The sequence below is a fragment of the Pseudomonas sp. Sample_20 genome, assembly GCF_004307585.1.
Classification (GTDB): Bacteria; Pseudomonadota; Gammaproteobacteria; order Pseudomonadales; family Pseudomonadaceae; genus Aquipseudomonas; species Aquipseudomonas atacamensis.
Map to the genome: position 1 here is coordinate 1 of NZ_RCOA01000016.1, position 57,671 is coordinate 57,671.

A 57,671-nucleotide genomic window follows, 5' to 3' on the forward strand; every position below is an offset into this window, starting at 1 on the left:
ATGGTTTTGGGGCTGCTTCGCAACCCAGCGGGGATGAATCCCCTCGCCACAGTAAGTCCCGGCCATAAACAATCTGAATGAATCCCCTCACCACAGTAATATTCCAAGCGACTATTGGATCAGCCGCGCCAAGCCATCCAGCAAGCGCTGCAATGCGCCCTGATTGCGCCGCATCACCGCCAGCCCGGCCTCGGCCATGCGCTGCGCATCACGCGGCAGTTCGAACAAGCGCTGCACCTCGACTGCCAGGCCTTCGGCATCATCCACTTCGGCCAACGCCCCGGCTTCGCGCAGTTGCGCAGCGATGTCGAGGAAGTTGAACAGGTGTGGGCCGCTGAGTACCGGTTTCGCCAGCGCGGCGGGTTCGAGCAGGTTGTGCCCGCCATTCGGCACCAGACTGCCGCCGACAAATGCGCTGTCGGCCAGGGCATAGAGAAACAGCAACTCGCCCATGGTGTCGCCAAGCAGCACGCGCGTCTGCGCATCGACATTGGCCCCGGTCGAGCGACGTACCGTGGCGAAACCTTCGCGCTGGCACAGGTCGAACACCGAATTGAAGCGCTCCGGATGACGCGGCACCAGAATCAATAATGCATCCGGATGATTGGCCAACAGGCGACGATGGGCGTCGAGCACCACTTCGTCTTCGCCTTCGTGAGTGCTCGCGGCGATCCACAAGGGACGATCCTGTGCCTGCCACTGGCTACGCAGATCGGCTGCACGCTGCAACAGTTGCGGGTCGATAGTCAGGTCGAACTTGATCGAACCGGTGACGTCAACGGTTTCCGAACGCGCGCCGAGATCGCGGAAGCGCTGGGCCTCGGCTTCGGTCTGCACCGCCAACAGGCTCATCTCGGCAAGCATAGGCGCGGTGAGTTTGCTGAAACGGCCATAGCCTTTGGCGGAACGCTGCGACAACCGTCCATTGGCCAGCGCCACCGGAATTCCGCGCTTGGCACACTGATGAATGTGGTTTGGCCACAGCTCGGTTTCCATGATCACCGCAAGTTTCGGCTGCACGCGATCAAGAAAACGCGCCGCCGCACAAGGCAAGTCATACGGCAGATAGCAGTGTTGAATGCGCGATTCGTTGGCGAACAGTGCCTGAATCCGCTCCGAACCGGTCGGGGTCATGCAGGTCACGGTGATCGGCAGCGCCGGATAGCGTTCCAGCAGCGCGCGGATCATCGGCGCGGCGGCAATGCTTTCGCCCACCGATACCGCGTGCACCCAAATGCCGCCGGGCTGCAAGGTCGGCATGCCAAGAGTAAAGCGCTCGCCAATGCGCTTGGCATACGCCGGCGCCTTGCGCGCGCGCAGCCACAGCCGAATCGCCACCAATGGCAGCCCCAGGTAAAACAGCGCGGTGTAGAGAGTTCTATTCATGGCGGCGGAGTTTATCGGCTTTTGTCGCCGATCGCCCGCAAGTGCACGGCAAAACGTTCCGCCAGCCAGCGCGCGGCGGGGCCGAGCGGTTCGTCGCGGCGCCAGACCAGTTCCACCACCAGCGACGGCGGCGTCCATTCACTGTCGAGCTCAATCATTTGGCCCTGATACGCCGAGTACTGCACAACGTGGCGCGGCAACCACGCCCAGCCGAGATCGCGCACCAGCCATTCGGACATCACGTAAAAACTGTCGGCGCGCCACACCTGCGGGCTGGCCGGCTCGTTGCCGGGATAGACGCTGGTCTGCGTCGACATCAGCAATTGCCGGTGCTGCGCCAGTTGCTGGCAGGTCACGTAGGCCTGTTGCGCCAGCGGATGATTGACACCGCAGACCGTGACCATTTCCACTCGACCCAGTACGCGCCGCTCAAGGGCTTCGGGGATTTCATCGTGATAGAACAGCAGGCCGAGGTCGGCGCGACGGTCGACCAGTTTGCGCGCGACTTCGCCTTGGGCGGCGCTGGTCAGTTGCACTTCCAGGCTGGGAAACTGCTCGGCCAGTTCGCCGAAACTTTCCACCAGCGCTTGATACGGCATCGCCTCGTCCTGAGCCACCCGCAACTGCGCCTCCTGACCGCGCAGCATCGCCATGGCCCTGCCGTTGAGGCGCTCGCACTGGCGCAACACTTCGCGGGCCTCTTCCAGCAATGCCGCGCCCGCCTCGGTGAGCATCGGCTGCCGACCGCTGCTGCGTTCGAACAGGCTCACGCCCAAATCCTCTTCGAGCATCGCAACAGCACTGCTGATTGCCGATTGCGCCTTACGTTGTCGGCGCGCCACGGCGGAGAAAGACCGCAGTTCAGCGACATCGACAAATACCCGCAGCTGATCGAGATTCCATTGCATGCTTGCTACCAACCAATCTATAGAACAGATAGGTAATGACTTTACCCCATCTGAGCAATCCCTAAAATGTCGCCTCAGCAAGCAACGATTTATTTGAGGATCGAAACCATGAACGTCTACGTCTATCTGGCCATCGCCATCTGCGCCGAAGTGATCGCCACTGTTTCGATGAAAGCGGTCAAGGGCTTCAGCACGCCGCTGCCGCTGATTCTGGTGATTGTCGGCTACGGGATTGCATTCTGGATGCTGACGCTGGTGGTGCGCACCGTACCGGTGGGCGTTGCCTACGCGGTCTGGGCGGGGATGGGCATTGTCATGGTCAGCGTCGCCGCTCTGTTCATTTACGGGCAGAAGCTCGACGTACCGGCGATGCTGGGGATGGCGTTGATCGTGCTGGGGGTCGTCGTGATTCAGCTGTTTTCGAAAACTGCCGGGCATTAAAAAGCAGCAGCAAGCTTCAAGCGGCAAGCCGCAAGCATTGCTGATTTGCTGGTCCGGGTTGCAGCTTGCAGCTTGAAGCTTGAAACTTGCGGCTTCTTCAAGCTCCGAGGTCGCTGCATGCCATCCGTTATTTCCACCGACGTTCTGATTGTCGGCGCTGGTGTCGCCGGCCTCTGGCTGAATGCGCGCCTGCGCGGTCAGGGTTTTTCGACCGTGCTGGTGGAAAGCGCCAGCCTCGGTGGCGGGCAGAGCGTGAAGTCCCAGGGCATCATCCACGGCGGCGCCAAGTACGCGCTGCACGGTGCGCTGACTGGCGCCTCGGAAGCCATCGCCGACATGCCGCGCCGCTGGCGCCAGGCGCTGGCCGGCACGGGCGAGCTGGATCTGTCCGGCGTACGCCTGCTGTCCGAAGCGCATTACCTGTGGTCGCCGGGCACACTGGCCGGCAACCTGACCAGTTTCTTCGCCAGCAAAGCCGTGCGTGGCCGGGTCGATCAGGTCAAGGGTGACGAGCTGCCGCTGGCCCTGCAAGACAAGCGTTTCAAGGGCAAGGTCTATCGCCTCGCCGAACTGGTGGTGGATGTCCCGAGCCTGATCCAGCGTCTGGCCGAGCTGGCCGGTGACGGTCTGCTCGCCGGGCAGGTCATCGAACCGCTGCTGGAAGCCGGCGTGCTGGTCGGCCTGAAAGTCGACGGCCGTGAGATCCGCGCCCAGCGCATCGTCCTCAGTGCTGGCGCCGGCACTGCCGAACTGCTCGAAGCCCTGGGCCTGAGCCGTCCGGCCATGCAGCGCCGCCCCCTGCACATGATCCTCGCCAAAGGTCCCGGCTTGAAACCGTTGTACGCGCACTGCCTGGGCGGCGGCACCAAGCCGCGCATCACGGTGACCACGCACCCGGCCGCTGACGGCCAGTGGGTCTGGTACATGGGCGGCGACATTGCCGAAAGCGAAGGCGTGGCCCGCGAACCGGCGGAACAGATCGCCACCGCGCAAAAGGAAATCGCCCAGTTGCTGCCGTGGATCGACCTCAGCACCACGCGATGGGCGACCCTGCGCGTCGATCGCGCCGAGCCGCTGCAAACCGGCCTGACCCGCCCGGACAACGCGTTCCTCGCCGAGGAAGGTCGCTTGCTCGTCGGCTGGCCGACCAAACTGGCACTGGCGCCAGACTTCGCCGACCGCGTTATCGCTTCGTTGCAACGCGACGGCATCCAGGCGCAGGCGACTGATCCGCTGCCGCCGCTGCCGAAACCACCGCTCGGTGTACCCGCGTGGGAGCAACTGCTGCCATGACCATCGCCACTCTGCACGAACTGCATCGCCCGCTGGGCAGCACCGGCCTGTCGGTGTCGCCGCTGGGTCTGGGCACAGTCAAACTCGGCCGCGATCAAGGGGTGAAATACCCCAACGGCTTTCAGATTCCCGGCGACGACGAGGCGCGCATGCTGCTGCGCCAGGCGCGGGATCTGGGCATCAACCTGATCGACACCGCGCCGGCCTATGGTCGCAGCGAAGAACGCCTCGGCCCGCTGCTGCGCGGCCAGCGACGGGATTGGGTGATTGTCAGCAAGGTCGGCGAAGAGTTTGCAGATGGCGTGTCGCGCCACGACTTCAGCGCTGCGCACACGCGAATGTCGGTCGAGCGCAGCCTGCAACGTCTGGAAACGGATTTTATCGATCTGGTCCTCGTGCACTCGGACGGCAATGACATGGCCATCCTCGAGCACGAAGAGGTCTACGCCACCCTCGCCGCACTGAAGGCCGAGGGCAAGATTCGCGGCTTCGGGTTTTCCGGGAAAACCGTCGAAGGTGGGCTGAAAGCGCTGGAGCAAGGCGACTGTGCGATGGTCACCTACAATCTGAACGAACAAAACGAAAAGGCGGTCATTGACTATGCTGCTGCCCACGGCAAAGCCATTCTGGTGAAAAAAGCCTTGGCCAGCGGTCATGTCTGTCTGAGTCCGGGAGTCGATCCGGTGCGCGCCAGCTTCGAGTTGCTGTTCACTCAGCCTGGTGTTGCCAGTGCTATTGTCGGCACGATCAATCCGCTGCACCTCGCCCATAACGTTGCGACCGTTGCCCAGGTCCTGCGTAGTCACTGACGCCGCCCCGCGGCCTTAAGCCAGGAGCCGATATGCCGCGCACGCTCATCCGCAAGAACCCGAGCAACTTCAAGACGCTGCCACTGTTCGTCGAAGCCACGCCCGAAGGCCTGAGCTATCAGAGCGTCGGCATGCCGCTGAACTTCGCCCAGACCCTGCAACGGCGCAAACCGGTCAGCGTCGCCGACAGCGAGCGCTTCGCCCTGGAACTGGCCAACCTCGGCGTGTCCGTGCGCCTGACCTTGCATTGGCAGAATCGCGATTACTGGGTGCTGGTGCGCCAGCGTCGCCAGGATCGCGGCGACGTGGTACTGAAGCTGATTTCCGGCTACGTACCGGCCCATGAGCTGAACATTCCGCTGCACACGGCGATTCAGGAAATTGCCGAAGAGTGCCTGCTGGAAACCCCGGAAGGCTGGCTCGGCGGGCGTTTCAATGACACCTGGCTGCCCGCGCCCTACTCCGCCGCGCTGCATTACCGCGAAGCGCTGCCGTTTCGCCTGACACCGCTGTCCGGTTCGGCACGGCCGGTGCGCTGCGCCAACCTGCAATTGCTGGAGCGGCCAAGGGCGTACGTGCATCTGCCGACGGCGTCCCTGCAATTGATCTATGACTTGCGCCTGGATGTGCCCAAGGAGGCGAAGTCCTTGAGCCTGTTTCATGTCGATGAACGCTTGGAGGGTGATCAATTGGTGGCGCGGCTCGATCGCAAACGGCCTGACCTGTATTTGATGCCATTGCACGACGGTCAGCCGCTGCCCGAGTTGTACACCCTGAAAAAGGATCAACTGTATCCGGCCAGTACCCGCGGTCTGTATCTGGCTGAAAGCTTTGCCCGCCAGGATGGCTGGCTGGTGCGCGATGAGCGGATTCGCTGGAAGGACTGGTTGCGCCAACAGGGCCTGACGCCAGCGGAGAAGGCCACTGGACTGGCCCGCCTGCGCGGCAAGGCCAGGCAGCTGCTGAAGAAAATCGTACCGCGCAAGAAAGTGAATTCCTGAAAGCAAAAGATCGCAGCCTTCGACGACTCCTGCATTGGAATGTATTTCCCTGTAGGAGTTGCCGCAGGCTGCGATCTCTTGAGCTTATTGGCCGCGGATCTTTTCCACGATTGCTGTCGTCGAGCTGTTCTCCACCAGCCCCAGCACTTTCACCGTGCCGCCATAGGCGGTGACGATATCGGCGCCGACTACCTGATCGATGCCGTAATCGCCACCCTTGACCAACACATCCGGTTTGACCTCGCGCAGCAGGTTTTCCGGCGTGCCTTCAGAAAAGCTGATCACCCAGTCCACCGCGCCGAGACCGGCGAGTACCGCCATGCGTCGGTCAACGCTGTTGATCGGCCGGCCCGGGCCTTTCAGGCGGCTGACCGAGGCGTCATCGTTGACCGCCACGATCAGACGGTCGCCCTGAGCGCGGGCCTGTTCCAGATAGGTCACGTGGCCGGCATGCAGGATATCGAAGCAGCCATTGGTGAAGACAATCCGCTCGTTGTGCGCACGGGCATCGTCAACCGCCAGCAGCAGTTGCTCAAGACCCAGCACACCTCGCTCCGAACCTTCTTCGCGCTGAATGGCGCGGCGCAGTTCCGGGGCGCTGATCGCTGCGGTACCCAACTTGCCGACGACGATGCCTGCTGCCAGATTGGCCAGCGCCACGGCGTGCGGCAGTTCTTCGCCTGCGGCAATGGCTGCGGCCAGGGTCGAAATCACCGTATCGCCGGCACCGGTCACGTCGAACACTTCGCGGGCGCGGGCCGGCAGATGCAACGCCGGATGATCCGGACGCAGCAAGGTCATGCCGTGTTCACCACGGGTCACCAGCAGCGCGCCGAGGTCGAGCTCCTGCATCAGGACGGCGCCCTTGCTCACCAGTTCGTGCTCATCGGCGCAACCACCGACGATGGTTTCGAACTCGCTGAGATTCGGTGTGATCAGGCTGGCACCGCGGTAGATCGAAAAGTCCTTGCCCTTGGGATCGGCCAGCACCGGAATGCCTTTGGCACGGGCGGCCTGGATCAGCGTCTGATGATTCTTCAGCGCACCTTTGCCGTAATCCGACAGCACCAGCACCTTGATGCCTTCCAGCAGTTCGTCGACTTGCGCGGCCAGTGCCAGCGCATCTGTGGCAAACACCTCTTCGAAATCGATACGCAGCAGTTGCTGATGCCGGCTCATGACCCGCAGCTTGACGATGGTCGGTTGATGGGCGATGCGCTGGAACAAGGCGCGCACGCCGGCGCCCTTGAGACTGTTGCTCAGGCTGTCGGCGGCTTCGTCATCGCCGGTCACGCCCACCAGTGATGCCGGTGCACCCAGCGCGGCAATGTTCAGCGCCACGTTGGCGGCACCGCCCGGGCGATCTTCGATCTGCTCGACCTTGACCACCGGCACCGGCGCTTCAGGGGAAATCCGTGAGGTTCCGCCATGCCAGTAACGGTCGAGCATGACATCGCCGACCACCAAGACAGGGGCTTGATCGAATCGCGGCATCGACAATTTCATGGAGCAACCCACATACAAAATGAACAGGGGCGCGATATTAACAGGATCGCGCGCACCGGGAATACACGAGGGTGAGGCTGGCTCACCCTGGTCCGCAGATCAGGCAATGTCTTCGGCCGGAGCATCCAGCCCCATCGCATGCAGCCGCGCGTAATAGCCATTGTGAGCAAGCAATTGGGCATGAGTGCCGCGTTCGACGATCTCGCCCTGATCCATGACGAGGATCAGATCGGCCTTCTCGATGGTCGACAAACGGTGGGCAATCACCAGCGTGGTGCGGCCTTTCATGACATGGTCGAGTGCTGCCTGAATGTGCCGCTCGGACTCGGTATCAAGGGCCGAAGTCGCCTCGTCGAGGATCAGCAGCGGGGCGTTTTTCAGCAAGGCCCGGGCAATCGCCAGACGCTGACGCTGTCCGCCAGACAACAACACACCGTTCTCGCCCACCTGGGTATCCAGGCCCTGAGGCATTTGCGCGATGAAGTCCATGGCAAATGCATCCCTGGCGGCTTTCTCGATATCTTCGCGAGGCGCGCCTGCCAGATCGCCGTAAGCGATGTTGTTGGCGATGGTGTCGTTGAACAGCGTCACGTGCTGGGTCACTTGCGCTACATGGCGGCGCAGATTGCGCAGGCGATAATCTTCGATCTCGACATCATCGAGCAGAATTTCGCCGGTCTCGTGGTGATAGAAGCGCGGAATGAGACTGGCCAGCGTCGACTTGCCGCTGCCGGAACGCCCGACCAGTGCGATCATCTGACCTGGTGACGCGGTGAAGCTGATGTTTTTCAGCACTTCCCGTTCGGTGCCCGGGTAAGTGAAGCTGAGGTTGTTCACCGCCAGGTGGCCACTGACCCGATCACGCTCGATCGTGCCGGTATCGATTTCCGGTTCAACGTCGAGTTGCTCGAAAATGCTTTCAGCACCGGCCACGCCTTTCTGAATGGTCGAGCTGACTTCGGACAATTGCCGGATCGGCTTCGGCAGCAAACCTGCTGCCGTGATGTACGCGACCAGATCACCGGCCGTTGCATCACCGCGCAGGAACAACACCAGGAACATCAGCACGGCCATGGCGGTGTAGATCACCAGCTGCAGCATCGGCGTATACACCGCGCCGGTCTTGGTCATGCGCAACTGTTTGTCGGTGTTGCTCTGACTGGCCGCCGCAAAACGCTGCTGCTCATAAGCCTCGCCACCAAAACTGCGCACGACCCGATAGCCTTGAATGGTTTCGGAGGCGACATGGGTGACATCGCCCATTGCCACTTGAATCTTCTTGCTCTGCTTGCGGAATTTCTTGCTGGTGTTGCCGACCATGAACGCGATCACAGGCAGGATCGCCAGCATCACCAAGGTCAGCTTCCAGTTCATCCAGAGCAGATAGGCGAACAGGAAAACCACGGTCAGGCCTTCGCGGATCACCACTTTGATGGCATCGGTGGCGGCGCCGGTGACCATGGTCACGTTGAAGGTGATGCGCGAGATCAGATGACCCGAGTTGTGGGTATCGAAATAGCGGTTGGGCAGTACCAACAGTTTGTTGAACAATTCGATACGCAGGTCATGCACCAGCCCCAACGAAACCCTCGCCAGGTAATAGTTGCCGAGAAACGAGCCAAGGCCCTGCCACGCTGCGATCAAAATGATCAGCAACGGCACAGCCATCAACAGCTGCACGTCGCGCAGATAAGGCACATTGGGGAAGAGCACCGCTTCGGGATTGCTCAGGCCATCGACAAAATACTTGAGAATCCCGGCCAGCATCGGTTGCGTGGAAGCAAAGATCACGAAGCCCACGATACTCAGCAGGAAAAGACCGATATAGGGTTTTACGTACCCCAACAGCCGAAAGTAGATTTTCAGGCTGGATTCCTGTTCCGCTTTGGGCGGTGCGTCAGTCATCGTAGAGCTCACTGGTTAAGAAGAACGCGAAATTTTATCACAAGCGCCGCCATTGGCCCGCGCCCATACCAAAACGCTGGCAAGCCCCAACGGCAGCCAGCTGATGAACCACTCGGCGCGCGGGGTGCCGGTGAGGCTGGCAGCGTCGAACTGCATCGCCAGTGTCGAGAATAGCCAGATACCGATGATCCCCCGGGCATACAGCGTTTCCCGAACTTTCCACGCCTGGAAAATCACGCCGAACCAGACGGCAGACCATAACAGCAGTCCCGGCAGACCCAGCACGATCGCGACATGGGTGAACAGGTTGTGGGCGTGATCGAAGGTCATTCCAGACCAGAGCACCCGATAGTCCCCACCCAGACCCAGCCCGCCCCAGGGGTGCTTGGCGATCATATCCAGAGAAGCCATCAGAATCTGCGGACGATACGAGACCCCGCGCGCCAGCACCAACGGCTCGAACAGCCACAGCGCCGCAATCGCCACCACCAGTGCCACGGCTGCGACGATTCGGCTGTGCCGGTCACGGCACCAGATCGGCATGGCCAGGATGGTCAGAAACAGCGCCAACGCCGCACCGCGGCTCTGACTCATCAGGACAAAAACAACCAGCACCGTCAACGCCAGTGCCCAGATCCCTTGCCGCATCAAATCACGCGGCGCCCACAGGGCCAGCCACACGGCCGCGAGGCCGATGACATAGCCGCCGAGGATCGGATGCGCCAGTTCACCCAGACCTTCCACCCGCGCAGACCAGGCGTTGCCGTCAATGACGTAGAACCTGACAATCGCCACCAGCGCCGTCACCGCCAATCCCAGCCCGCCCCACTGCATCAGGCGAATCAACCGCTCGGGGCGTCCGCTGGCAAACACCGGAAAAAACAGCAGGAACACCACGATGTACAACAGACGCTTGGCCTCGCGACCCGTTTCCGGTGCGTTTGTCCATGCCAGACTGATCAGCGACCAGACCAGCAATCCGAGCAACGGCAGGTAGATCCAGCGTTGCTCGTAAAGCACTTCCCTGACGCGGTGCCGCGCAGGCCAGCCCAGCACTAGCGCCGGCAACCAGACGAGAGCAACCAGCCCCTGCTGGTAAACCTTGTTGGTGGGCGCTACGGCAATGGCCAGTAAAAACCACAAGAGCCCCGTCGCCATCCATAGTTGCGCCCAGCGTGTTTCCTGCATCAATCTGCTCCTGACAAGGGTTCGCCCATGCGACGCGGCATGGTTAAAATCGAAACTTTTCGGCATCATTGCCCGCTACAACACCCCGCACTTTCGACAAGGCTTCCTACGATGCGATGCTCCCGGCTCTCCCAAGCCGCTCTAGACCAAATGATCGACGCTGCCAAAGTGCTGGAAGCGGACAGCTACGGGCCGAAAGTCTACCTGCTGCAAGATGGAAAAATTCTCAAACTGTTCCGTCGCAAGCGGTTTTTTTCATCCGCTCTGCTGCGCCCCTATTCGAAGCGGTTCATCGACAATGCCGTCGAGCTGCAAAAACTCGGCGTACCGACCTTGCAGATCCTGCAGTTCTTTCGCCTTGAAAAACCAGGCATGACCGCCGTGCTGTATGAGCCTCTGCCAGGGCAGACGCTGCGTCAGATCGCCAGCAAACAAGGGTTCGAGTGGAAGCAGGCGTTGCCGGACCTCGCCGCCCTGATACGCAGCTTGCACCGCTCGGGCATCTATTTCCGCTCCCTGCATCTTGGCAACATCGTGGTCACGCCAGACAACCGCATGGGCCTGATCGATGTTGCCGACATGCGCTTTACCCGCGGACCGTTGCCTAAGCGCTTGATCAAACGCAACCTGCAACATTTCGCCCGCTATATTGCGCGAGAAAAGCTGAACGACAGCTTTCCGATGCAGGCACTTGAGCGCGCGGTCTTGTCGTCATGAAAACAATGCGCGGGCAGCCTGGCTGAAGCTCGACCAGGCCTCGTCCGGTGCAAGCATCCGGTACTGCTCGGCATTGATCGCTTGAGATGAAGCACTGAAGGCGCGGTCGATGGCCTCGGCCCAGGCTTTTGTGTCATTGACCGGGGCATACCAGCCGGCGCTGCCCAGCTGTTCGCTGAACACCTCCAGATCGCTGCACAGCACCGGTACGCCGGCCATCACCGCTTCCTGCATGACCAGACCCAGGCCCTCCTCCAGGGAAGGGATGGCCACCCAGTCGAACGCACGATAAAGCTGAGCTGCTTCGTTCAGATGGCCGGTCAGCAAGACCTTCTCGTGCAAGCCAAGCGCGTCGATGCGCTGCTCCAGCGCCGCGCGTTTGGAGCCTTCGCCAACAATGACCAGGCGCAAGTCCGGGCGGGTGTCGAGTGCTGCGGCAAAGGCATCCAGCAGATAGCCGAAACCTTTTTCCGAGACCAGCCGCCCTACGGCGCCCAATACTGGCGCATCGCCTTGCGGCAAACCCAGCCGTGTCCGGGCTTGCTCGCGGGTGAGCAGGTCAGCGCGAAACGCCTCAGGATCGAACGCACTTCGCAGCGCGGTGACAGGCATCTGCAGATCGCGGGCCAGTGAATCGGCAAGGGTGCTGGAAACGGCAACCAATGTCAGCCGGGACGCAGGAATTGCCTGAAAGAGTGCCTGGTCGCCGGCATTCAAACGCGCCGAACCGTGGAAGATCACTACCGCGCGGATATGCGGCAGTTTCTTGAGGACCGGTAACAACGTGCGTGCGACACCCATGCCGTCCAGCAGCAGCAATCGAGCGTCACTGTCCACGAGCGCCTGGCGAAACCTCGCCCGCATCACGGGTTTGGCCAAACGCCAGAAATGCCGGCCCTTCAGGCGGGCTGACGATAACTGCCACTCCCGGACCTCACCGACATCCACGCCGCACTCGGCTCCCTGCCCCTGGAGGAGCCAGGTTTTGACCACCGCCGACGGCGCAGCCTGAGAGAGTATCTGCTGATGCACTTTATGGATTGATGCGAACGGAGCGCCACCGGCCCACATGATATTGAGAATATTCATAGGGCAGAAAGCCGTTGCACGGATTTGCGGGGACAAGCTGCGCGGTACTCGAACTCAGTTGATGAACCAGCCAATGCAGACTCCCAGCAACAGAAACAAGGCAAATTTGATCTGTTCGCGGCGATTGCGGCGCGCTTTGCGTTCACGCTCGACATCCGTTTGCACATGCAGACCGAAACCGGTGTGCATGACCGCGTCTGCCTCGAGTATCAAGGCGTCCCTGTTCAGTTGTGAGTAGCGCTGTGACAAGGCCTTCTCGCCACCATGGCCGGCGAAAGGCGCACACAACCGATAGTCCTCGAGTCGACGCAACCCAGGGTTCAGCGAGAACCCCTGCCACTCCGGCTTGTCGGAAATCAGCGGATAACACGCAACGCCATCGACAATCTCGCGCGCGCCCAAATGGATGTAAGGACTGTGAACCCGCAGATCGTGATTATAGCTGCGCAACCAGATCTGCAGAATTTCCGGCCGGGCCTGCAGAACGGTCATCGAGTCTTCCACGAACCCTGGACGGTAGAACTCCCAGTCGTCTTCGCAATGAAAGATATAGGGTGTGCTGACCTGCCCGTAGGCCAGGTCGATCGATGCCAACTGGCCCAGCTTCGGACGATTGACGAAGATCGTGCAATGCTCTTTCCAGTGGGCAGGCAGAATCCCGGCAACGCCTTCGTCGCCGGCATCTTCGGTGATGAACACTTCACGAATGGGTGCCGTGTTGTACCGGTCGAAGCTATCGAGAGTGGCCTTGAGCAGATCGAGTCGACCGCAGCTGGTAACCACCAATGTAATCTGGCTTTCTTTGGAAAATTGCACCGAAATCTCGTTAATCAGAAGTCGCCAGCAATATCACTGGCTATATGACACTTGTCAAATGCCCACTTTCAGGCGGATTTTTTCCAGCAGACTCAGCGGCGCCCGCTCACGCAGCGGTGGCTCAAGCTCTTCAACGATGCGCTGACCGATCCGCGCGAAGCTGAACTGCTCCACCGCCAGTTCGCGACCGTTGTCAGCGATGCGTTGCGCCAGTTGCGGATCCTCGCGCAGCGTGGCCAGCTTTTCCTGCAACTGCGCGATCGTCTGATAGAACACCACGTTGTGCATGTCCTGCAAACCCAGCGCCGCAGCTTCGGCGGCGCCTTGATCATAGGCGAGCAGGACGCAGCCGCAAGCCATGGCTTCGAAGTTCTTGATCATGAACTCGCCCATGCCCACGTCCGCGCTGACAAAAAAGCGGATACGGTTGAGCGTTTCCAGGTATTCAGCCCCGGACTTGGTCCGCGTCACCAGCAGCGGCTCGACCTGGCCCAATTCATCCAGCAGTGCCTTGCGGCCGCTGTAGGCCACACTGTTGGTACTGCCGACGAAGGCAAGTTCGATATCCCTCTCGCGCCTCTGGTCCTGCAATTGCGTCTGATCGTAGCCCTTGGGCACGAACACGGCGTCGAAGCCCTCCGAGCGCAGGCGCTCGGCCACCACGAAACCGGAACTGATCACGCGTGCCCACGGCAACCGCCGATAGTGCGCACTGAACTTGCCGGTGTACTTGCAGGGGATGTAATTCTGATAGGCGTCGTGCTCCAGAATCACCAGATTGGGGATGGTGCGAATAAATCCGACCTGCCGGATCTCCTGCTTGAAGCGCAAGAAAAACACGATGCGGTCATAGCGGGAAACGTCGACTTCGCGGCGAAAGTATCGACGCAGATTGCGCTGCTCGTCACCGCTCAACCAGCGCAGATCGCACTCACAATGGGCGGCGACACCCTCGTACAACCGATCGAGAATGGCCCGTTGATCTTTCTGCACCAGAAATAGAACTTTCATTGTCTTCCTTGCCGCAACAGCAACCCGAGCAAACCTGAACATGCCCGCCCGCAAGAAAGTCTTGCGCGGGCGCCTGTGTCGTTACAAACGCCAGAACAGTTCATGTCGCCGAACCGCCTTGCGGAAAAATTCGTTTTCGCCATAAGGCGAACCGGAGCGCCCAGCCAGCAATCGCTGCAGGCTGCGACGCAAGCGACGCTTGAACGGCGCAGGCGGCTGCAAGTCATGCATCATGCCCAGGGCCATGGCTTTGTCACGCTGCTGCTCTGCGGACAACGCCAGGCATACAGGCTGCACCGGCACGCCAGCATCAAAGGCTGGCGGCAGAGCCACGCCTTCACCACTATTACCCATCGGCCACCGGTCGTTATCGTGCAGGTGGTTGGCATAACCGAGCAGCGTCGGCTGCCAGTCCAGACCTTTCAACACTTCAAGCACAGCCTGCTGCGCGCAGATGTGGTCAGGATGCGGGTCGAGCGCCGGATGCGGCAGCACGATGACGTCCGGACGAGCGCGCAGCATCGTTTCGCGCAGATCGGCCAGCAGATTGTTCCAGGTCGGCGCGCCATCGGCGTCCCCCGGGAGCACAAATGGATTGAATTGACGGAACAGGCGGGTATCGCTCAAGTCCGCTTCGCGCGAGCCCACCGGTTGATTCGGGTTGTCACGCATCGCGGCCAGTTGCAGGCAGAAATAGCCCAACTGCACGCAGCGTTCCTGGGGGACACCGGCCCATTGCGGCACGGTGAGGCTGTCCCAGGCGCGCAAACGGCCCTTCAGCCGCGCGGCGTCGACCTTGCTCATGCCCATCTGCTGATAGTGTTCGGCCTCGATTTCACCAGCAGTCAGGGTAACGATCCAGGCTTCATCGGCCTGACTGTACAAGCCGAACGCCGCCAGTTCCGCATCATCCGCGTGAGGGGCGATGACCATGACCCGCTGACGACGGTAATCGGCGTGTTCCAGCGCCCACAGCACCGGCTCGCCCGACACTCGACAGAAACGGCCACGCAGACGCAACACTCCTTCGGACAACGCTTGCGCCTGACCGCTGAGGTTCAGATAGCGCAGGCCGCCGACACCGCGTTCAAAAGTCTGCACGTCAGGATTGGCGCCGCCCGACAACGCGACACAAGGATCGAGAAAGCGCCCCAGCCAGGTGCTTTTGACCCGCACCGCCAGGATCAGCGTAGCGTCATCGGCCAGCATCACACCTTCATCCAGACGCAACTGCTCGCCGTGCAGATGAACCTTCGGCTGCGGCGTATAGGGCGGGAAGCTGTACTGATAATCGTCGCTCGGGGCGTAGAACAGATGATCGGCAAACCACGCTTCATGGGCGATCCAGCCGCCGATCAGCAACACCGGCGCCAGCCACCAGGCGACCAGCACGCTTAGCGCGATGATTGCGGCCAGCGCGACCAACATAGCCACGCGCTTGTTGCGTCGATGGCGCTTGAGCAATTGCTGTTTGCGGCTCATGGTCTGGCTCATACGGTGAACACCGGCACAGGGTTGCACCAGCGGTCCTTGTACTCACGGTCAGCGCGCCCGAATGAAAAACGCAGCGGCTTGCCGAGTGCCCGTGCGTGTTCCCAAGCGCTTTGCGTATTGAGAAAGCTCAGCACGCTGCCGGGGCTGAACTCGCGGGTTTCGGGATCCACGCCGCCATTCACATATTCGACACTGATCCATTCCGGCGCCTCGACGCGGTAGACCAGTTGAATCGCAATCGGCGCATCGTTGAGGAAAATGACCGAGCCGATCAACAGCTCGCGCAGCAACTCGATGACCTCGGCCATGCGCGCCGCGCCGGTGGCCGGAAAACCCCAGCGGCGCTGGAACAGATCGCAATACATCGCGGCCAGCTCGACGCTGGAGAACTCGCTGACCGCTCGCACCACACCGCCCGCTTCTTCCAGCAGGCGCAATTCGCGACGCTGGTTATAGCGGAATTTTTTCGACAATTCTTCCGGCGTGCGGGCCATAGCCAGCTGTTCTGCCTGCAACTTCAGGCCACTGAAACGGCTTTCGTTGAGCGCCGACAAATAGCGCGCCCGATGACGCAGCGGTGCCTGAGCATCGACGGCGGCAGGCAGAATCAGCTCGGCATTGCCGAGGTCGAACAGGCCTTTCTTGCCGTTGCGTTTGAGCACGTCCTTGGACAGAGCCAGGTCGCGCCCCCAGGTAGCGATGGCGGCTTTAACCTCGCCCTGCGGCTGCCAGGCCAGATAACGCACCGGGATCCCGGCCAGGTCCGCCAGGCGCTCGATGACCAGCGGATGCGTCGCGACACTGCCGCCATAACGTTGCCAGGCAGTGGCGTAGGTCGAGGCGTCAACGGGCGACCAGCCACGTTCGCGCCAGCCTTGAAATCGGTTGAGCATCAGCCCCTCGTTGCCAGATCGGTAACTGGCGGCAGGCGCCAGAAGGTCTCGCGCACTGCACGGTCGGAGAAATGCTCATGCAGTCGCTCGAGCATCATCTGTGCACATTGACGACGCTGCGGCTCATCCATCGCGGCCAGGTGTTGCAGCCCTTGAGCCAGATGTTCGGCATCGCCGAGTGGAAACAGAATGCCCACCCCCTCCACCACTTCCTTCGCCCCGCCGCACGCGGTGGCCAGCAACGGTAAGCCGGCGGCCATGGCCTCCAGCAGCACCATGCCGAACGGCTCGTGATCGGAGCTCAGGGCAAATACATCGAAGGCGCGAAAGTAGTTGCGCGCATCAGGCACCTGACCGAGAAACAGCACTCGATCGGCAATCCCCAGCTCGCGCGCCAGCGCCTTGAGATCCTGCTCCAGACGACCGCTGCCGAGAATGGCCAGCTGACTGTTGTCCGGCAGGCCTGGCAGCGCCTGGGCAAACCCGCGCAGCAACGTGGCCTGATCCTTGTCCGGGTGCAGGCGGCCGACGTTGCCGACGATCCAGGCATGCGGCGACAGCCCGAGGATCTGCCGCGCTTCTTCGGAAGGTACCTGACGGGCTTGCAGTGCAGGCACATCGATGCGGTTGTACAACGTCTGGATTCGGCTTGCCGGCCATTTCGGCAGGCAGCGCCGCATGTCGTCGCGCACCGCATCCGACACTCCGAGCAGGCACAGGCGCTTGCGGAAAATATGTGCGAAGAGCTTGCGCGTGCCACGCTGGTAATCGCCGAATGCGTGGTGCACACCAATCACTGGCAGCGATGTGCCGAGCAAGGCGATATAGATCGGCTTGAAGCGATGGGCGATGCAAAGACTGAAATTGCGTGAGGCGACGATCTTGCGCAGATCGCCGATAGCCCCCAGTTTCAGGCCCCGAATGGCCTTGGAACTGTACTCCATGAACAACACTTCATCGGAAGCGCACGCTGCGGCCACCTCGCTATCGGCGGCCCCGGTGAGAAACACCGTGGTCACCCGATAGCCGGTGCCGGCGAACAGGCTGGCGTACTGCCGTGCGCAGTCCAGGAACGGCCCGTCATAGCCGTGACAGAACTGCAGCACATGGCGTTCAGCCGAGCGAGTCATAAGCGTTCGCGCCCTCTTTGACCACCAGAATGTCTTCCATGATCAGATATTGCAGGTCAGAGCCGAAAAACATGTTCAGCGCGTCGGTCGGCGAGCAGATCATCGGCTCGCCACGACGGTTGAGCGAAGTGTTCAGCGACACGCCGTTACCGGTGAGGTTTTCCAGCGCCTTCATCATGTCGTAGTAGCGCGGGTTGTATTCGCGCTTGAGCACTTGGGCCCGGGAAGTACCGTCTTCATGGACAACTTCCGGCACGCGGGTTTTCCATTCTTCGGCGACTTCGAAGGTGAAAGTCATGAATGGTGCCGGGTGGTCGATCTTGATCATCTGCGGCGCGACGGTGTCGAGCATCGACGGGCAGAAAGGCCTCCAGCGCTCGCGGAACTTGATCTGATGGTTGATGCGGTCGGCGACACCGGCCACGCTCGGGCAACCGATGATCGAACGACCACCCAACGCGCGCGGACCGAACTCCATGCGGCCTTGGAACCAGGCTACCGGGTTGCCATCGACCATGATTTTGGCGATCTGCTCGGGCATGTTGTCGAGCTTGCGCCAGGCCGGCTTGTTCTCGTGACGGGCGCAGGCGGCGATAACGTCTTCGTTGCTGTAGGACGGGCCGAGGTAGACGTGCTCCATCTTCTCGACCGGTACGCCACGGGCGTGCGACACGTAAGCGGCAGCGCCGACTGCGGTGCCGGCATCGCCGGACGCAGGCTGTACGAACAGCTCTTTGATGTCGTCGCGGGCAATGATTTTCTGGTTCAGCTTGACGTTCAACGCACAGCCACCGGCGAAAGCCAGTTTGCCGGTTTCCTTGAGCACGTCGCCCAGGTAGTAGTCGATCATCTGCAACGCCAGCTTCTCGAACAGCGCTTGCATGCTCGCGGCGTAGTGGATGTAAGGCTCATCAGCGATGTCGCCTTCGCGCTTCGGACCCAGCCACTCGATCAGCTTCGGCGAGAAGTAGAAACCCTTGCCCTTCTCTTTATAGCGACGCAGGCCGATCACGTTGGCGTAGTCGGTGTTGATCACCAGCTCGCCATTTTCGAACGAGGCCAGACGCGAGAAATCGTACTTGCTGGCATCGCCATATGGCGCCATGCCCATGACCTTGAACTCGCCGTCGAGCATCTCGAAACCGAGGAATTCAGTGATCGCACCGTACAGACCACCGAGGGAATCCGGGTCGAAGAATTCCTTGATCTTGTGGATCTTGCCGTTTTCGCCGTAACCGAAGAAGGTCGTGGCGTATTCGCCTTTACCGTCGATGCCGAGGATTGCGGTTTTTTCCTTGAAACCGGAGCAGTGATAAGCACTGGAGGCGTGTGCCAGGTGATGCTCGACCGGCTCGATCTTGATTTTCTTCGGATCGAAGCCCAGTTGCTCGAGGCACCAGACGATCTTGTTGCGATAGCGCTTGTAGCGACGGTTGCCCATCAGGATCGCATCGAGAGCACGATCCGGGGCGTACCAGTAGCGCTTGGCGTAGTGCCAGCGGGCCTTGCCGAACAGGCTGATCGGAGCGAAAGGAATCGCCACCACATCAACGTCGGAAGGTTTGATGCCGGCTTGCTCGAGGCAGAATTTCGCCGATTCGTAGGGCATGCGGTTCTTTGCATGTTTATCGCGTACGAAGCGCTCTTCCTCAGCCGCCGCGACCAGCTTGCCGTCGATGTACAAGGCTGCGGAGGGATCATGGCTAAGGGCGCCGGACAGGCCAAGAATCGTCAATGCCACAGGGGTCTAGCCTCTTTAGTCTGCATGCAGGCGCGATGCGCCTTGAAAATTGATGTGCCCTCGCACAGGGCGAGTGGCAGCTAAAGGGCGGGATTATAGCGTAAACATGACGGGAATTACCTTGTGCGAATTGCCACCTGCACGATTGGTCCGAATCAACAGGTTCAACGACTCAATAGCCGTCTTTGCGCCAGTAAATACTCAGATTTGAATCGGTAATCTGCCGATATACCGTGTAAGGCAGCGAAAGCGTATCGAACACGGCGGACAGCGGAAGATCGAACAAAACAAACGGCGCCAGCATACCCGTAGGATCGGGCGGCGCATTCAAAGTGCAAAAATCGAAGGCCAGACCACTGTAGATGCGCGGAATCGATTGGCAATAGGTCTTCTTTTTGCGCAGGTCACGGGCAGCATCGGCGTCGCCCTGTAAAACGGTCGAGACACTGCCACAGCCTGAGAGCACCACAGAAATTACGCCCAGCATCAGAATTTTTTTCATGCTCAAGATTCGCCCTCCGAGATCGTCAGGCAAATTAGCATCGAGCCCGAGCAGGGCACAGTTCATGGCTTCTGGAGAAGTTGTAGGACAGATCGCTGTATTTTGTCCGTTACTGCCCACAGACTCCGTTTCGCAGTGGACCGGGTCCTTTGCAAGAACGAGTCTGCTTGTGAGAAGGAATCACCCTGCGCTTGAGACTTCTTTCGGCAACCGCTGATCAATGACTTGGTACAACGCGCTGCTTTCAGGCCAGTTGCGCATGAACCGCGCGCGATCGCGGGCGTAGGCCGGGGCGAAACTGCCAACCGAGACGTGCTGACACATCGAGTCGAGATCGATCAGCGCCCAGCGATCCGTCTGCCAGAACAGGTTGTGGCCTTTGAAGTCGCCATGACTGATGCGCTCGGCGATCAATCGGGCAAACAGTTGATCAAGCGCCAGCAACTCGGCTTCCGGCGCCTGGCCATTTTCCACGTACGGCGCAAAGCGCTCGATAATGTCCGGCCCGGGCAGGTATTCGGTGACCAGATAGGCACTGCGGCGCAGCCACAAGAAGCGCTTCTCCAGTACCGCCAGCGGTTTCGGCGTGGCGATGCCAAGGAACGCCAGGCGATTGCCCTCACGCCAGGAATGCCAGGCCCGACTCGGGCGCCAGAAGCGTTTGAGCCAATGGGCGAAATTCTTGATGTTGTAGCGCTTGATAACCAGAGCCCGCCCGGCTATCTCGACTTTGCCGACGCTGGCCGCGCCGCCGGTCTTGTACAGGTGCCCCTGATCAAGCAAGGCGTCAGCCTGCTCAAGCACCGGCAGCATGACCGCTTCTTCTTCACGGCGAACGGCGCGCAGGGCAAATGCGCCGCGCTGCACGGCGAACAACGTGCAGTCGCGGCCAACCTTGATCAGGTAATCCCTGAGTCGCCAGTTGCGCACCTTGTCGATCTGTTTTTGCAACGCCTCCAGCGGCAACGCATGCTCGCTGTTGCTCAGCAGGTAATACACCAGCAGTTCTTCGGTGAACGGTTCGAGTGATTTTGGCAACTGGGCGAAAAACACGCCGAGATTTTCCAGCACTTTCTGCCGGGACAAGGGCTGCCCCGCCGTTTCCGCACGAACGCCGGCGCCATCGATCAGGTACAACTGACCGCCGTGGCGCAGCAGATTGTCCAGATGCAAGTCTTCCTGCCAGAGCCCTTTGCCGTGCAGCCGACCGATAGCATCCAGTGCTTCGGCCAGAACAGCGGTCTGCTCATCGGCCAGCGCCGGCAGAGACTCGACCTCGGCCCAGGCATCACCGAGGCTCTCGGAACCCTCGAGAAATTCGAACAGCAGCCAGCCACCCTCGCCGTCCTTCAGCCCATCGGCCAATAACAGCGGCGTGGTCATACCCTGCGCAGCGAGCAAGCGCACGCCTTGCAGCTCACGCTGAAAATGCCGCGCAGCTTTGCTGCCGACCAATAACTTGGCCAGCACCGGCCGACCGCGCCAGACACCTGCGCCAACGTAACGCTGCCCGGGCAACACCCGCAGCAGACTCAGCAACTGCAAATCTGCCGCGCCGGCAGCGTCCGCCAGGGTCACGGTCAGCGGCAGTGTGGGTGCGCGCCCGGAGCGGGCCAGCTCAGACAATTGCATCAACGGGTCTCCTTGTGGCTGCGCCGCGCTGTCAGTCGGGTCAGCCAGCTGTCGAGCAACGAGCTGTCAGTCGGCTGGTCGAGATAAGCCGCAAGCAATTGGCGCAAGTCGGCCTCGCTCCACTGCGGCGCGCGACGTTGCAACGGTTCCAGATCCTTGACCCGATCACGCATGCCGAACAGCAGCGGCCGGGTTTTCTCCAGATCGATCAGTTGCGCCTCATAGCCGTCGCCGGTGGCGCGCAGGAAAATATGTTTGGGATAGAAACAGCCATGCACCTGACGCGCGCCGTGCAGCCGCCGCGCCAACAGCCCGCAAGCGGTGAGAACGGCCGAATGCTGCGCGGCACTGAGCTGCGTCCAGCGCGCCAGCAACGAATCCAGGTCGCTCCAGCCATCCAGGGCGCGGGTGAGCAGAATGGCGCGCACTTCCCCGGCGACCTTGCGCTCACCGAAAAATGCCGCCTGCAATGCCGGTATGCCCAACTTGCGATAACGGCTGATGTTGCGAAATTCGCGGGCAAAGCTCGGTTCGCCAAACGGCGCCTGCAAGGTCCGCGTCAGGTAATTGCTCTGTCGCTTGAGGTAATAGCCCTGGCCTTCAAGATCCAGGCGGAACACGCTGCTCCAGCCGCCACCGGCAGTGTTGGGCTCATCCACAGCTTCAAGCTGTTTTGCCCACAGTGCGTCGAAATTGCCGAGACCGTGGCGCTCCAGCAGTGCGCGGTCCTGTTCGGCAAGAAAATCAGTCATTCGCGCCCCTCAAAAAATCTCACCACGTGGCGAATCCGTTTCTTGTCGGCGACATCGAGCCGATCACACTGGCGATACTGCTTGTAGAAGCGCAGGCGCTGGGTGTTGGACAGGTGATATTTGGCCAGTTTGTCGAGACAGGCGAGGTCCTTGGTGATCCGGTACTTGAGCCAGAAGCCACGCCAGAATTCGCCGTTGGGGCAGTCGATGAGGAAAATGCGCGCCTGATCGTCGATCAGCAGGTTGCGCCATTTCAAATCGTTATGCGTAAACCGATGGTCGTGCATGGTCCGGGTGTAGCCAGCCAGTTGCCGGCTGACACCGTCGACCCAGGCGCGATCCTTGAGCCTGGGATCCTTGCGCTCGGCGAGCGCCGAAAGGTCTTCGGTATTGGGCAGCTCACGGGTGATCATCGCACCCCGATCGTAGGCCGCGCCCCGCCGCTCCAGACCCCAGGCCACCACCTCGGCCGTGGGGATGCCCCACTTGGCGAAGCGCTTGAGGTTCTGCCATTCCATTTTTACCCGCGGCTTGCCGAGGTAACGGCGCAGGCCCTTACCGGCGCCGACGTAGCGTTTGACGTAGTAATTGACCCCTTCGCGCTGCACCCGAACGACTTCCGACAGCGGATCGCGGGTCAGGCGTTCGCCCTGCAAGGCAAACACAGCTTCGAGGCTGCCGAAATCTTCGGCGAGGTCGCTGTACTGCGGCTCCAGTGTCCAGCCCGCCATCAGAGCGCATCCCCGTAACGCTGTTTGCGCGCGTAGAGCTTGTCGGCCTTGCCTTGCAGCCAGCTCAGCAGTGGCGCCTCTTCTGCCAGAATCTGCCGCAGCGGTTGCTGGAAGTAGCCCTTGAGGAAACGCAGTTTGTCGCGGCGGGTCAGGCCGATGTCCAGCGCGGAGAAGTACAGCGCCGCCAGATCCTTGTTGCGCCAGCGCTGAGTGATTTTCGCGCGGGTTTGGGCACGGTGCAGGTCAATCACCGAGAGTTTGAAATCCTGCGGCGTGACCGGTTTGTCGGTGTGCAGCAGAAAATGGCAAATGTAGCAGTCGCGGTGATTGACCCCGGCGCGGTGCATCATCCCGGTCATCCGCGCGACTTCGGCAATCAATGCGCGCTTGAGTGTTGGCTGCGGCGGCTGCTTGACCCAGTCAATGCTGAAGTCTTCGAGGCTGATTGTCGGCGCCAGCTCTTCGGTGACGATGAACGAATGCTGATCCGCCGGGTTGCTGCCCTTCTCGCCGTAGGCGACGGCGGTCATGGTCGGCACGCCGGCTTCCTGCAGACGCTGAATGGCTTTCCACTCCTGACCCGCGCCGAGCACCGGCAGCTTGGCGGTCAGCAGATTCTTGAAGATTTCGCCCCAGCCGATACCACGGTGAATTTTCACAAAAAACCCGTTGCCGTCGACTTCCGTGCGCAATGTCCGGCGCGCTTCCAGCTCGCGGTACACCTCGCCCTGCAAGCCTTCGACTTCGGCGAACGGGTCGCGTCCCGCCCAAAGGCTTTTGAACGGTTCAGCCAGCATCAACTTCATTAAGCGTGCTCCGCCAGAATCACATCCGCCGCGTGCTGCGGCATGCTGTAGAGGTCGGCCGTCTCGGCGAAGGCCAGACCGTTGCGGCTCCAGGCCGCACGTGCAGCGTCGTTGCTCAACATCTCGGTCAGGTATTGCGTCAGCTGCGCCTGCTCGAACGGCTCGTCGAGCACGCGCCCGGCATCGGCCTCGGCAATGTAATGGGCGTAACCGCAGACCGCGCTGACCAACACCGGCAAACCGGCCACCAGCGCTTCAAGCAGCACGGTGCCAGTGTTTTCGTTGTAGGCCGGGTGAATCAACAGGTCGGCACCGAGCAGGAAACGCGGGATATCGCTGCGCCCTTTGAGGAAGGTCACATTGTCGCCCAGGCCCAGCGTCGCACTCTGCATCTGGAACAATTTGGGGTCATCCTGGCCGATTACAAACAGCCGAGTGCGTTTTCTCAACTCGGCCGGCAGCGCGGCCAGCGCCTTGAGGCTGCGATCGACACCCTTGGTCTTGAAGCCGGAGCCGATCTGCACCAGCAGCAACTCGTCGTCCTTGAGATTGAATTCAGCGCGGAAACCGGCGCGGATCTCATCGGCATTCGCCGGACGCCGACGATCCTGGGCAATGCCCGGCGGCAGCAGGTGGAAGCGCTCGAGCGGCGTGTCGTAGTACTTGATGAACAGTGGTTGCTGCACTTCGGAAATCATCAGCACTTCGGTCTTCGCGTCCTTGGCGAACACCGCGCGCTCGTACTCGGCGAAGTGGCGATAGCGACCCCAGCGGCGATACAACGAGTTGCGCAGGTTCTGCGCCTTGTCTTCAAAGCAGCCGTCGGCGGCGTAGTAGACGTCCAGACCCGGCATCTTGTTGAAGCCGATCAGGCGATCGACCGGACGCTTGGCCAGATCCGCGGCCATCCACGCGCTGAGCTTTTCGTTGCGACGGTGATTGAAGAACGCTTTAACCGGCGCCACCAGCACTTCGAAACCCGGCGGCACGTCGCCTTCCCAGATCAGCGTGTAGACGCGAATCTGATGGCCGCGCTTCTGGCATTCGAGGGCGATGCGCATGAAGTCGCGCTGCAAGCCGCCGAACGGGAAATATTTGTACAGGACAAATGCCAATTGCATCAGCGCAGCTCCTCAGCCATTAACAACGTGCTCAGTCGGCTGGCGACACGCTCGGGGTTCACACGCGTGAAGCACAAAGGCTGCTCGCGTTTCAGGTCAAACTGACGGGCATCCTGCGCGGTCGGTTGATAGGTACATTTTTTCTGCATGCAGGGCGCGCACGGGAAGTCGCTGGCCAGATGAATCTGCAGCTTGCCGTAGGCGCCGGTGAGGCCCGGGTTGGTCGGGCCGAACAACGAAATCGTCGGTACATCCAGCGCAGCGGCCAGATGGCCGAGCCCGGTGTCCACCGCCACGCAGGCTTGCGCGCCGGCGAGGACTTTGCCGACGCCGGCCAGATTGAGCTTCGGCAGCACTTCGGCGTGTTTGAAGCCGGCAGCGATGCGTTCGGCGCGGGCCTTTTCCTGCGGGTTGCCCCACGGCAGCTTCACGCCAACGCCGAGGTAGCCGACCCGCTCGGTCAGCTCGCGCCAGTAGATTTCCGGCCAGTGCTTGGTATCCCAAGTGGTGCCGTGGAGGAACACCACGTAAGCGTTCTTGCGTGGCAACTCGACCAGTCGCTCGACGTTGAGGCCGTAATCGCCGAGGCCTTTGGGCAAGTCGTAACCCAGAGCGATGGCGAATAACTGGCGTACGCGCTCGACGGCGTGCTGGCCTCGGGCGACAGCGAGTTTACGATCGTAGAAGCGCGCAGCCATCGGCTCGCGCGCGGAAGTTTTATCGAGGCCGGCCACCGGGGCTTTGACGTAGCGGGTCAGCCAGGCACTTTTCAGCAGGCCTTGAGCGTCGATCACCAGATCGTATTTATTGGCGCGCACGCTTTGCTTGAAGCGTTTCCACTCGCCGCTGGTGATGGTTTTCCACAGATTCTTGCGCCAGCGGCGGATCGCCACCGGAATCACTTTATCGACCGCCGGATGCCAGCTCGGGATCTCGGCGAAGCCCTCTTCCACCACCCAGTCGAACTTGATGCCCGGGATCGCCCGTGCGGCGTCGGTCAGCGCCGGCAACGCGTGAATCACGTCGCCCAGCGATGAAGTCTTGATCAGCAATACCCGCAAGTTATTGAACCTCGACCACGGAGCCCTGCAACTTCTGCAAGGCATCGTTGACCGCGTCCGGCATCAGCTGACGCAGGCAGTTGTAATGGCCGAACCGGCAAGTTCGATCAAAGCACGGGCTGCATTCGATGCCCAGGCGCACGATCTCGACCTGCTCGGCCAGCGGCGGGGTGAAGCCCGGCGAGGTCGAGCCGTACACCGCGACCAGCGGACGATTCAATGCCGCAGCGACGTGCATCAGGCCGGAATCGTTGGATACAACCGAATCAGCACAGGACAGCAGGTCGATGGCCTCGGCCAGCGAGGTGCCGCCGCTGAGGTTGACCGATTCTTCGCGCAGGCCCGGGATCAGCCGGGCGCGGATGTCTTCGCCGACCGCGTGATCGTTTTTCGAGCCGAACAGCCACACCTGCCAGCCTTCGCGGATGCGCGCTTCGGCGACCTTGGCGTAGTGCTCGGACGGCCAGCGCTTGGATTCGCCGAACTCGGCGCCGGGGCACAAAGCCAGGACCGGGCGATCGAGAGTCAGGCCGAATTTGGCCAGTGCCGCTTCGCGGGTCACCGGGTCGATTTGCAGACTCGGGCGCGGGTACGGCTTCGGCAGCTCGGCGTTCGCTTCATAGGCCAGCGCCATGAAACGCTCGATCATCAGCGGGTAGCGTTCTTTGTCGAGAGTGCGCACGTCGTTGAGCAGGCCATAGCGGAACTCGCCACGCCAGCCAGTGCGTTTCGGGATGCCGGCAAAAAACGGCACCAGTGCCGATTTCAGCGAGTTGGGCAGCAGGATCGCCTGATCGTACTGACCGCGCAGGGACTTGCCGATGCGTCGGCGCGTCGCCAGTTCCAGCGCGCCGTGGCCGAGCGGGAAGCTCAAGGCCTTGCGCACTTCGGGCATGCGCTCGAGGATCGGCCGGCTCCACTCGGGCGCCAGCACGTCGATTGCGCATTGCGGGTGGCGCTGTTTGAGACACTGAAACAGTGTCTGCGCCATCACCATGTCACCGACCCAACTGGGCCCAACGATCAGAATATTCATGTGGTTTCCAAAAACGAACCGGGGAGGCATTTACGCCTCCCCGCCTCGATAATTCTACAAACACTGTAGATCTACTGTGGGAGCGGGCTTGCCCGCGATGGGGTCTTCACATTCAACATTATTGTCGTTTGATACTCCGCTATCGCTGGCAAGCCAGCTCCCACAGGGTTTTGCATCTGTTTCAACATCTGCATTTCAGCGCAGATCACTGTGGGAGCGAGCTTGCTCGCGAAGGGGCCATCACATCCGACATCGGTGTCGTCTGACACTCCGCCTTCGCGAGCAAGCTCGCTCCCACAGGGTATTGGGTGCTGCATAAACCGCTTTCAGCTTAGCCCCATCTCTTGCCATATCCGCAAAACCTGCCGGCGTTCGTCGGCAAACTGGTCGCCCGGTATCACCCCGGCGTCCTTCTGCAAGGCCTGCCGGTGGGCGGCGGAGCGGTAGGCCTTGTAGGCCTCACGCAACAGACTGGCATCTTCGGCGGGCATCAGCCGTTCGTGTTCCAGCTCTTCCAGAATGCGGATGTTATCGGTCCAGCGCAGCAGCGGTGGATGGCTGTGCGACCACGCAAGGGCCGCGTATTGCACCATAAATTCAATATCGACGATACCTCCGGCGTCCTGCTTGAGGTCGAACGGCACGGCCGCGTCGAACGCATTCGCCGCCGTGCCGGCTGCGGTGCTGCGGGTGCCGAGGTTGTCGCGCATCTTCGCGCGCATCTCGCTGACTTCCTGTTGCAGTTTGGCCAGATCCCGTGGTTTGCCCAACACCTGCGCGCGGACTTTTTCAAAAGCCTGGCCAACATCCTGGCTGCCCACCAGCACCCGCGCGCGCACCAAGGCCTGATGCTCCCACGTCCAGGCTTCGTTTTCCTGATAGCGCGCGAATGCGCCGAGGGAGCTCACCAACAGCCCGGAAGCGCCGGACGGCCGCAGGCGCATATCCACTTCATACAGCTGACCGGAGTTGGTCTGCGCTGTGAGCAGGTGAATGATCCGCTGCCCCAGGCGCGTGAAGAACTGCGCGCCGTCGATGGATTTCGGCCCGTCGGTTTCCGCCTGCGGATCGCCGTCATGGATGAACACCAGATCCAGATCGGAACCATGCCCCAATTCGATACCGCCGACTTTGCCATAACCGACAATGATGAAGCCGGGATCGCACAGCGTACCGTCGGTGCGCAGCGGCGTGCCGTACTTGGCCACGGTCTGCCGCCAGGCCAGGGCCAGCACTTGTTCAAGAATCGCCTCGGCCAGCCAGGTCAGGTAATCGCTGACTTTCATCAACGGCAGACTGCCGGCGATTTCCGAGGCGGCGACGCGCAAGCGGTGCGCCAGTTTGAAATGGCGCAGGGCTTCCATTTGCTGCTCGAGGTCGTCCTCGGGAATTCGCGTCAGGCGTTCGCGCAACTCGGCCGCCAGTTCCGGCGCCAGCGGCGGCTTGAACAGCCGACCCTCGTTGAGCAATTCGTCGAGCAGCAGCGGGAAGCGCGTGATCTGCTCGGCAATCCACGGGCTCGCCGCACACAAAGTCAGCAGGCGGCGCAGCGCGCCGGGGTTTTCCGTGAGCAACACCAGATACGCCGAACGCCGCGCCACCGCTTCCACCAGTGGCAGCACGCGCTCGAGCACCAGATCGGGATTGTCATGCTCCACCGCTTGCGCGAGCAGTCGCGGAATAAAGGCATCCAGACGTTCACGTCCCAACCGCTGCATCGCGCGCAGTTGCGGACTGCCGCGCAAACCTGCCAGCGCCTTCAGCGCTTTGCCGGCATCGACGAAACCGCCCTCCTGCAACTGCCGGCACGCGGCCTCCTCGTCCTGTTCTTCCTCCCACAGCGGCAGCCACTCACCACCGACCGCCACTTCGCTTTCGCTGCCCTCTTCCTCATCGGGATCGGCGATCACCTGGGCGAAATGCCAGGCCACGCGCCCGCGCCAGTACATCAGTTGTTCATGGAACGCCGACCAATCGGCGAAGCCCAGCATGAAGGCGATCCGCGCCTGATCCTGAGCGCTGTCCGGCAGCATCTGCGTCTGACGGTCGGCAATCGCTTGAATGGCATGTTCGGTGTAACGCAGAAACTCGTAACCCTCGCGCAGCTCACTGACCACCGCCGGCGGCAGATAGCCCTGCCCTTCAAGCGTGCTCAACACCTTTAATAGAGGACGCTGTTGCAGGCTCAGATCGCGGCCACCATGGATCAACTGAAAGGCCTGAGCGATGAACTCGACCTCGCGGATGCCGCCGGAGCCGAGCTTGATGTTGTCGGCCATGCCCTTGCGCCGCACTTCCTGCTGGATCAACTGCTTCATGGTGCGCAGCGCTTCGATCGCCGAGAAGTCCAGATAGCGCCGATAAACGAACGGCCGCAGCATATCGAGCAACTGCGCGCCGGCGACCTGATCGCCAGCCACCACCCGCGCCTTGATCATCGCGTAGCGTTCCCAGTCGCGGCCCTGATCCTGGTAATACTGCTCCAGCGCGTTGAAGCTGAGCACCAGCGCACCAGACGATCCGTATGGACGCAGGCGCATGTCGACGCGGAAGACGAAGCCGTCGACGGTCATCGGATCGAGCGCCTTGATCAGACGCTGGCCGAGGCGGATGAAGAATTCCTGATTATCCAGCGAGCGTTTCACGCCGACGGTTTCGCCGCCTTCGGGGTAGGCGAAGATCAGGTCGATGTCGGAAGACAGATTCAGCTCGACCGCGCCGAGTTTGCCCATGCCGAGGATCACCATCTGCTGCGGCTCACCGCTGCGCCGCCCGGTAGGCGTGCCGAATTGCTCGCAATGACGGCTGTACAGCCATTGATAAGCCTGATCGATGGTGGCGTCCGCCATGTCCGAGAGGTCGCGGCAGGTCTGCACCAGATCGGCCTGACGGGTCAGGTCGCGCCAGATGATCCGCACCTGATGGCGTGCGCGCTGGCGGCGCAAGGCGCGGCCGAGTTCGTCTTCGCTCTGCGCGCTGTTCACGGCGGCGGCGATCTGTGCGCACAGCTCGCCGGGCGCAAACGCTCGATCAAGTTCGCCGGACGCGACCAGCGACAACAACATCAAAGGGTCACGAATGCTCTGTTCAATGACAAATTCGCTGGCGGCGCTGACGCGGGCGAACTGCGCCCAGCGTTCAGGCGACCAGTTCGACAACCCATGATCGTCTTCAAGGGCGGCGACGGACGTACGGAACGACTGCTCGGATCGGCTGACCAACGGCAGGAGAATGGCGGGCAGTTCGGCAAGCACGGGCAGGGTCATGGTCTATCCTTGATCGGCGTAATAAGGGCCGCTTGTAGTGAATGATGAAAACCCGCTACGTGAAGGACTGTCGAACAAAAGTTAGAAATAGCTGAAATTTCTTCTTCTTTGGCATCCAGCATCAAACTTTCACCTTATTCGGATGGAAATCGACCCGCCTTAACGATTATTCTCACAACGCAGTCGGAGGCCACAAGCCTTTCATCTGTAGTTTTACTACTCGTCTATACATTCGAAAGGCTGAAATGCCGGAAGATTTGTAGTAAAACTACACGCCGCCGGAACAACCTGTCGGCAATCCAAGAATTTTAAATCGTCTGCCCACAAGGCCAGTCGCAAACTCAGGCAACCGATTCTGGAAGCCTTTCCGCCCTGGAGCAAGCCATGCAAGACCTCGATCCCGTCGAAACCCAGGAATGGCTGGACGCCCTGGAATCGGTTCTCGACAAAGAAGGCGAAGACCGTGCTCACTATCTGATGACCCGTATGGGCGAACTCGCGACCCGCAGCGGCTCGCAGCTCCCTTACGCGATCACCACGCCTTACCGCAACACGATCCCCGTTACCCACGAAGCACGCATGCCTGGCGACCTGTTCATGGAACGCCGCATTCGCTCGCTGGTACGCTGGAACGCGATGGCCATGGTAATGCGCACGAACCTGAGAGATTCGGACCTGGGTGGTCACATCTCCAGCTTCGCTTCCAGTGCGACCCTGTATGACATCGGCTTCAACTATTTCTTCCAGGCCCCGACCGACGAACACGGCGGCGACCTGATCTACTTCCAGGGCCACACCTCGCCAGGCGTTTACGCCCGCGCATTCATGGAAGGCCGCATCACCGAAGACCAGATGAACAACTTCCGTCAGGAAGTCGATGGTCAAGGCCTGTCGTCCTATCCGCACCCTTGGCTGATGCCTGACTTCTGGCAGTTCCCGACCGTATCGATGGGTCTGGGTCCGATCCAGGCGATCTACCAGGCGCGCTTCATGAAGTACCTGGAGCACCGCGGTTTCATCCAGCCGGGCAAACAGAAAGTCTGGTGTTTCCTGGGCGACGGCGAGTGCGACGAGCCGGAATCCCTGGGCGCGATCTCCCTGGCCGGCCGCGAGAAGCTGGACAACCTGATCTTCGTCATCAACTGCAACCTGCAGCGCCTCGACGGCCCGGTTCGCGGCAACGGCAAGATCATCCAGGAACTCGAAGGCGTGTTCCGCGGCGCTCAGTGGAACGTGACCAAAGTCATCTGGGGCCGTTTCTGGGACCCGCTGCTGGCCAAAGACGTCGACGGTATCCTGCAACGTCGCATGGACGAAGTCATCGACGGCGAGTACCAGAACTACAAAGCCAAAGACGGCGCGTTCGTTCGCGAGCACTTCTTCAACACGCCTGAACTCAAGGCAATGGTTGCCGATCTGTCCGACGACGAGATCTGGAAACTCAACCGTGGCGGCCACGACCCGTACAAGGTCTACGCGGCGTACCACGAAGCGGTCAACCACAAGGAACAACCGACCGTCATCCTCGCCAAGACCATCAAGGGTTATGGCACCGGTGCCGGCGAAGCGAAAAACACTGCGCACAACACCAAGAAAGTCGACGTCGACAGCCTGAAGCTGTTCCGCGACCGCTTCGACATCCCGGTCAAGGACGAAGAGCTGGAGAACCTGCCGTTCTTCAAGCCAGAGCCAAACAGCGCCGAAGCCCGCTACCTCGCCGAGCGCCGTGCCGCACTGGGCGGTTTCGTGCCGCAGCGCCGCGCGCAGAGCTTCAGCGTACCGACCCCGGATCTGGACACCCTGAAAGCCATCCTCGATGGCTCGGGCGACCGTGAAATTTCCACCACCATGGCTTTCGTGCGGATCCTCGCGCAGCTGGTCAAGGACAAGGAAATCGGCCCGCGCATCGTCCCGATCATCCCGGACGAAGCCCGTACCTTCGGTATGGAAGGCATGTTCCGTCAGTTGGGCATCTACTCCTCCGTCGGCCAGCTCTACGAGCCAGTCGATAAAGACCAGGTGATGTTCTACAAGGAAGACCAGAAAGGTCAGATCCTTGAAGAAGGCATCAACGAAGCAGGCGCCATGAGCTCGTTCATCGCTGCCGGTACTTCGTACTCCAGCCACAACCAGCCAATGCTGCCGTTCTACATCTTCTACTCGATGTTCGGCTTCCAGCGTATCGGCGACCTGGCCTGGGCCGCTGGCGACAGCCGTACCCGTGGCTTCCTGATCGGCGGCACCGCTGGCCGTACCACCCTGAACGGTGAAGGTCTGCAGCACGAAGACGGTCACAGCCACTTGCTGGCCGCGACTATCCCGAACTGCCGCACCTACGATCCGACCTACGGCTACGAGCTGGCGGTGATCATTCAGGACGGCATGAAGAAGATGACCGAAGAGCAACAGGACATCTTCTACTACATCACCGTGATGAACGAGTCGTACCAGCAGCCAGCCATGCCGGCCGGTGCCGAAGAAGGCATCAAGAAAGGCATGTACCTGCTCGAGGAAGACACCCGCGATGCGGCGCACCACGTTCAGCTGATGGGCTCCGGCACCATCCTGCGTGAAGTGCGTGAAGCGGCGAAGATCCTGCGTGAAGAGTTCAACATCGGCGCTGACGTGTGGAGCGTTACCAGCTTCAACGAACTGCGTCGCGACGGCCTCGCCGTAGAGCGCAGCAACCGTCTCAAGCCTGGCCAGAAGCCTAAGCTGAGCTACGTCGAAGAGTGCCTGAACGGCCGTAAAGGTCCGGTCATTGCTTCTACCGACTACATGAAGCTGTTCGCCGAGCAGATCCGTCAGTGGGTACCGTCCAAGGAATTCAAAGTCCTGGGCACCGACGGTTTCGGCCGCAGCGACAGCCGCAAGAAACTGCGTCATTTCTTCGAAGTCGACCGTCATTTCGTGGTGTTGGCAGCCCTGGAAGCACTGGCTGACCGTGGTGATATCGAACCTAAGGTTGTGGCCGAAGCCATCGCCAAGTTCGGCATCGACCCGGAAAAACGCAACCCACTGGACTGCTGAGGAGACATTTTGTGAGCGAACTCATTCGCGTACCTGACATCGGCAGCGGTGAAGGTGAAGTAATTGAACTGTTTGTGAAGGTCGGCGACCGCATCGAAGCCGACCAGAGCATCCTGACCCTGGAATCGGACAAGGCCAGCATGGAAGTGCCAGCCCCGAAAGCCGGCGTCATCAAGAGCCTGAAAGTGAAGCTGGGCGACCGTCTGAAAGAAGGCGACGAACTGCTCGAGCTGGAAGTCGAGGGCGCCGCTGAAGCGGCCCCGGCACCTGCCGCCGCTCCTGCTGCGAAAGCCGAAGAGAAACCGGCTGCGGCACCTGCTGCTGCCGCGCCTGCCGCTGCTCCTGCTGCCGCTTCGGTACAGCAAGTGCACGTGCCGGACATCGGTTCGTCGGGCAAGGCACAGATCATCGAGATTCAGGTCAAGGTCGGCGACACCGTCGAGGCTGATCAGTCGCTGATCACCCTGGAATCCGACAAGGCCAGCATGGAAATCCCGTCGCCTGCCGCTGGCGTGGTCAAAGCCATCAGCGTCAAGCTCAACGACGAAGTCGGCACTGGCGATCTGATTCTGGATCTGGAAGTGGCGGGTGCTGCGGCCCCTGCTGCGGCCGCTCCGGCTCAGGCTGCTGCGCCTGCTGCTGCCGCTGCGCCAGCCCCGGCTGCTGCTCCGGCTGCACCGGTTGCCGACAGCGTTCAGGACATCCACGTTCCGGACATCGGCTCGGCTGGCAAAGCCAAGATCATCGAAGTGTTGGTCAAGGCCGGCGATACCGTCGAAGCCGACCAGTCGCTGATCACCCTGGAATCCGACAAGGCGAGCATGGAAATTCCATCGCCTGCCGCTGGCGTGGTCGAAAGCGTTTCGATCAAGCTGGATGACGAAGTCGGTACCGGCGACCTGATCCTCAAGCTCAAAGTCAAAGGCGCGGCCCCTGCTGCTGCCCCGGCTGCGGCTGCTGCACCGAGCGCTCCGGCACCTGCCGCTGCTGCTCCGGCTGCCGCTGCACCTGCTGCCGCTGCAGCCGCAGCGCCGACTGCTACACCAGCGAAACCGGGCGCCAAAGTTCACGCCGGCCCTGCCGTGCGTCAACTGGCTCGTGAGTTCGGCGTCGAGCTGAGCGCCGTTGGCGCCAGCGGTCCGCACGGTCGCATCCTCAAGGAAGACGTGCAGGTTTACGTCAAGGCGATGATGCAGAAGGCCAAGGAAGCACCGGCCGCTGCTGGCGGCGCTACCGGTGGCGCAGGCATCCCGCCGATCCCGGTGGTCGATTTCAGCCGTTTCGGCGAAATCGAAGAAGTGCCGATGACCCGCCTGATGCAGGTCGGCGCTGCCAACCTGCACCGCAGCTGGCTGAACGTGCCACACGTCACGCAATTCGACTCGGCGGACATCACCGAGCTGGAAGCCTTCCGTGTTGCGCAAAAAGCCGTGGCCGAGAAGGCTGGCGTCAAGCTGACCATCCTGCCGCTGCTGCTCAAGACCTGCGCGCACCTGCTCAAGGAACTGCCGGACTTCAACAGTTCGCTGGCACCAAGCGGCAAGGCGATCATCCGCAAGAAATACGTGAACATCGGCTTCGCCGTCGACACTCCGGATGGCCTGCTGGTGCCGGTGATCAAGAACGTCGATCAGAAGAGCCTGCTGCAACTGGCTGCTGAAGCGGCTTCGCTGGCTGAAAAAGCCCGCACCAAGAAGCTGTCCTCGGACGAGATGCAGGGCGCCTGCTTCACCATTTCCAGCCTCGGTCATATTGGCGGCACCGGCTTCACGCCGATCGTCAACGCGCCGGAAGTGGCGATCCTCGGTGTTTCCAAGGCAACCATCCAGCCAGTCTGGGACGGCAAAGCCTTCCAGCCGAAGCTGATGCTGCCACTGTCGCTGTCCTACGATCACCGCGTGATCAACGGCGCTGCTGCTGCACGCTTCACTCAGCGTCTGGGCAGCCTGTTGGGCGACATCCGCACCATCCTGCTGTAACCCAAACGGCCCTCCGGCGACGGAGGGCCGCTTGCTGCACCCTTTCGAGCGCCACACGCTCGTACCTCAACCCCGTCAATTGACGGGGCTTTTTTTTGCCTGAAATAAACCGGATCGTGCCTCTTTCCTACAACCTGCGCTGACATCGGCCACAGGTCTGGTCCACTTAACGCCAATATTTTCTGCCGCCGGCCAACTAACCTCTGCTCAGGAAAGTTGCTTCAATGCGCTCCGCTTATTTAATTCATCTTATTAAAATCTCGAACGGAATCGATCATGTTCAAACCGACTATCGGCCCCATCGTGGGCCACGCCACAACTAACGAAGTTCGCATTTTCATGCGCGGCGAACAACAGGACAAAAAACGCGTATTTGCCGGAGTTCGCGTTCGCAAGGCAGGAACGGAAAAATGGTCCAACAGCGTATTTACACTTTTGCATTCAGCCAACGACATGTCGGGCGTACTGGTATTACAGGATCTGGACGCCGATTGTGAATACGAATATCAAGCCGGCTGGTTAAGCCCGATGAATCCGGTACACACCATCGACACAGTGGTGGAGTTTCCACTGCAATGGCCGCGACAGCTCTATCGCTTTCGTACCCGCACCGCGCAAGCCAGCCAACCCCGGGGCTTTATCGTCGGATCTTGCCGTTATCTGCGGATTACCGCAGGCATCGCTTCGTTGCCGCAACTGGGCGATCGCATCTTTGGCTCGATCAATCAACTTGTCGAGAACAGTCATCTACCCGTCAGCGCAGTGATCATGACCGGCGATCAAGTGTATGTAGATGATTTGAATATCATTGCACCGGATCGCGAAGCCAAAGACATTCTGAAGAAGTATCGAACGGCATTCTCGCAACCGAATATTCAACGATTGATGTCTAATACATCGACTTACATGATGCTCGACGATCATGAAATAGAAGATAACTGGCCCGCCAATGCCACCGCAGCGGACGAGGACTTATATCGCAACGCCATGGCCGCTTATGAACTTTATCAAGCCAGCCACAGCCCGGTTTATGCATGTAATGAGAAGGGTCAGATAGACCGGGATACGTTGAAGCATTACTGGTATCAGTTTGGCGACAGCGATATCGCCTGGTTCGTCACCGACAGCCGCACCCGACGCAACTTGTCTGAGGATGACCGGCGCATTCTCGACATCGAGCAGGAACAGGCCCTGCTGCAATGGCTGATCCATAGCCCGGCACGGGTAAAGTTCGTGGTGACCAGCGTGATGTTCTATCCCGATCGCAAGTTCAACGGTGACGATGCCTGGAAAGCTTTTCCCGAGCAGCGTCTGCGTCTGCTGGAAACCATCCGCACTCACCGGATCAAGAACGTGGTGTTCGTCTCCGGCGACGTCCATGGCTCGCTGACCAGTCGCTTGAGTCACAGCGAGGACGCCGATTTCGAGGTGCACACCATCGTGTCCTCGCCGTTGCACAACAGCAAATTGCTGCCGTATGCCAAGGCCTCGACGTTCATCCTCGATCAACCGCTGGTGCGCACAGCGGCCGGGGATTATCGGCACGAGCTGACCAGTGCGGTGGTGAGTCAGGACAATTTTGCGCATGTGGTCGTTGAGGCTGATCAGATATTGGTCAATTACCATGACCGCGATGGCAAGAAGTTGCAGTCGATCAGTATGAAATTGCGTTGAAACACCAAAAGATCGCAGCCTTTGGCAGCTCCTATATGGCTACGTGGCGCCTGCAAGAGTTGTTCAAGGCTGCGATCTTCTGCTCATTTCAGTTGTGCACTGGAGAAATGTTCACTGCAGCCGACATATTCTTATAGCACTTGGCCTTCATCTCTCTTGTCAGTCGGTGCCGCAATGATGCAACCTTGCCGCAGCCAACAGACAAGAGGGCGAGAGCCCGGCGCATTCAGCATATTTCCAAGCGAGTTTCCTTCATGAAGAGCCAGCCCGATGCCGCCAGCCGTATGGCGGCCGAGGTAGTGACGCAGTTGCCTGTGCCCTCGCGGCTCGGCATGCTGCGTTTCGAGCGCTTGAATGAAGCCAGTTGGGCGATGCTGTTCCTTGATCCCAACTGCGACCGCCAGTTCGGCCAGCCGGCCGTCGAGCTCTGCGCACTGGTCGGCTCGCCCTACGCCAGCCTGATGGAGCCCGAAGCGCGCTATCAACTGCATGACGCGATCCAGCAGCAACTAAGCAAAAGCGCACATTACGTGGTGCGCTACACCCTGCACACCGCCGCCGGCGCGTTGAACATGCTCGAGCTGGGTGAAGCCTACAAACAGCACAACCGGCATTTGCTGCGCGGCTACCTGCTGGCGGTCGACGAGGTGTTCGACGAAACCCAGGCGCTGCCTTCGGTCGACCTGGAAACCCAGAACTCGCGCCTGCAAATCGCCCTTGAGCTGAACCAGCGTGCCCAGCAGGAACAACTGCAGCATCTGGAACGCGTGCGTGCCCAGCAGGATCTGATTCTGCTGCTCGCACGCCAGCGCTACAGCACGCACAACTCGCTGCAGGAAGCCGCCGAACTGATCACCCGCTGCGCCTGCGATATCTACGAGATCGACTGCGCCAGCCTGTGGAACCTCGAAGGCCAGCGCTTGCTGCCGATCTCCGCCTACCACCGCGCAACTCAGGAATACATCCTGCCGGAGCCGATCGATATCAGCGGCTTCCCCGATTACATGGAAGCGCTGCACAGCAGCCGCGCCATCGATGCGCACAACGCCATGCACGACCCGCGCACCCGCGAGATGGCCGAGGCGATGCGTCCGCGTGACGTCAACGCCATGCTCGATGCCAGCATTCGCGTCGACGGCCAGGTAGTCGGCGTGTTGTGCCTGGAACAGACCGGCGTCACCCGCGCCTGGCAGTCCGACGAAATCGCCTTTGCCGGCGAACTGGCCGACCAGTTCGCACAAGTGATCAACAACCACAACCGCCGCACTGCCACCAGCGCCCTGCACCTGTTTCAGCGCGCGGTCGAGCAAAGCGCCAACGCCTTCTTGCTGGTCAACTGCGACGGCGTGGTCGAGTACGTCAACCCGAGCTTCACCGCGATCACCCAGTACACCACCGAGGAAGTCCACGGTCAGCGCCTGTCGGAGTTGCCGGCGCTGGAAAACCTCAGCGAACTGCTGTTCGACGCGCCCTCGGCGCTGGCCCAGAGCAACAGCTGGCAGGGCGAATTCAAAAGCCGCCGCAAGAACCTCGAACCGTACTGGGGCCAGCTGTCGATTTCCAAGGTCTATGGCGATAACCGTGAGCTGACGCATTACATCGGCATCTACGAAGACATCACCCAGACCAAACTCGCGCAGCAACGTATCGAGCGCCTGGCCTATACCGACAACCTGACCAACCTCGGCAACCGTCCGGCATTCATCCGCAATCTCGATGAGCGCTTCGCCCGCGACAGCGACACGCCGATCAGCCTATTGCTGGTGGACATCGACAATTTCAAGCGGATCAACGACAGCCTCGGCCACCAGACCGGCGACAAACTGTTGATCAGCCTCGCCCGGCGCCTGCGCAACAGCCTCAGCCCGAGTGGCAGCCTGGCGCGTTTTGCCAGTAACGAGTTCGCCGTGTTGCTCGACGACACCGATCTTGAAGCCGGGCAGCAGATCGCCAGTCAGTTGCTGATGACCCTCGACAAGCCGATGTTCGTCGACAACCAGCTGATCAGCGTCACCGGCTCCGTCGGCCTGGCCTGCGCGCCGCTACACGGGCGCGACCCGCAAACCCTGATGCGCAACGCCGGTCTGGCACTGCACAAGGCCAAGGCCAACGGCAAACACCAGTTGCAGGTGTTCACTGAAGCGCTGAACGCCGAAGCCAGTTACAAACTTTTCGTCGAGAACAACCTGCGCCGCGCCCTCACGCAGAACGAGCTGGACGTGTTCTACCAGCCGAAACTGTGCCTGCGCAGCGGTCGTCTGCTGGGGATGGAAGCGCTGTTGCGCTGGAACCATCCGGAACGCGGCATGATTCGCCCGGACCAGTTCATCAGCGTCGCCGAGGAAACCGGCCTGATCATTCCGATCGGCAAATGGATCGCCCGTCAGGCGTGCCGCATGAGCAAATCCCTGACCGCTGCCGGCCTGGGCAACCTGCAAGTGGCAATCAATCTGTCACCGAAACAGTTCTCCGATCCGGATCTGGTCGCCTCGATCGCCAACATCCTCAGGGAAGAAGCGCTGCCGGCCAATCTGCTCGAACTCGAGCTGACCGAAGGCTTGTTGCTGGAAGCCACCGAAGACACGCATTTGCAGCTCGACCAGCTCAAACGCCTGGGCCTGACCCTGGCCATGGACGACTTCGGCACCGGGTACTCGTCGCTGAGCTATCTGAAGAAATTCCCGATCGACATCATCAAGATCGATCGCAGCTTCATCCATGAAATCCCCGACAACCAGGACGACATGGAAATCACCTCCGCCGTGATCGCCATGGCCCACAACCTGAAACTCAAGGTCGTCGCCGAAGGCATCGAAACCGCCGAGCAACTGGCGTTCCTGCGCCGGCATCGTTGCGACGTCGGCCAAGGTTATCTGTTCGACCGACCGATTCCGGGCGATGAACTGATCAAAGCGCTCAAGCGCTATCCGCGTGGGCCGCTCTGTCTCTAACGCCTCTACCCCATTCTCGCCATAACATGCCGCCCCCTGTAGGAGCTGCCGAAGGCTGCGATCTTTTGATCTGGTTTTTAAAAAGCAAAATCAAAAGATCGCAGCCTTCGGCAGCTCCTACATTGGGTAGTGATTAACTCGGCATCATTCGGCACACTGGCGGTCTGACTTTTTACCTCCAACCTGACTGAGAGGAACGCTCATGGTTCTGCGCTCGGAAATTCTGGTGAACAAAAACGTGCTTCCAACCAAAGAACAAGCCCTGCCCGGCCGCGAAACCCCGATGATCCTGCCGGAAAAACACTTCGTCTTCGAAGACACCCCGCTGCTCGGTCCATTCTTTCAGGACGTCGACTTTGCAATCTTCGGTCTGGGTTGCTTTTGGGGCGCGGAACGACGTTTCTGGCAGCGCGAAGGCGTGGTCAGCACAGTCGTCGGTTACGCCGGCGGCTTCACGCCGAACCCGACGTACGAAGAGGTCTGCTCGGGCCTGACCGGGCACGCCGAAGTGGTATTGGTGGTGTATGACAAGGCCCAGGTCAGCTATGAAGAGCTGCTGGCGATGTTCTGGGAACTGCACAACCCGACTCAGGGCATGCGTCAGGGCAACGACATCGGCACTCAGTACCGCTCAGTGATCTACGCCACCACCCCGGAGCAACTGGATGCGGCACTGAAAAGCAAAGACGTGTATCAGGCGGAACTGGCCAAGGCCGGTCTGGGTGAAATCAGCACCGAGATCGACCAGGCCCCGCCCGTGTACTTTGCCGAGGCGTATCACCAGCAGTATCTGGCGAAAAACCCTGAAGGTTACTGCGGGATTGGCGGCACCGGCGTGTGCATGCCTGCGAGCCTGGCGGGCAACTGAGCCCACCGGCCGATCGTTCCCACGCTCTGCGTGGGAATGCCTCAATGGACGCTCTGCGTCCGCTGTTGGGACGCGGAGCGTCCCGGGCTGCATTCCCACGCGGAGCGTGGGAACGATAAGTCAGTGATTAACTCTCGGCAATCAGCCAATCCATCTGCCAGCCACCCTGAGTCTGCCCCAGCTTCTTCGACAACCACGGCAGCAACTCACGCAATTCTTCTTCCAGCCCCCACGGCGGATTGGCGATCGCCAGCCCGGAACCGTTCAGGCTGTTCGGCGTATCCAGCGGATGCACCAGCAACTCGACGCGCAACAACTTCGGCGCACCCGTGCCTGCCAGGTCCTGATAGAAACGCCGCAGTGCACGCTGATCCTTCACCGGATACCAGATCGCAGCCACGGTCTGACGCATGCGGCCGATGGCTTCTTTCATCGACGCCGCGCAACGCTGCATCTCGTCCAGTTGCTCGAACGGCGGATCGATCAGCATCACCGCGCGCTTTTCCTGCACCGGCAACATCGCCCGCGCCACATGCCAGCCCTCGCCCAGATGCACTTTCACTCGACGATCGCCGGCCATGTTGTCCTTGAGCAACACGCCATCTTCGGGATGCTTCTCGTTGAGCATCACCCGATCCTGCGGCCGCGTCAGACGCCGTGCCAGCTCCGGCGAACCCGGGTAATAGCGCAACTGGCCATCCGGGTTCATCTCGTGCAGCACCTTCATGTAGTCGGCGGTCAGCGCCGGCAGATCCGGCTGAGCCCACAACCGCGCAATGCCTTCCAGGTACTCGCCGGTGCGATTGGCCTGATCGCCCTGCAAGTCATACAGACCGATGCCGGCATGCGTGTCGAGATAGGCAAACGGCTGCTCCTTGCGCGACATCAGGGCGATGAGGCGGGTCAAGGTCAGGTGTTTGAACACATCGGCGTGATTGCCGACATGGAAGGCGTGACGATAATTCATGGTTGCTCCTGCGAGGGCCGCAAAGTTTACCTTTTACCGGGCGGCAAGTCAGGGGTTGGCGGCTGAGCGGACAAAAGCCTGCCCCTCACCCTAACCCTCTCCCGGAGGGAGAGGGGACTGACGGTGGTGATCTTGCGAGTTACATCGACCTGAGTGATCGACTTGATCTCAGGCTTGGCCAAGCGTAGATAAGCGCGCAAGTCGCAAGTCGTCACACGACCAGTCCCCAGAAAGAACACCACCATCCAGGCTTGGCCAAGCGAGTTCACCACTGAAGTCGCAGGTCGGCGTACATCACCCAGACAACTCGGTCAGTCCCCTCTCCCTCTGGGAGAGGGCTAGGGTGAGGGGCTTTGCTTTTATAGCGTTAAACTGGCAAACCATGAACGACAGGAAGTCAAAAACTCATGCGATATCTGATCATCTGTTTACTCAGCCTTCTTAGTCCATACCTCGCCCTTGCCGACGAAACCCACATTGAACAGGCACGCCAGACACTAAAGAACTACGGGCTGAGCCACTGCATCCTGAAGCCATTCAACGAACGCTCAGCGCTGGAAAAAGACATTGCACTGTCCGCCAATGCCTATTCGTTCATGGGCAAAGGCATGCATACCATCCTGCAAAATGAAGACACGCTGCAGGTGCTGCACGATCCCTATAAAGAAACCCGAAACTACGTGTTGGCGGCTTACGAGCAGACACCTTCAAACAGCAAATACTCGAATGAAAAAGTAGTGTTTCTTGGGTGCCTGCATGTCTACAACTCCGAGGCGTTCAACATTTTTATCAAAACTCAGGATGCGTACATTTCCGACCGACGCGTTGATATCTATTAACGATCTGTTGATCTTTTTCAGGCGGGCATGCTGCGCAAGCGTCTGCCGATGACATCGAGCACATCACAGCCATCGCGCAATGGGATGGCGCACAGCAGGGCGAAGTCGCTGAGGATCACGGAGTCGCATTCGATCGAGCCGCGCATGCACATGTTTTCCAGGACCTGGACCACGGCGCGGATGCGATGGTTGGCGGCGTCCATGAGGATGTCGAGGGGCACGTGGGTGTCGACGAACAGGCTGGGCATGTCGCTGCAATTGCCGGTGAGGGCCATGAAGCGGTTGTCGGGGTGAGGAGTGATTTTTTCGTAGGGTGAATCAGTATGCATATTGGTCATTTTCCGGGTCCCATGATTGATAAACGTGAGCCGCCATCACACCTTCCTACGGGTTAGGGTGGCAGCTGTGCGCGGGAGTAGGAACCGAGCAATCATGGACCTCGGCCACGCCGAAGCGTGCCCCACGCACAGCCACCGCGAACGATCTTACGGACTTGAACCAAGTGCCGCAAAAAGCCAACGAACTGTAACGTCATGAATGCGGGAATCCTTCACCCTGCCACCACTCTCGCGGTGACAATGAAAAGACTATCCCTGCAACCCACCACGCACCAGTTCATGAAAACCGCCGCGATTCGAAGGAAACGTCCGAAGCGTTTGCCCCGAAATTTCACTCTGTCTCTGCCAGCAAAAACTCCAGAAGCGCCGATCGTGACGAATCTTCCGACATCGATAATTTGAAAAACTGCCCGACCTTGCAGCGCAAAACAGCCTCGGGAAACGCCTCGAACACGGCCGGTTGCTCCTCGCTCAGCCATTGCAAAGCATTGGCGATGCGTACGCTTGCATCAGTCTGCGCCAACAACGATTGCGGCACGCTCCACCACGGGAAGACCCGCCCCGAAACCAGCGCACGACCCCCGATTTCAATGGCCTGGCCATTGATCAAGACTCGTGAAACGACTGGCAGCAATTGCGCGGGAATGACCTCGTCAGAGTGCAAAAGAGGCCGCAGAAATCGACCATCCCAAAAGCGAAAAAACACCGCTTTACCGTCCGGCATCAGCACTTGAGTCAGGCTGCGGAAATGTTCGACCAGCACGTCAAGATCCGCCGAAGACACCGCCAACCATCCCCAATCCCGGGATTCTGTTTCCGCCACCCAACGTAAAAACTCACTGTCCGCAGCGACAATTCCCACATAGGGCATCACCGCGTCCCACTCGGCATAAATGGTCTCGGCCCAGACTGGATTCGCTGTGCCCTGCCAGGCTTTGAACGCATTGGCGTCGCTGGCGCGACTGAAAATGGCGAACAGTTGTTCCGACGCATGCAGCGGCTGCCGTGCCAGCCATTGTTCGGGCGTCATTTGTTCAGGCTGCACAGACACCGTCCTTGCACCGCTCACACTCTTCGCAGAAAGGTGCATCACCTTTGAGACTCATGATCTGTGCCGCGGTGAGAACCGCCGCCGGCGCAGCGGCCAGTTTCTCTGGCAAGCCCGGCACCACCGGTGCCGCACTCGTTGCCGCCATTGGCGAGCCACCCACAACAATCGGCACGCTGCTGAAAATTCCGCCGGGGCCGATGTTGATCCACTGTCCGCCGGCCTGAATCGTCGCGCTCGCGCCGCCATCAATGACCACTTGCTGGCCTGCGCTGATATGGATCTGCGCCGAGGCGCTGGTGGCCTGGCTGTTTACCCGAACCTGTCGGTCGCCGAGCACGGACAAATGATCATCCTGCCTGACTTCGGTCTGGCGCTGGCCGTGGGTGATGCGCTGTTCGTCGGCCTTGAGTTCATGGCGGGCAGTCCCTGTGACCACCACACTGCGCTGATTATCAACCTGCAACTGCTGGTCATTGAGCACATGCTGGGTCCAGTTGCGCTGGGCACGCAGGTAGATTTCCTCGGCGCCTTTTTTATCCTCGATGCGCAGTTCGTTATAACCGCCACCGCCGGGGCTGCTCTGGCTGCGGAACACGCTTCGGGTCTTGTCTGCCGGCAGATCCAGCGGCACCGGGGTCGCCGCATTCGGCAGGCAACCCATGACCAGCGGCTTGTCGGCATCGCCATCAATAAAGCCGACCAGCACTTCCATGCCGACTCGCGGAATCAACACGCTGCCGTAGTGATCGTGAGCCCAACCGGTCGCGACGCGCAGCCAGCAACTGGAGTGCTCGTTGAGTTCGCCATCACGATCCCAGGCCAGTTGCACTTTGACCCGGCCATATTCATCGCAATGGATTTCCAGGTCTTTCGGGCCGGTGACCACGGCAGGTTGATAGCCCGACATGCGCGGTTTTTCCAGGCACAGCGCCGGACGAAAGACCACGTCCCACGGCGTGGCGACGAAAGTATTGCGGTAGCCCTGGAAGGATTCGCCATCGCTGGTCACCGATTCCTCAAGCACCTGCGGCTGACGGCCGCGATGCTCGACACAGGTGAGCAACCACAGATCATTCCAGTCGCTGCGCGGATGCTCGGTGAGTTGCAGAAAATGCCCGCAGACCAATGAAGACTCGTCGCTGCTGCCCTCGGCCTGACGGTAATCGGCAACGTGCCGTTCCAGCGCACGGCGCGTCAGGTGTCTGCCGGTTTCACGATCACTGAATTGGCCGGGGAAGTGATAGTCCTCCAGCACCGGACGCTGCTCGCCGTCACTGCGACTTTCCAGAGACAGGCGTGGTTTTTCGAAGTTGTAGTCGCGCCGGGTGACGACGCTGGTGCGGGTTTCCACGCGCACGTTGAACCGTTGAATCGCCGGCGCGCCAGCCGACATGCCGCTGCCCGGCAAATACAGCGTCGGCTCGGGCAGCTTGGGGAACACAGTCTGGTCGTCGCCGAACACCAGCAAATGGCCTTCGGGGCTGTGCTGAAAGTGGTAATGAATGCCGACTTCGGCACACAGGCGCTGGATAAAGGCCAGATCGCTTTCGGCGTATTGCACGCAGTACTCGCGCTCCGGGTATTCGCTGCCCAGGCGAAATTCAAAGGCATCGCGCAGGATCGAATGGTCCTTGAGGATCTGCGTGATGATCTGCGGCACGCTCTGATGCTGAAAAATACGCTGGTTGATGCGATGCCCCAGATACGTCAGACGCGGGACAAGGCTGAGGTGATAGCGTGTCAGACGTTTCCCGGAGTCGCCCTGCCCGACCTGATAGATCTGACCATGAATACCGCAACCCTGAGCATCGAAACTCAGAAACGCCTGACCATGCAGCAGGCTTTCCAGATCCAGGTCCGGCCGCTCGCTGACCAGTTCCAGCTCGAAGCGAAAGGGTTGGCTGATGGCTTCCCTGCCCGTGAACTCAAGGACTTTGAGGTCATGCCGGGCGCCTTCGAGTGTCAACGTGAAACGCGGTTGATTGGCAGGCGCGAACATCCGATGTCTCTCTGCAGTGTGAGGGCGGGCGATTCTGCATGAGGGGCAAGGGGTGCTGAGCAGGTGACGGGAAATTCAGATTTGCCCTACGTGGTTTGCTGAAACGACCTTGTTAATTCGGCCGTTCGACTACAGACAATTCACTCAAACCTGCCACCCACCCTGTGTTGTTGAAGAATTACAGGCAACAAAAAACGGCCCGCTTCCTGTAGGAAACGGGCCGTTTTCATGTGAGCCGAAGCTCAGTCCATCACTTGTTCAGATGGAAGTCTTTTTCCGCTGCCTCGAAACGCTCAACCATGCCGCGAGTCGGTTCACCCGCCTTGCTGACAAAGTAGATGGCCAGGCTGGCGAAGATGAAGCCCGGAATGATTTCGTACAGACCCAGCAGTTCGAAATGCTTCCAGACCACCACGGTGATCGCGCCGACCAGAATACCGGCCAGTGCGCCGTTGCGGGTCATGTCTTTCCAGACCACCGAAATAAGCACCACCGGACCGAATGCAGCACCGAAACCGGCCCAGGCGTAGGACACCAGGCCCAGTACGCGGTTTTCCGGGTTGGCAGCCAGCGCGATAGCAATCAGGGCTACCAGCAGCACCATGGCACGACCGACCCAGACCAGCTCCAGTTGCGAAGCGGATTTGCGCAGGAAGGCTTTATAGAAGTCTTCGGTCAGGGCGCTCGAGCACACCAGCAACTGGCAGCTCAGGGTGCTCATCACCGCAGCCAGAATGGCCGACAGCAGTACACCGGCTACCCATGGGTTGAAGAGGATTTTCGCCAGTTCGATGAACACGCGCTCCGGGTTCTCGGTCACAGGACCGGCGACTTCCGGGTGCGCCGAGAAATAGGCGATACCGAAGAAGCCCACCGCAACGGTGCCGCCCAGGCACAGGATCATCCAGGCCATGGAAATGCGACGCGCCTTGGCGATCGATTTCACCGAATCCGCCGCCATGAAACGCGCGAGGATGTGCGGCTGGCCGAAGTAGCCCAGACCCCAGCCCATCAGCGAGATGATGCCGATGAAGGTGGTGCCTTTGAGCATGTCGAAGTTGCTTGGATCTTGCGCTTCGATGGCGAGGAACGTGGTGTCAACGCCGCCTGTGGCCAGCAGGACGATGATCGGCGTAAGGATCAGCGCGAAGATCATCAGCGTGGCTTGGACGGTGTCGGTCCAGCTCACTGCGAGGAAACCGCCGATGAAGGTGTAGGCAATCGTCGCCGCAGCACCGGCCCACAGCGCCGTTTCGTAGGTCATGCCGAACGTGCTTTCGAACAGACGGGCACCGGCGACGATGCCGGAAGCGCAATAGATGGTAAAGAACACCAGAATCACGATCGCCGAGATAATCCGCAGCAAGCCGCTTTTATCTTCGAAACGGCTGGAAAAGTAATCCGGCAGAGTCAGGGCATCGCCGTTGTGCTCGGTCTGCACACGCAGACGGCCGGCGACAAACAGCCAGTTCAGGTAGGCACCGACGATCAGGCCGATGGCGATCCAGCTTTCGGACAGACCGGACATGTAGATGGCGCCCGGCAGGCCCATCAGCAACCAGCCGCTCATGTCGGAGGCACCGGCAGACAGCGCGGTGACGACGCTGCCGAGGCTGCGACCACCGAGAATATAGTCGGAAAGGTTGTTGGTGGAGCGATAGGCCATCAAGCCGATCAGCACCATTGCTGCGATGTAGATCACGAACGTGATCAGGGTTGGATTGCTTACGCTCATTGAGTTACGCCCTGGCTTTGTTTTTATGTAGCGGCGGTGGTGAACCGCTCGCAAACGACGACGTTTGGCAGACGATCCGGGATCCCGCGCATTTAAGACTGATGTTTCCCCAGGAAAGCCATCAGCCGATGCACCGGGTTATTCCCGGTTGCACCTTGGCGGCGAATGCTATGCAACAAAGCAAATAAGGTGCAACCAGTTTCGCGAGAATTAGTTGCACCCAGTCGGATTAATCGACGATCGCCCCGTTTTTGCTCCCTTTTGTGGCAGTCATGGCTCTTTGCTAGAAGCAAAAGCACCAAGCAGGAGCAGCACTTTCGTACCAGAAATTATTTCCTGACGAGCTGCGTATTATTCCGGCAAAAAAAGGGTTGCACCCGGTTGCACCTCATTCAACGCACGGCTAATCTTGCGGCCAGCTGATGCCACGCAACTGTGGCAACCATGAGGATAAAAATATGGCTACCACCACCCTTGGGGTCAAACTCGATGACCCGACCCGCGAGCGCCTGAAGGCTGCCGCAACCTCGATTGATCGCACGCCGCACTGGCTGATCAAGCAGGCAATTTTCAATTACCTGGAAAAACTCGAGGGTGGTGCAACCCTGACCGAGTTGAACGGTTTGACCGCCAAAGACGCCGATGACGCAGGCGAAGTGCAGACCGATCACGCTCACCAATGCTTCCTCGAATTCGCTGAAAGCATCCTGCCGCAATCGGTTCTGCGTGCTTCGATCACCGCCGCCTACCGCCGCCCTGAGCCGGAAGTGGTGCCGATGCTGATCGAGCAGGCGCGCCTGCCGGCACCGATGGCCGAAGCCACCAACAAACTCGCCGCGACCATCGCCGAAAAACTGCGCAACCAGAAAAGTGCCGGCGGTCGTGCCGGTATTGTTCAAGGTCTGTTGCAGGAATTCTCCCTCTCGTCCCAGGAAGGCGTGGCGCTGATGTGCCTGGCCGAAGCGCTGCTGCGCATCCCGGACAAAGGCACCCGCGATGCGCTGATCCGCGACAAGATCAGCACCGGCAACTGGCATCCGCACCTGGGCAACAGCCCTTCGCTGTTCGTCAATGCCGCCACCTGGGGCTTGCTGCTGACTGGCAAACTGGTCTCCACCCACAACGAAGCCGGCCTGACTTCGTCGCTGAGCCGCATCATCGGCAAGAGCGGCGAGCCGATGATCCGCAAGGGCGTCGACATGGCCATGCGTCTGATGGGCGAGCAGTTCGTGACCGGCGAAACCATCGCCGAAGCGCTGGCCAATGCGAGCAAGTTCGAAGCCAAGGGCTTCCGTTATTCCTACGACATGCTCGGTGAAGCGGCACTCACCGAAGTCGACGCACAGAAATACCTGGCCTCGTACGAACAGGCGATCCACTCGATCGGCAAAGCGTCCCACGGACGTGGGATTTATGAAGGCCCGGGCATTTCCATCAAGCTCTCGGCACTGCACCCGCGTTACAGCCGTGCGCAGTACGAGCGGGTGATGGACGAGCTGTACCCGCGTCTGCTGTCGCTGACCCTGCTGGCCAAGCAATACGACATCGGCCTGAACATCGACGCCGAAGAAGCCGACCGCCTCGAGCTGTCGCTGGATCTGCTCGAACGTCTGTGCTTCGAGCCGCAACTGACTGGCTGGAACGGCATCGGTTTCGTTATCCAGGCTTACCAGAAGCGTTGCCCGTACGTGATCGACTACGTGATCGATCTGGCTCGCCGCAGCCGTCATCGCCTGATGATCCGCCTGGTGAAAGGCGCGTACTGGGACAGCGAAATCAAACGCGCCCAGGTCGAGGGTCTGGAAGGCTATCCGGTCTACACCCGCAAGGTGTACACCGACGTTTCCTACATTGCTTGCGCACGCAAACTGCTGTCGGTGCCGGAAGTCATCTACCCGCAATTCGCCACGCACAACGCCCACACCCTGTCGGCCATTTACCACATCGCCGGTCAGAACTATTACCCGGGCCAGTACGAATTCCAGTGCCTGCACGGCATGGGCGAACCGCTCTACGAGCAGGTTGTCGGCAAGGTTTCCGAGGGCAAGCTGAACCGTCCGTGCCGCGTGTACGCACCGGTCGGCACTCACGAAACCCTGCTGGCTTACCTCGTACGTCGCTTGCTGGAAAACGGCGCGAACACTTCGTTCGTCAACCGCATCGCCGACCAGTCGATTTCGATTCAGGAACTGGTGGCCGATCCGGTGGCACAGATCGAGCAGATGGCCACCGTGGAAGGCGGTTTCGGCCTGCCGCACCCGCGCATTCCGCTGCCGCGTGATCTGTACGGTGCCGAGCGCGCCAACTCCAGCGGCATCGACATGGCCAACGAACATCGCTTGGCCTCGCTGTCCTGCGCCCTGCTCGCCACCGCGCACAATGACTGGAAAGCCGCGCCGATGCTCGGTTGCGCCTCCAGCAACGAAACGCCGGTTGCGGTGCTGAACCCGTCCGATCACCGCGATGTGGTCGGTCACGTTCAAGAAGCTACCGTCGAAGACGTCGACAACGCCATTCAATGCGCGCTGAACGCCGCGCCGATCTGGCAGGCCACCCCGCCGGCCGAACGTGCGGCAATTCTGGAACGTGCCGCTGACTTGATGGAAGGCGAGATCCAGCCGCTGATGGGCCTGTTGGCTCGCGAAGCCGGCAAGACCTACGCAAACGCCATCGCCGAAGTCCGCGAAGCCGTCGATTTCCTGCGTTATTACGCAGTGCAGGCGCGCAACGATTTCAGCAACGACGCCCACCGCCCACTCGGTCCGGTGGTGTGCATCAGCCCGTGGAACTTCCCGCTGGCAATCTTCAGCGGCCAAGTCGCTGCGGCATTGGCCGCAGGCAACCCGGTACTGGCCAAACCGGCTGAGCAGACTCCGCTGGTCGCCGCTCAAGCCGTGCGCCTGATGCTCGAAGCCGGCATCCCGGAAGGCGTGCTGCAACTGCTGCCGGGCCGTGGTGAAACCGTCGGCGCCGGTCTGGTCGGTGACGAACGCGTCAAAGGCGTGATGTTCACTGGTTCCACCGAAGTCGCGCGCTTGCTGCAACGCAACATCGCTGGCCGTCTCGACAGCCAGGGCCGTCCGATTCCGCTGATCGCCGAAACCGGTGGCCAGAACGCGATGATCGTCGATTCCTCGGCGTTGACTGAACAAGTGGTGATCGACGTGGTGTCGTCGGCCTTCGACAGTGCCGGTCAGCGCTGCTCGGCGCTGCGGGTACTGTGCCTGCAGGAAGATTCCGCCGATCGCGTCATCGAAATGCTCAAAGGTGCCATGGCCGAAAGCCGTCTCGGCAACCCGGAGCGTCTGTCCGTGGACATCGGCCCGGTGATCGACGCCGAAGCCAAGGCGGGCATCGACAAGCACATCCAGGGCATGCGCGACAAAGGTCGCAATGTTTACCAGGTTGCGATTGCCGACAGTGAAGAGGTCAAGCGCGGCACCTTCGTCATGCCGACCCTGATCGAGCTGGAAAGCTTCGACGAACTGCAACGCGAAATCTTCGGCCCGGTACTGCACGTGGTGCGCTACAAGCGCAAAGAGCTGGATCAACTGATCGGCCAGATCAATGCCTCCGGTTATGGCCTGACGCTGGGCGTGCACACGCGCATCGACGAGACCATCGCCAAGGTGATCGACAACGTCAACGCCGGTAACGTCTACGTCAACCGCAACATCGTCGGTGCCGTGGTCGGCGTGCAGCCATTCGGCGGCGAAGGCCTGTCGGGTACTGGCCCGAAAGCCGGCGGCCCGCTGTATCTGTACCGCCTGCTGTCGACGCGCCCGAGCGACGCCATCGAGCAATCCTTCGCGCGCGGTGATGCCATCGTCGCCCCGGACGTGCGTTTGCGCGATGCCATGAGCCAATCGTTGAACGCGCTGAAAGCCTGGGCCGACAACAACAAGTTCGCCGACCTGAGCACCCTGTGCGTGCAATACGCAGCGCAATCGCAGAGCGGCATCACCCGGGTGCTGGCAGGTCCCACCGGCGAGAAAAACAGCTACGCGATCCTGCCGCGCGAGCACGTGCTGTGCCTGGCGGAAGTTGAAGGTGATCTGCTGACGCAACTGGCGGCGGTGCTGGCGGTGGGCGGTTCGGCGGTGTGGCCGGAAACCGAGCTGACCAAGTCGTTGTTCGCCCGTCTGCCGAAGGAAGTGCAGGCGCGGATCAAACGCGTTGCCGACTGGAACAAGGACGAAGTGGTGTTCGATGCCGTGCTGCATCACGGCCACTCCGACCAGTTGCGCGGCGTCTGCCAGCAGATCGCCCAGCGTGGCGGTGCAATCGTTGGCGTTCAGGGCCTGTCCCAGGGCGAGACCAACATTGCCCTGGAGCGTCTGGTGATCGAACGGGCATTGAGCGTTAACACCGCTGCGGCGGGGGGTAATGCCAGCTTGATGACGATCGGTTAAACCCGATAAACCGGGCACCTGCATAGGTGTCCGGCATAGCAACAATCCCTGTGGGAGCTGGCTTGCCAGCGATAGCGATTTTTCAGTCAACCATCAATGTTGACTGAACTGCCGCCATCGCTGGCAAGCCAGCTCCCACAGTTGTTTTCGGCGCTTGTTAAGTCCGCGCGCGGCTCCAACATCACGCTTATCAATCATCCTGTTCAGTCTTTATCAGCACGCCTAGACTCGGCCCAACCCCAATTTCCAGGTAGGCCGCCATGTCCGAGACGCTGCTCAGTTCCCGCAATCTGGCTTTCGAGCTGTACGAAGTCCTCGATGCCGAGGGCCTGACCCGGCGCGAGCGCTTTGCCGAGCACAATCGCGAGACCTTCGACGCCGCCATCGGCACCGCGCGCAACATCGCCGAAAAGTATTTCGCCCCGCACAACCGCAAGGGCGATGAAAACGAGCCGCGCTATGAAGATGGCCAGGCCATTCTGATTCCCGAAGTGAAACCGGCGGTGGATGCCTTTCTCGAGGCAGGATTTCTTAACGCCGCACGCAGTTTTGAAGCGGGCGGCATGCAATTACCGACCCTGCTGTCGCAAGCCTGCTTCGCTCACTTTCAGTCCGCCAACGCAGCGTCGACCTCGTACCCGTTCCTGACCATGGGCGCGGCCAATCTGATCGAGAGCTTCGGCAGCGAAGAGCAGAAACAGCGCTTCCTGCAACCGATGATCGACGGACGCTTCTTCGGCACCATGGCCCTGACCGAGCCGCATGCCGGTTCGTCACTGTCGGATATTCGTACCCGCGCCGAGCCTGCATCCGACGGCACCTATCGCCTGAAGGGCAACAAGATTTTCATTTCCGGTGGCGACCATCCGCTGTCGGAAAACATCGTGCACATGGTTCTGGCCAAACTGCCCGACGCCCCACCGGGGGTGAAAGGTATTTCGCTGTTTATCGTGCCGAAGTTTCTGGTCAACGACGACGGCAGCCTCGGCCAGCGCAACGACGTGCTGCTCGCCGGCTTGTTCCACAAGATGGGCTGGCGCGGCACCACATCGACGGCGCTTAACTTCGGCGATAACGGCGAGTGCGTCGGCTATCTGGTAGGCAAACCGCACCACGGTTTGAGCTACATGTTCCAGATGATGAACGAAGCACGAATCGGCGTCGGCATGGGCGCGGTGATGCTCGGCTATGCCGGTTACCTGTATTCGCTGGAATATGCGCGTGAGCGGCCGCAGGGCCGGGTGCCGGACAGCAAGGATCCAAGCACAGCGCCGGTGGCGATCATTCAGCACGCGGACGTCAGACGCATGTTGCTGACGCAGAAATCCTACGTCGAAGGGGCATTTGACCTCGGCCTGTATGCCGCGCGTTTGTTCGATGACACCACCACGCTGGAAACCGAAGCCGAACGCAAACAGGCTCATGAGCTGCTGGACCTGCTGACGCCCATCGTCAAATCCTGGCCTTCGGAGTTCTGCCTCAAAGCCAACGAACTGGCGATCCAGATTCTTGGCGGCCACGGCTACACCCGTGAGTACCCGGTGGAGCAGTACTACCGCGACAACCGCTTGAATCCGATCCACGAAGGCACCCACGGCATCCAGTCGCTGGATTTGCTCGGGCGCAAATTGGCGCAGAACGGTGGCGCCGGTCTCAAGCAGCTGATTCGATTGATCGCCAACACGGCCGAACGTGCCACTGCATACGATTCGTTGACCACCCTGCGCGAACCGCTGGAAAAACTCGTGGCCCGCTTGCAAACCGTGACCATCGGCCTGCTCACCGATCTGGCCCAAGGCAAGATCAACAGCAGCCTGGCGAACTCGGCGCTGTACTTGAAAGTGTTCGGCCACGCAGTGATCGGCTGGCGCTGGCTGGAGCAGGCGATCCGCGCCGAGGAAGGCCTGGCCAAAGGCAATTCGGCGGATGTCGACTTCTATAAGGGCAAGTTGCAGGCGGCGCGGTATTTCCTGACATGGGAAGTGCCGGGTTGCCAGCATGAGCTGGACTTGCTGGAGGCGCGGGATGATACGTGTCTGGGGATGCGGGAGGAGTGGTTCTGATCTGCAAGTTGTTTAGCGACTGAAACCATTCGCGAGCAGGCTCGCTCCCACAGGACAGGTGATGTTCACAGGACGCGTGAACACGCCGAATCCAATGTGGGAGCGAGCCTGCTCGCGAAGGCGTCAGCTCAGGCGATACAGCTTCAACTCAACTTGAACCCACCCATCTGCCGCGCCAGATCATCCGCCAGCTTCTGCAACATCTGGCAGTCTTCGCGACAAGCCCTGACCTCCCCCGCCGTCGCCCGTGCCAGATCGGAAATCCCCTGCACGTTGCGGTTGATCTCTTCAGTCACCGCCGACTGCTCTTCGGTTGCCGTCGCCACCTGATGGTTCATATCGCTGATGCGCTCGACCTGACCGGTGATCGCCGTCAGCGACGCGCCGGTACGCTGGCTCGATTCAACCCCGGTGCCGGTCGCGGCCTGGCCGGTGCGCATCGATGACACGGCGTTTTCCGCGCCTTGCTTGAGGCTGCCGATCATCAGTTGAATTTCGTCGGTCGAGGCCTGGGTCCTGCGCGCGAGGGTGCGCACTTCATCGGCGACCACCGCGAAGCCACGGCCCATGTCGCCAGCGCGGGCGGCTTCGATGGCGGCGTTGAGTGCGAGCAGATTGGTCTGTTCGGAAACGCCACGAATCACCGCCAGCACCGAATCGATCGACGCCACTTGCTGCGCCAGCTCACCCACTGCGCCCGCCGCTAAGCCGATCTCATCGGACATGCTTTCGATATGACGGATCGAGCCACCGACCACTTCCCGTGCCTGCAACGCCTCATCGCGCGCGGTTTGCGAGGCAAGCGCGGCGTTGCCAGCATTCTGCGCGATCTCCTGCACGGTCAGGCCCATTTCGTGGACGGCGGTGGCTACCATGTCGGTCATTTCCTGCTGCCGGCCGGAACGCTCGGCGGTGTTGTCCACCACCGTCGCCACTTGCCCTACGGCCGTGCGCAGGCGCTCGCTGGTGGTCAGCACTTCGCCGATCATCGCGCGCTGGCTGTCGAGGAAACGGTTGAAGCCGCGCGCGAGGTCGCCCAGCTCATCGGCACGGCTGGAATCTAACCGGTGAGTCAAATCTCCACCACCGCTACCGATGGCCACCAGCGCCCGTGTTACTTGTCGAATCGGTCGCACCAGCCCCTGCGCCAGCCACACCACCAACGCCAGGCAGACCAACGCCACCACCAGACCGATGCCGCCACTCATCCACATCGCTTTCCGTGCTTCGGCGTAGATCTGCGACTGCGGCACTTCGGCCACCAGCGTCCAGCCGAGATCGCGCAGCGGCAGGCTGAAGGCGAGGAAGTCTTCACCGTCGCGCTGGAAGCTGCTGTTGACCGCATCCTTGTGCCCCATCAGCGCTTGCGCCGCATTGGTACCGATCTGCTCGGTCAAGGTGCGTTTACCGCTGAACTGCGCCTCAGGATGGACCTGAATCAGACCGTCGGAACGCACGAGATAGACCTTGCCGCGTTCACCGAAACTGAAATTGTGGATCAGCTCCGATAGCTCTTTCATGCTCAGCCCGAGCCCGGCGACACCGACAACTTTACCGGCCTGCTCGACCTTCAGATCGATGAACAGGGCCAGCTCGCCAGTGGCGCCGTCGTTGTCGATATTGAGGGTGCGCGGCTGATTGCTGTCGAGAAAGGAATAGAACCAGGCGTCGGCCGGTTTCGCGCGACTGAGGGTGCGGTCCAGGCCTTTTTCGGTGATGTAGTGATTGGATTCGGTGCCGATGATCAGCGCAGTGAAGGCCTTGTGTTCGGCGCGGATGCCTTCCAGATACTGGGCGAAGAGCGCAGTTTTGCTGCTGTCCTCGCCTGTCGCCAGCCAGTCACGCACCATGGTGTTGCTGGCGATGTCCTTGGCGGCGGTGAGCGGTTGTATGAGGATGCGTTCGATATCGTTGCGCGTCGCTTCGATACTCGACGGCAGCGCTTGTTCGACCAGATAGCTCTGGGCGAGGCGGTTGACCACCAGGGTATAAATGCCAACCACGATCACGATGCTGATCAGCAGGGCCGTGCCCATGCCGAGAATCAACTGCCACTGAATACTGCGTCGCCACCACTGCATGGAGCACCCCCAAGGAATAAGTGGCCGAAACACTGCAACAGCCGTGCCGATTGTATACAAACCAACCGACAATCTATTCCCTGGTTGTGCGCAACCTCATCAGCCCTGACTGATGGTCTTGGCAATGGTCTCGACCGTGGCGCTGACTTGCTCTTGATAACGCTCGAGTTCTGCTTTGTGCTGCTTCTTCATTTCGATCTGCTGCGAGCACAGATTCATCGCAGCCAGCACCAGCAAACGGTCGCCGATCAGCGTCGGGTATTTGCGCTTGGTGTCTTCCAGCGCTGCCTTGAGCATCATCGCCGCGTCCAGCAGGGTCTGTTCTTCCCCGGCCGGTGCCTTGATCGAATAGTCCTCGCCGAGAATGGAGATGACTTTTACCCCTGCTGTGCCGTGGTTCATGCGCTGACAGGACCGGCATTGACGCGATCAACCAGCGCTTGGATGCGCGCGGCGGTGGCGCCGTGTTTTTCTTCCTGCTCCATCAGGTTCAGCTGCAGGTTTTCGTTTTCATCCTTGGCCTGGGCCAGTTCCGTGGACAGGGTCTGGTTGGTCTGCAGCAAGGTCTGGTTCTGTTGCACCAGGTCGCTGACGAGCTGTTCCAATTGGCTGAGGGATGCTTCCAACATTTTGATCTTCCAAGCGTTTTTCAAAGGGCGCGTACGATAAAGAAAAGTCACCACGGATGCCAGGGTTAAACCGGCGCAAGGCCTTGATTTTCCTGGGTGGCGAAGCTTCTCGCGAGTTTAAAAGACTGTGATTGGTCGATCTGGTTCCTGCACTTCGTCGCTCAAGCCTGTCTGCGACAAATACGCACACCACCTCAAGACTTTAGTCGTATGACCGATAAGTCACCCATACAGCAGTCTCAGCCCGCATGGATGCGGCCCTTTTCGGTATCCGCCCATGTCCCTTCGCAATATGAATATCGCCCCACGGGCGTTCACCGGCTTCGCCCTGATCGGCGGCCTGATGTTGATTCTCGGCGTGTTTGCGCTGAATCAGATGAGCAAGATCCGCGCGGCCGGCGAAGACATCGCCACCGCCAGCGTGCCATCGATCAAGGCCCTCGACGAATTCACCCAGCTGACCCTGCGCCTGCGCGTGCTGTCCTATCGTTTGCTGATCAACCGCGAACCCGACGTGCAGCAGAAAACCATCGAGCTGTTCGACCTGCGCAATCGCCAGATCGCCGATGCGCAACGCGCATACGAGCCACTGATCGAAGGCCCGCAGGAACGTGCGGCGTACGATCAGTACGTGCAATTGCTGGCGCAGTACCGTCAGCTCGAAGAGCGCATGAAAACCCTGTCGCGCAACAATCAGATCGACGAGTTGCGGCAGATGCTCAACAGCGATTTGCTGAGCAATTCGGAAGCGGTGAATACCGCGCTGGCGCGCTTGCTGGATATCAACACCCAGCAGATCGCCGAGACTGATCAGGGCGCG

General features: G+C 60.5%; 44 protein-coding genes (1 of these 44 running past the window's edge). 14 read left to right on the forward strand and 30 right to left on the reverse strand.

Annotation, left to right across the window (positions count from 1 at the left end; all coding sequences use genetic code 11):
• Positions 1 to 111: 111 nt before the first annotated feature.
• Both waaA and D8U70_RS02145 read right to left on the reverse strand, forming a co-directional pair.
• A complete protein-coding gene (gene waaA / locus D8U70_RS02140; RefSeq protein ID WP_130928210.1) occupies positions 112 to 1,386 on the reverse strand; it encodes a lipid IV(A) 3-deoxy-D-manno-octulosonic acid transferase in 1,275 nt (424 codons plus the stop codon).
• Positions 1,387 to 1,397: 11 nt separating this feature from the next.
• Entirely contained in the window at positions 1,398 to 2,294 is an 897-nt protein-coding gene (locus D8U70_RS02145) for a LysR family transcriptional regulator (protein WP_130928211.1), read from the reverse strand.
• Between the two features lie 108 nt (positions 2,295 to 2,402).
• Between D8U70_RS02145 and D8U70_RS02150 the strand changes: the two genes are divergently transcribed.
• The 4 genes from D8U70_RS02150 to D8U70_RS02165 all read left to right on the forward strand — a co-directional run bounded on the left by D8U70_RS02150 (position 2,403) and on the right by D8U70_RS02165 (position 5,838).
• Positions 2,403 to 2,735 carry a multidrug efflux SMR transporter gene (locus D8U70_RS02150; RefSeq protein WP_130928212.1) on the forward strand — a complete coding sequence of 111 codons (333 nt, stop codon included), beginning with the start codon at positions 2,403 to 2,405 and terminating at the stop codon, positions 2,733 to 2,735.
• A 117-nt stretch (positions 2,736 to 2,852) separates the two neighbouring features.
• A complete protein-coding gene (locus D8U70_RS02155) occupies positions 2,853 to 4,028 on the forward strand; it encodes an FAD-dependent oxidoreductase (protein WP_073471657.1) in 1,176 nt (391 codons plus the stop codon).
• The gene (locus D8U70_RS02160; protein ID WP_130928213.1) at positions 4,025 to 4,837 is read left to right on the forward strand and encodes an aldo/keto reductase; all 813 of its coding nucleotides are present in this window, start codon (positions 4,025 to 4,027) and stop codon (positions 4,835 to 4,837) included. Before D8U70_RS02155 ends, D8U70_RS02160 begins: the two co-directional genes overlap by 4 nt.
• Before the next feature lie 32 nt (positions 4,838 to 4,869).
• Positions 4,870 to 5,838, forward strand: a complete 969-nt coding sequence (locus D8U70_RS02165; protein WP_024011335.1) for a hypothetical protein — start codon at positions 4,870 to 4,872, stop codon at positions 5,836 to 5,838.
• Positions 5,839 to 5,922: 84 nt separating this feature from the next.
• Here the strand turns inward: D8U70_RS02165 and hldE are convergent, their stop codons facing one another.
• The 3 genes from hldE to D8U70_RS02180 all read right to left on the reverse strand — a co-directional run bounded on the left by hldE (position 5,923) and on the right by D8U70_RS02180 (position 10,437).
• Positions 5,923 to 7,344 (reverse strand): bifunctional D-glycero-beta-D-manno-heptose-7-phosphate kinase/D-glycero-beta-D-manno-heptose 1-phosphate adenylyltransferase HldE, encoded by a 1,422-nt coding sequence (gene hldE, locus D8U70_RS02170; RefSeq protein ID WP_101156451.1) that lies wholly within the window; start codon positions 7,342 to 7,344, stop codon positions 5,923 to 5,925.
• Between the two features lie 99 nt (positions 7,345 to 7,443).
• Positions 7,444 to 9,249 (reverse strand): lipid A export permease/ATP-binding protein MsbA, encoded by a 1,806-nt coding sequence (gene msbA, locus D8U70_RS02175; RefSeq protein ID WP_016771984.1) that lies wholly within the window; start codon positions 9,247 to 9,249, stop codon positions 7,444 to 7,446.
• Between the two features lie 15 nt (positions 9,250 to 9,264).
• The gene (locus D8U70_RS02180; protein WP_122705051.1) at positions 9,265 to 10,437 is read right to left on the reverse strand and encodes an O-antigen ligase family protein; all 1,173 of its coding nucleotides are present in this window, start codon (positions 10,435 to 10,437) and stop codon (positions 9,265 to 9,267) included.
• A 150-nt stretch (positions 10,438 to 10,587) separates the two neighbouring features.
• Here D8U70_RS02180 and D8U70_RS02185 point away from each other — a divergent pair, with 150 nt between their 5' ends.
• On the forward strand, positions 10,588 to 11,154 hold the full coding sequence (locus tag D8U70_RS02185) for a lipopolysaccharide kinase InaA family protein (RefSeq protein ID WP_016771986.1): 567 nt from the start codon (positions 10,588 to 10,590) through the stop codon (positions 11,152 to 11,154).
• Here the strand turns inward: D8U70_RS02185 and D8U70_RS02190 are convergent.
• The 17 genes from D8U70_RS02190 to D8U70_RS28110 all read right to left on the reverse strand — a co-directional run bounded on the left by D8U70_RS02190 (position 11,149) and on the right by D8U70_RS28110 (position 30,357).
• Complete coding sequence (locus tag D8U70_RS02190; protein WP_130928246.1) at positions 11,149 to 12,243, reverse strand: glycosyltransferase family 4 protein; 1,095 nt, start codon at positions 12,241 to 12,243, stop codon at positions 11,149 to 11,151. The genes D8U70_RS02185 and D8U70_RS02190 overlap by 6 nt on opposite strands.
• A gap of 54 nt (positions 12,244 to 12,297) precedes the next feature.
• Positions 12,298 to 13,059, reverse strand: a complete 762-nt coding sequence (locus D8U70_RS02195; RefSeq protein WP_024011332.1) for a hypothetical protein — start codon at positions 13,057 to 13,059, stop codon at positions 12,298 to 12,300.
• A gap of 54 nt (positions 13,060 to 13,113) precedes the next feature.
• The gene (locus tag D8U70_RS02200) at positions 13,114 to 14,070 is read right to left on the reverse strand and encodes a glycosyltransferase (protein ID WP_110644878.1); all 957 of its coding nucleotides are present in this window, start codon (positions 14,068 to 14,070) and stop codon (positions 13,114 to 13,116) included.
• 81 nt (positions 14,071 to 14,151) lie between these two features.
• Positions 14,152 to 15,552, reverse strand: coding sequence for a PIG-L family deacetylase (locus D8U70_RS02205; RefSeq protein ID WP_130928247.1), 1,401 nt, complete (start codon positions 15,550 to 15,552; stop codon positions 14,152 to 14,154).
• 8 nt (positions 15,553 to 15,560) lie between these two features.
• Positions 15,561 to 16,457, reverse strand: a complete 897-nt coding sequence (locus D8U70_RS02210) for an antimicrobial resistance protein Mig-14 (RefSeq protein ID WP_073471650.1) — start codon at positions 16,455 to 16,457, stop codon at positions 15,561 to 15,563.
• Positions 16,457 to 17,587 carry a glycosyltransferase gene (locus D8U70_RS02215; protein WP_130928214.1) on the reverse strand — a complete coding sequence of 377 codons (1,131 nt, stop codon included), beginning with the start codon at positions 17,585 to 17,587 and terminating at the stop codon, positions 16,457 to 16,459. The genes D8U70_RS02210 and D8U70_RS02215 overlap by 1 nt, the downstream gene beginning before the upstream one ends.
• Positions 17,571 to 19,328: a carbamoyltransferase gene (locus D8U70_RS02220; protein WP_130928215.1), complete on the reverse strand. Its 1,758-nt coding sequence runs from the start codon at positions 19,326 to 19,328 to the stop codon at positions 17,571 to 17,573. Before D8U70_RS02220 ends, D8U70_RS02215 begins: the two co-directional genes overlap by 17 nt.
• 172 nt (positions 19,329 to 19,500) lie before the next feature.
• Positions 19,501 to 19,836, reverse strand: coding sequence for a YceK/YidQ family lipoprotein (locus tag D8U70_RS02225; protein WP_122705057.1), 336 nt, complete (start codon positions 19,834 to 19,836; stop codon positions 19,501 to 19,503).
• Positions 19,837 to 20,010: 174 nt separating this feature from the next.
• Positions 20,011 to 21,462, reverse strand: a complete 1,452-nt coding sequence (locus tag D8U70_RS02230) for a lipopolysaccharide kinase InaA family protein (RefSeq protein WP_073471647.1) — start codon at positions 21,460 to 21,462, stop codon at positions 20,011 to 20,013.
• Positions 21,462 to 22,214, reverse strand: a complete 753-nt coding sequence (locus D8U70_RS02235; RefSeq protein ID WP_073471646.1) for a lipopolysaccharide kinase InaA family protein — start codon at positions 22,212 to 22,214, stop codon at positions 21,462 to 21,464. The genes D8U70_RS02230 and D8U70_RS02235 overlap by 1 nt, the downstream gene beginning before the upstream one ends.
• On the reverse strand, positions 22,211 to 22,945 hold the full coding sequence (locus D8U70_RS02240) for a lipopolysaccharide kinase InaA family protein (RefSeq protein ID WP_130928216.1): 735 nt from the start codon (positions 22,943 to 22,945) through the stop codon (positions 22,211 to 22,213). Before D8U70_RS02240 ends, D8U70_RS02235 begins: the two co-directional genes overlap by 4 nt.
• On the reverse strand, positions 22,945 to 23,751 hold the full coding sequence (gene rfaP, locus D8U70_RS02245; RefSeq protein WP_073471644.1) for a lipopolysaccharide core heptose(I) kinase RfaP: 807 nt from the start codon (positions 23,749 to 23,751) through the stop codon (positions 22,945 to 22,947). The genes D8U70_RS02240 and rfaP overlap by 1 nt, the downstream gene beginning before the upstream one ends.
• Positions 23,751 to 24,872, reverse strand: a complete 1,122-nt coding sequence (locus D8U70_RS02250) for a glycosyltransferase family 4 protein (RefSeq protein ID WP_073471643.1) — start codon at positions 24,870 to 24,872, stop codon at positions 23,751 to 23,753. Before D8U70_RS02250 ends, rfaP begins: the two co-directional genes overlap by 1 nt.
• Complete coding sequence (rfaC, locus tag D8U70_RS02255; protein WP_095180991.1) at positions 24,872 to 25,933, reverse strand: lipopolysaccharide heptosyltransferase RfaC; 1,062 nt, start codon at positions 25,931 to 25,933, stop codon at positions 24,872 to 24,874. The genes D8U70_RS02250 and rfaC overlap by 1 nt, the downstream gene beginning before the upstream one ends.
• Before the next feature lies 1 nt (position 25,934).
• Complete coding sequence (gene waaF, locus D8U70_RS02260) at positions 25,935 to 26,969, reverse strand: lipopolysaccharide heptosyltransferase II (RefSeq protein ID WP_130928217.1); 1,035 nt, start codon at positions 26,967 to 26,969, stop codon at positions 25,935 to 25,937.
• A gap of 326 nt (positions 26,970 to 27,295) precedes the next feature.
• Entirely contained in the window at positions 27,296 to 30,235 is a 2,940-nt protein-coding gene (gene glnE, locus D8U70_RS02270; protein WP_130928218.1) for a bifunctional [glutamate--ammonia ligase]-adenylyl-L-tyrosine phosphorylase/[glutamate--ammonia-ligase] adenylyltransferase, read from the reverse strand.
• On the reverse strand, positions 30,232 to 30,357 hold the full coding sequence (locus D8U70_RS28110; RefSeq protein WP_256584330.1) for a hypothetical protein: 126 nt from the start codon (positions 30,355 to 30,357) through the stop codon (positions 30,232 to 30,234). The genes glnE and D8U70_RS28110 overlap by 4 nt, the downstream gene beginning before the upstream one ends.
• 262 nt (positions 30,358 to 30,619) lie before the next feature.
• Here D8U70_RS28110 and aceE point away from each other — a divergent pair, with 262 nt between their 5' ends.
• From aceE to msrA, 5 genes are all read left to right on the forward strand, one after another.
• Positions 30,620 to 33,265: a pyruvate dehydrogenase (acetyl-transferring), homodimeric type gene (gene aceE, locus D8U70_RS02275; protein WP_024011316.1), complete on the forward strand. Its 2,646-nt coding sequence runs from the start codon at positions 30,620 to 30,622 to the stop codon at positions 33,263 to 33,265.
• 11 nt (positions 33,266 to 33,276) lie between these two features.
• Positions 33,277 to 35,244, forward strand: a complete 1,968-nt coding sequence (gene aceF / locus D8U70_RS02280) for a dihydrolipoyllysine-residue acetyltransferase (protein ID WP_130928219.1) — start codon at positions 33,277 to 33,279, stop codon at positions 35,242 to 35,244.
• Between the two features lie 276 nt (positions 35,245 to 35,520).
• The gene (locus D8U70_RS02285; protein WP_130928220.1) at positions 35,521 to 36,918 is read left to right on the forward strand and encodes an alkaline phosphatase D family protein; all 1,398 of its coding nucleotides are present in this window, start codon (positions 35,521 to 35,523) and stop codon (positions 36,916 to 36,918) included.
• 254 nt (positions 36,919 to 37,172) lie between these two features.
• Positions 37,173 to 39,869 (forward strand): GGDEF and EAL domain-containing protein, encoded by a 2,697-nt coding sequence (locus D8U70_RS02290; protein ID WP_130928221.1) that lies wholly within the window; start codon positions 37,173 to 37,175, stop codon positions 39,867 to 39,869.
• Between the two features lie 202 nt (positions 39,870 to 40,071).
• Positions 40,072 to 40,737 (forward strand): peptide-methionine (S)-S-oxide reductase MsrA, encoded by a 666-nt coding sequence (msrA, locus tag D8U70_RS02300; RefSeq protein ID WP_122705076.1) that lies wholly within the window; start codon positions 40,072 to 40,074, stop codon positions 40,735 to 40,737.
• Positions 40,738 to 40,864: 127 nt separating this feature from the next.
• Here the strand turns inward: msrA and rlmJ are convergent, their stop codons facing one another.
• A complete protein-coding gene (rlmJ, locus tag D8U70_RS02305) occupies positions 40,865 to 41,704 on the reverse strand; it encodes a 23S rRNA (adenine(2030)-N(6))-methyltransferase RlmJ (RefSeq protein ID WP_130928222.1) in 840 nt (279 codons plus the stop codon).
• Between the two features lie 407 nt (positions 41,705 to 42,111).
• Between rlmJ and D8U70_RS02310 the strand changes: the two genes are divergently transcribed.
• Complete coding sequence (locus tag D8U70_RS02310; RefSeq protein WP_122705078.1) at positions 42,112 to 42,543, forward strand: hypothetical protein; 432 nt, start codon at positions 42,112 to 42,114, stop codon at positions 42,541 to 42,543.
• 17 nt (positions 42,544 to 42,560) lie between these two features.
• On the opposite strand, the gene D8U70_RS02315 is transcribed toward D8U70_RS02310, so the two are convergent.
• From D8U70_RS02315 to putP, 4 genes are all read right to left on the reverse strand, one after another.
• Positions 42,561 to 42,881 (reverse strand): hypothetical protein, encoded by a 321-nt coding sequence (locus D8U70_RS02315; RefSeq protein WP_056787448.1) that lies wholly within the window; start codon positions 42,879 to 42,881, stop codon positions 42,561 to 42,563.
• Positions 42,882 to 43,212: 331 nt separating this feature from the next.
• A complete protein-coding gene (locus D8U70_RS02320; protein ID WP_130928223.1) occupies positions 43,213 to 43,926 on the reverse strand; it encodes a DUF4123 domain-containing protein in 714 nt (237 codons plus the stop codon).
• Positions 43,916 to 45,931 (reverse strand): type VI secretion system tip protein TssI/VgrG, encoded by a 2,016-nt coding sequence (gene tssI, locus D8U70_RS02325; RefSeq protein WP_130928224.1) that lies wholly within the window; start codon positions 45,929 to 45,931, stop codon positions 43,916 to 43,918. The genes D8U70_RS02320 and tssI overlap by 11 nt, the downstream gene beginning before the upstream one ends.
• A 250-nt stretch (positions 45,932 to 46,181) precedes the next feature.
• Complete coding sequence (putP, locus tag D8U70_RS02330; RefSeq protein ID WP_016772011.1) at positions 46,182 to 47,666, reverse strand: sodium/proline symporter PutP; 1,485 nt, start codon at positions 47,664 to 47,666, stop codon at positions 46,182 to 46,184.
• Positions 47,667 to 48,124: 458 nt separating this feature from the next.
• Here putP and putA point away from each other — a divergent pair, with 458 nt between their 5' ends.
• Positions 48,125 to 52,078, forward strand: coding sequence for a trifunctional transcriptional regulator/proline dehydrogenase/L-glutamate gamma-semialdehyde dehydrogenase (gene putA / locus D8U70_RS02335; RefSeq protein ID WP_130928225.1), 3,954 nt, complete (start codon positions 48,125 to 48,127; stop codon positions 52,076 to 52,078).
• A 260-nt stretch (positions 52,079 to 52,338) separates the two neighbouring features.
• Positions 52,339 to 54,141, forward strand: a complete 1,803-nt coding sequence (locus D8U70_RS02340) for an acyl-CoA dehydrogenase (protein WP_130928226.1) — start codon at positions 52,339 to 52,341, stop codon at positions 54,139 to 54,141.
• Positions 54,142 to 54,284: 143 nt separating this feature from the next.
• Here D8U70_RS02340 and D8U70_RS02345 read toward each other — a convergent pair whose 3' ends face one another.
• The 3 genes from D8U70_RS02345 to D8U70_RS02355 form a co-directional block, all read right to left on the reverse strand.
• Positions 54,285 to 56,222 carry a methyl-accepting chemotaxis protein gene (locus D8U70_RS02345; protein ID WP_130928227.1) on the reverse strand — a complete coding sequence of 646 codons (1,938 nt, stop codon included), beginning with the start codon at positions 56,220 to 56,222 and terminating at the stop codon, positions 54,285 to 54,287.
• Between the two features lie 99 nt (positions 56,223 to 56,321).
• The gene (locus D8U70_RS02350) at positions 56,322 to 56,624 is read right to left on the reverse strand and encodes a cell division protein ZapA (protein ID WP_073471627.1); all 303 of its coding nucleotides are present in this window, start codon (positions 56,622 to 56,624) and stop codon (positions 56,322 to 56,324) included.
• Positions 56,621 to 56,851 carry a hypothetical protein gene (locus D8U70_RS02355; protein ID WP_016772015.1) on the reverse strand — a complete coding sequence of 77 codons (231 nt, stop codon included), beginning with the start codon at positions 56,849 to 56,851 and terminating at the stop codon, positions 56,621 to 56,623. The genes D8U70_RS02350 and D8U70_RS02355 overlap by 4 nt, the downstream gene beginning before the upstream one ends.
• A 277-nt stretch (positions 56,852 to 57,128) precedes the next feature.
• Between D8U70_RS02355 and D8U70_RS02360 the strand changes: the two genes are divergently transcribed.
• Positions 57,129 to 57,671, forward strand: partial view of a methyl-accepting chemotaxis protein gene (locus tag D8U70_RS02360; RefSeq protein ID WP_130928228.1) — the beginning only. The gene runs 1,083 nt beyond the window's last position; only the first 543 of its 1,626 coding nucleotides appear in the window; it begins with the start codon at positions 57,129 to 57,131; its stop codon lies beyond the right edge, outside the window.

Bases quoted from the DNA above. Each gene is read 5' to 3' on its own strand.
- waaA (WP_130928210.1), bottom strand. From the start codon at position 1,386: ATGAATAGAACTCTCTACACCGCGCTGTTTTACCTGGGGCTGCCATTG.
- D8U70_RS02145 (WP_130928211.1), bottom strand. From the start codon at position 2,294: ATGCAATGGAATCTCGATCAGCTGCGGGTATTTGTCGATGTCGCTGAA.
- D8U70_RS02150 (WP_130928212.1), top strand. From the start codon at position 2,403: ATGAACGTCTACGTCTATCTGGCCATCGCCATCTGCGCCGAAGTGATC.
- D8U70_RS02155 (WP_073471657.1), top strand. From the start codon at position 2,853: ATGCCATCCGTTATTTCCACCGACGTTCTGATTGTCGGCGCTGGTGTC.
- D8U70_RS02160 (WP_130928213.1), top strand. From the start codon at position 4,025: ATGACCATCGCCACTCTGCACGAACTGCATCGCCCGCTGGGCAGCACC.
- D8U70_RS02165 (WP_024011335.1), top strand. From the start codon at position 4,870: ATGCCGCGCACGCTCATCCGCAAGAACCCGAGCAACTTCAAGACGCTG.
- hldE (WP_101156451.1), bottom strand. From the start codon at position 7,344: ATGAAATTGTCGATGCCGCGATTCGATCAAGCCCCTGTCTTGGTGGTC.
- msbA (WP_016771984.1), bottom strand. From the start codon at position 9,249: ATGACTGACGCACCGCCCAAAGCGGAACAGGAATCCAGCCTGAAAATC.
- D8U70_RS02180 (WP_122705051.1), bottom strand. From the start codon at position 10,437: ATGCAGGAAACACGCTGGGCGCAACTATGGATGGCGACGGGGCTCTTG.
- D8U70_RS02185 (WP_016771986.1), top strand. From the start codon at position 10,588: ATGATCGACGCTGCCAAAGTGCTGGAAGCGGACAGCTACGGGCCGAAA.
- D8U70_RS02190 (WP_130928246.1), bottom strand. From the start codon at position 12,243: ATGAATATTCTCAATATCATGTGGGCCGGTGGCGCTCCGTTCGCATCA.
- D8U70_RS02200 (WP_110644878.1), bottom strand. From the start codon at position 14,070: ATGAAAGTTCTATTTCTGGTGCAGAAAGATCAACGGGCCATTCTCGAT.
- D8U70_RS02205 (WP_130928247.1), bottom strand. From the start codon at position 15,552: ATGAGCCGCAAACAGCAATTGCTCAAGCGCCATCGACGCAACAAGCGC.
- D8U70_RS02210 (WP_073471650.1), bottom strand. From the start codon at position 16,457: ATGCTCAACCGATTTCAAGGCTGGCGCGAACGTGGCTGGTCGCCCGTT.
- D8U70_RS02215 (WP_130928214.1), bottom strand. From the start codon at position 17,587: ATGACTCGCTCGGCTGAACGCCATGTGCTGCAGTTCTGTCACGGCTAT.
- D8U70_RS02230 (WP_073471647.1), bottom strand. From the start codon at position 21,462: ATGCAATTGTCTGAGCTGGCCCGCTCCGGGCGCGCACCCACACTGCCG.
- D8U70_RS02235 (WP_073471646.1), bottom strand. From the start codon at position 22,214: ATGACTGATTTTCTTGCCGAACAGGACCGCGCACTGCTGGAGCGCCAC.
- D8U70_RS02240 (WP_130928216.1), bottom strand. From the start codon at position 22,945: ATGGCGGGCTGGACACTGGAGCCGCAGTACAGCGACCTCGCCGAAGAT.
- rfaP (WP_073471644.1), bottom strand. From the start codon at position 23,751: ATGAAGTTGATGCTGGCTGAACCGTTCAAAAGCCTTTGGGCGGGACGC.
- D8U70_RS02250 (WP_073471643.1), bottom strand. From the start codon at position 24,872: ATGCAATTGGCATTTGTCCTGTACAAATATTTCCCGTTCGGCGGCTTG.
- waaF (WP_130928217.1), bottom strand. From the start codon at position 26,969: ATGAATATTCTGATCGTTGGGCCCAGTTGGGTCGGTGACATGGTGATG.
- glnE (WP_130928218.1), bottom strand. From the start codon at position 30,235: ATGACCCTGCCCGTGCTTGCCGAACTGCCCGCCATTCTCCTGCCGTTG.
- D8U70_RS28110 (WP_256584330.1), bottom strand. From the start codon at position 30,357: ATGCTGGATGCCAAAGAAGAAGAAATTTCAGCTATTTCTAACTTTTGT.
- aceE (WP_024011316.1), top strand. From the start codon at position 30,620: ATGCAAGACCTCGATCCCGTCGAAACCCAGGAATGGCTGGACGCCCTG.
- D8U70_RS02285 (WP_130928220.1), top strand. From the start codon at position 35,521: ATGTTCAAACCGACTATCGGCCCCATCGTGGGCCACGCCACAACTAAC.
- D8U70_RS02290 (WP_130928221.1), top strand. From the start codon at position 37,173: ATGAAGAGCCAGCCCGATGCCGCCAGCCGTATGGCGGCCGAGGTAGTG.
- msrA (WP_122705076.1), top strand. From the start codon at position 40,072: ATGGTTCTGCGCTCGGAAATTCTGGTGAACAAAAACGTGCTTCCAACC.
- rlmJ (WP_130928222.1), bottom strand. From the start codon at position 41,704: ATGAATTATCGTCACGCCTTCCATGTCGGCAATCACGCCGATGTGTTC.
- D8U70_RS02310 (WP_122705078.1), top strand. From the start codon at position 42,112: ATGCGATATCTGATCATCTGTTTACTCAGCCTTCTTAGTCCATACCTC.
- D8U70_RS02315 (WP_056787448.1), bottom strand. From the start codon at position 42,881: ATGACCAATATGCATACTGATTCACCCTACGAAAAAATCACTCCTCAC.
- tssI (WP_130928224.1), bottom strand. From the start codon at position 45,931: ATGTTCGCGCCTGCCAATCAACCGCGTTTCACGTTGACACTCGAAGGC.
- putP (WP_016772011.1), bottom strand. From the start codon at position 47,666: ATGAGCGTAAGCAATCCAACCCTGATCACGTTCGTGATCTACATCGCA.
- putA (WP_130928225.1), top strand. From the start codon at position 48,125: ATGGCTACCACCACCCTTGGGGTCAAACTCGATGACCCGACCCGCGAG.
- D8U70_RS02340 (WP_130928226.1), top strand. From the start codon at position 52,339: ATGTCCGAGACGCTGCTCAGTTCCCGCAATCTGGCTTTCGAGCTGTAC.
- D8U70_RS02345 (WP_130928227.1), bottom strand. From the start codon at position 56,222: ATGCAGTGGTGGCGACGCAGTATTCAGTGGCAGTTGATTCTCGGCATG.
- D8U70_RS02350 (WP_073471627.1), bottom strand. From the start codon at position 56,624: ATGAACCACGGCACAGCAGGGGTAAAAGTCATCTCCATTCTCGGCGAG.
- D8U70_RS02355 (WP_016772015.1), bottom strand. From the start codon at position 56,851: ATGTTGGAAGCATCCCTCAGCCAATTGGAACAGCTCGTCAGCGACCTG.